Genomic DNA, 57,671 nt, shown 5'->3' with positions numbered 1-57,671 from the left:
TTCCTAATCCAAGGTTAGAAGCAATATAGGAAAAGAGCTCTTTAAGAGAAAAGATCATCTGCGTTGGGGTACCCTTTTGAACCACTTCTTTATTTTTTTCAAGACTAAATTCTATCTTTTCAAATGACTCAAGACTCTCAAATGGAATGAATTCCGTTAACACAGCAGATCCTTTAAACCCTTTAGAGACAAGCCAAGGGTGCCCCTTTTCTTTTAATTGAGTTTGTACATCACGTGCTGTTAGGTCAATCCCAAGTGCAACCCCATCAATCATCTGTTCCAGAGGCTTTTCAGGATCATAAGCTTCTGCCATCTTCACCACTAGCTCTACTTCATAATGTATCTGCCCAATCTCGGAGGGCAACTCAAGGTCTCCTTCGGCTGGATGTAACGCATGGGTGGGTTTTGAAAATATCATCGGTTTTGTAGGAAGGTCACTCCCCATTTCCTGAGCATGTTGAGCATAGTTTCTTCCTATACAATAAATATTTCGAATGGATTTATCGTTTGCGCGCATTATTCTCACCTTTCTTTTGGATATGTTCATAGACCTTAGGGATGTGATCATGTATGTAATCAACCATCTTTCTTAATGCTTGCTCCACGTCTTCATTTCCACCGGGAGCTGGTACTTGAATCGAAGTAGACGCATTCAAGCACACTTCATTAAATAAGGGAGATCTGTAATGATACTCATTTATTAGGTAGTCTTGATGTTCAATTCCCATAGCAAAGATCAAATCATATTCGTGAAGAAACGTTTGCTTAAATGGGGTCCGACTATGTTGAGACGTGATTATCCCTAACTCAGCGAGACGATCAAAATGAGTCGTTGAAAACTTTGAAAGATCACTATCAGCTTTGAAACCAGCTGATTCTACTTTAACATCTCGAATTCTGTTTTTGTTTAAGAAATGTTTTAAGCAAAACTCTGCTGTAACACTCCTCGTAAAGTTATCTGTACAGACAAATAAGACACGTTTCACATCTTTACCTCTTTTCATATATCAGTCTTTATTTAATTCGATAAAAAATGTGAATTCCTTCTAAATAAAAAAAGACGCCTCAACCGGGCGTCTTTTCCAATACATTCAAGGCCTTACACCTTAAACTTCTGTACTTGTTCATTCAATTGCTCAGCTAGTTGTGCTAAGTCATTTGAGTTGTTCGAAATCTCATCCATGGAGCTACTTGATTGTTGAGCAGAGGCAGATGCTTGTTCAACTCCAGCGGCAGACTCCTCAGATACAGATGCGATCTCTTGGATTGAACCGTTCATCTCCTGACTATCATTTGAGATATCCGTTAAGTTTTCTGAGATCACAGTAATCTTCGTTGCCATCTCAGAAACAGAGCCACGAATATTTTCAAACGTTTCTCCCGTTACTTTAATTTGCTTAGAGCCTTCATCAACTTGATCATATCCCGTCTGTAAGGAATGAACCACAGCGTTGGACTCGTTTTGAATGTTGTTTACGATACTTGTAATATCCCCAACAGAAGCTGTAACTTGTTCGGCTAGTTTACGTACTTCATCCGCTACAACAGCAAAACCTTTACCATGCTCACCAGCTCGTGCCGCTTCAATTGCTGCGTTTAGGGATAAAAGGTTTGTCTGTTCAGCAATATCATTAATGACTTGGATCAGCTTAGAAATTTCCTTCGATTGCTCATCTAATCCTTCTACCTTTTTCACAGCATCTTTTACAATTTCATCGATAGTGCTCATTTGCTCAACGGATTGTTTCATAAGTGCACTACCTTCATCCGTCATCGTTAACACTTCATTAGACGCTTTTGATACTTGTTCACCACTATCATGAGCTAGTTGAATTTTCCCTAAAAAGCCTTCCATCTTTTCCGATAACGTTGTAGAATGCGTCGCTTGAGACTCTGCTCCTGAAGCAAGCTCTTGCATTGTGGAAGCAACTTGTTCACTTCCCTCTTTTACTTCATGAGAGGATTGCGTTAATTCCTCACTTTGACTAGAAACAGACTCACTTGCAGTAGATACTTGCTGAATCACGCTTCTTAAGCTATCCTTCATCTCATTAATCGAGCTAGCTAACTGCCCAACTTCATCTTTTCCATCATAATCAATGGATTCAACTTGAAGATTTCCATTCGAAATTTCATTCGACATGTGAACCACTTTGCGTAAGTTCTTCTGAATCATGCGGTTCACAACCATAATAAGAATTGTGCCAACAACAGCCGCTGCAACAATAGAGATTAATAATGTCAGGATACTTTGTGCTAAGCTGTCTTTGGCTTGTTGAATCGCTAGTTGACGTTCTTCGTTTACAATTCCTTTTAGATCCTGAAGTAAGTTTACTGTTTCCGTACGAATCGCACCAATTTGGTTTCGGATAACTGTTGCACCAGATGCACCGTTCTCATCAACAGAAGGAACGAGTTCATTCATAAATAAATCGTTCATCTTTTTATCGTTTAATACGATACGATCATAAAGTTTCTTCTGTTCATCTGTGTCCATCTTTGGTCGAATTTGAGCTTCTAACTCATTGAACTTTTCACGACGTTCTTCAAACTGTTTGATTAATTCCTTGGACTCAAAATTAACATAATCTGCAACCCGTATGTCTTTTGTACGAATCAATGATCCCATTTCAGTAATATCAATGGAACGATCCCCTCGTCGCTCTAGCGCTTCTATGTCCGATTGAACATTTTGTACCTGATTAAAAATCACAAATCCTGCTACCAAAAACAACACAATACTAACCGAAAAAGCTAATAAGTATTTCGTCCCAATCTTTATGTCACTCCACTTGGCTTTCTTCACATCAACGTCCCCCTTTATCTTTTAAAATAAAAAAATCCACTATACAGCGTTATAGTGGGCTTGAAACAAATTAAGCAGCCAGGCGACCATCGTACTTTATACCTTAGGTCCGTAGCTTTGCGTCCTTACCTTTCGATAAGTTTGCCCTATAGTTATGTAAGAAAATTCATTTAAAATATTAGAACATTCCCACTCTAATGTATATAGGTATTTGTGACTACAAACTCACTTTAGCCCTAAATAACAAGCGAAATTCGACACGAAAATATCTCTAGCAACATTTTTTGCTAGAGATACTCTCAAAGGCTATTAAAAGCTAACTTTTTAGATTTCCTAAGTAATCAGCTAAGAAAAGTATTCCTCTTACATGGTGAACACTTTGATCACCAGACAATGAGTAATCATTTAAAGGTTCCCAAGACCAAAATCCCCATTTCACATTAGGATCATCCAAATAATAAGGATAACGACCATCTTCTACGGCTTGCATTTCTAATCCGTATTGAACAGCTAAAATTGCGGAATCCAAATAACGTTTCTCATTTGTATTCTGGTGAAGTCGAATTAAGCTAATTGCAATGTTCGGCATATCCCCTGGTCCAACATTAGGGGCACATACTTCGCCATCATCATCAATACCAATTGGCCAAGCACCGTCTTCACGCTGATGTTCAATCAGCCAATCCGCAAATCGTTTGGCTGATACTAGAAACTTCTCATTTTGCGTAATTTCATAAAGGAAAACAAGTCCTCTTAGTTCAGGAGCTACTAAGTCAGAATTCCAGAACTGTCCGTCAATTAAATAGAAACCACCGTCTTCTTCTTGAAGGGTCAAACCATGTTCTCCCCAGGCTATTGCATGTTCTTTGTATGCTTCATCACCCGTTAGTTCATACAATTCAAGATATGCAGTTACAGGAAAACCAAATCCTCTCCATGTGAAGCCTGTATCTGTCCATTGATACGTATTGGTGTCATATTTGTATTTAAAGCCTGCTTTTCTAGCCTGTTTCATGAAATTATGAAACTGTTTAATATAAAATTGATATTCTTCCTTATTCGTTCTTTTCAGCAACGCTAAGGCAAGCCAGAAAGCATCCCCGGTGTATTTAACATACAGTTCATTAGGCTTGAATCCGTCTTTAACGCCACCTTGCCATGTAAACATTGGATGGGTCTCCGTCCAATGATCGTATGCCCACTTAAAACAATTTTCTGCCTTTTGAAGCATCTTATCATCATTAAAGCGATCATACATCGTTAAATAATTGATAGCCATCAAAAAGTTACCGCTATCCATTTCTGAAGTATATTGGATATCTCCACGATAATAATGGTGCAGAGCCCCTTCTTCTTCATTATACAAGCGATCAACAAACTCATATACTGCCTTTGATGCTCGCTTCTCTAAATCGTCATAGGAATAACCTATTACTTCCTTTACATACTCTTTACCGGTATGATCTGGTATTTTATAACCCCAATCCTTTGGAGATATCGTTTGAAACATGATGTTCACCTCTGATAACTAATTATTTTGCAAGTTGGTTTGCTACTTCTTCAGGAGTCGTTTCGCCTGGTTTATACATTAGAACTTCCATCTTCTTGTTATATTCATCTACGAATTTAGGATCTAACCATCCAAATGGTGTTCCATATTCAACTACTTTGGAGTACACATTTAAGAAAGGATCGTCCTTCTTCTCTTTCACTAGTTTGTCCATTGCAGATTTGGTTGGTGGTAATCCGATTAGACCTGCTTTGTTTCCTTTAACAAGCTCCTCATCTGAGGATAAGAATTTAATTAGTTTCATAGCTGCTTCTGGATTTTCGGACTTCTTAGATATAACCCAACCAGCTGTATAAAGCATGCTTGCTTTTTGATCTTTAACGGGTAGTGGAACAGCACCAACATTTGAATTCTCATCTAATACGCCAGTTACCCAGCTTCCTGCATAAAGCATAGCGACTTTTTTATTAGCAAACATTTCACCATCCCAACCAGCTCCGACCATCTGCGGAGAGGCTGCTGTTTTGTCTTCATTAAATAAGGAAGACATATAAGCTAAGGCTTTCTGGTGTTCCTGGGATTTTATAGCGTCATTCTGTAGTCCAGAAGATGTAATAATATCAGCACCTGCTGATTCAACGAATGGTAAAAAGTAATTGATTTGAGGGTTAATACCGAATCCGTAACGATCGTCAGTCGTTAACTTTTTCGCTGCACTTCTAAGTTCTTCCCAAGTTTCTGGTGGCTCAACACCAGCCTCTTTCAATAAGTCTTTATGGTAAAAAAGTGCTGTTGTATTGTAATCTTTAGGAATGGCATATAGCTTGTCATCTACTTTAAATGCATCCATTAACGTGTCTTGAAAGTTATCTAGACCCAGATTATGATTGGACGCTAAATCGGATAATGGAAGGATTGCGCCAGAATCAGCGAATGTTTTCGTTCTTTGTCCTCCATCTAATAAAAAGATATCAGGAGCGACGCCTCCAGCTACTTGTCCCATAAGTGCTTGATTATAAGAGTCACCGCCACTAAACGTACGAATTTTTACTGAGATATTTTCTCCGTTTTGTTCGTTAAACCGATCAATCTGCTTTTGAAATTCAGATGGGATATCACCAGTTGCTTCGATGGCAATTTGAAGGTTAACTTTACCGTCTCCTTCTCCACTATCTCCCTCTCCTTTTGTCTCAGAATCTGACCCACATGCTGAGAGGATTAAAGATAAAATAAGTACCGGTACCATGAACTTCCACTTCATTCGCTTCATAAATGTAACCCCTTTCATTTCTGAGTAAATTAACTTCTAATTCCTTACCTTCACTTTATCGTTCATGGACTTCTAGAAACATGTATGAAATTTTACTTTTCGTTCATTATATTTACTTTTGCTTTCTATATTTTGTTGGTGTCATACCTGTGTACTTTTTAAAGATTTGGGAGAAATACCTTTCATTTGCATATCCAACTGCTAAGGAAACATCTTTGGTTCTTAGTTGATTGTGTCTAAGCAACTCTTTCGCTTTTTGAACTCGTAACTCAGCAATACAATCACTGACTGTGGATCCTGTTTGTTCTTTAAAAATTCTACTCAGGTAAGATGGGTTAGTTTGAACATGTCTCGCTAAACCATCTAATGAAACTTCCTTCGTGTAATGTTGATGAACATATTTCATAACAGACTTTACGATTGGTGAATAATGATTATTTTCATACTCTGCAATCCAATTCAGCATTATTTCGAATGATTGATAGACTTCATGATGAATGTCTGATGCATATTGCAGTTTAGGGATACGTTGAATAGGAATTTGTTGCATAAGAGATGTTTCATTAAAGCTTTCCATATAATTCTTAAGTGATATTAATAAATTTAAAGATTCTTGTATGACCTTTTCTTTATCTTCAGTTTTAATCAGTTCTTTAAAGTACGTATTCAACTCATTTTTAAGAGCTTGCTTGTCTACTTCATCCATTGCTTTCCAAATACCTTGTGTACTTATTTTTACATTTTGATTGCTTTTACTTTCTTCTTTATAAAAATGCACGGTCTGACGGCCTTTAAAGAATTCCTGCTGAATGATTTCCTCTGCTTCCCTAACACTTTGTTTTAATTGAAGAGGATCATATACCATTTGACTCACACCGAAAGATAACGACACCTCTTTAGCAGTCTTCAAGAACCTTTGAATGGAATCACATAATGTTTGAATATGTTGATATTGATTTAACAAGCTCTTGGTTTGTAATACATCAATAACAACATACTGCCCTTCTCTCCAAGGAACAATTTCACCAAGAAAATTTGATTGTTCTTTCCACTGAAGAATGGAATTATAGATCTCGAAATCATTGATCTTTACATGTTCAAAGTCATTGACAGATACCAAGATGACGACTTTTCCTTTGGAGTGATCTACAAAAGGATGATTCACTTTTAAAAGCTTCTCAGAAGGATGTAAAATTAAATGTTTCAGCCAATCATCTACTTCGTCAGTATGTTTTGATTCAGACTCTTCTTTAGAGAGTGATAACAGCATATTCGTAATTTTGTCAGGAGACATGGTTGGTTTATGAAAATAATCGGAAGCTCCCTTTTTCATAGCACTCTTGACATGATCTAAGTCATCATAACTGCTCAAAACAACCACTTGTCCTTGAAAAGTAGAGTCTATATGATCTAAGAATTGTAAACCATCCATAATCGGCATATTCAGATCTAATAAAATCACATCAATATGATGCTGTTGACGGACAAATTCAAGAGCTTGTTTTCCATTTGCTGCTTCACCAACAACAGAAAATTGCTCAGATGATTCAATCGTCTTTCTTAGTCCCATTCTTGTAATGTTTTCATCATCAACAATTAAGATATTCATCCTATCACCTCAATTATGGTAGTGAATGACTTAGATCAAGTGTAACGATCGTTCCTTCATTTGCTTTACTTTCCACAGAGATAGCCCCCTGATCCCCATACATTAATCTCACTCGTTCTTTAACATTTTCAAAACCTATAGAGCTAAATTTAACACCCTTTTGTTGAGGACGATCCTCAAAAAAACCTACTCCATTATCTTCTACCTCTATAATGACTCGATTCGGTGCTTTAAGATAAGCTCTTAGCGAAATGTGTCGATCTTCACTTTCTTTTTCCATTCCATGAATAATAGCATTTTCTAAGAGAGGTTGTAATAGAAGTATAGGCACCTCGATCTCTTTTACTTCCTCATTTATGTCTAAACTGACCTCAAATTCGCCATCAAACCGAATTTGCATAATCTGTAAATAATGATATAAGAACTCTTCTTCCTCTGATAAAGGGATCATATCGTCACTTCTTTTTGAGATGAAGCGAAAAATATAGACAAGAGAATCTATCATTTTATTTACCAGATCAGGTTGATTTAAATAAACACACCACTTGATATTATTTAACGTGTTAAATAAAAAGTGTGGGTTAATCTGGGACTGCAGGCTTTTATACTCAAGATCTTTCTTTTGCTTTTCTTTCTCAACAAGCAATGTGACATATTCATCAAGTCTAGTCAGCATATCATTGTAATGGTAAGTCAAATCACCTATTTCATCTTTTCGATTAGGGTTAGGGATTTGTTTCCATTCTCCAGTTGTGAGCTTAGTCATACTCGATTTAAGGTGCTCGAGTGGACGTACAAGTCTTGAAGACACTAAATATGCAAATACAATGGAACCGATCGTCGTTCCAATAAGTAAATACAAGAATATTTCTTTGATAGAATTTAGTTGTTGAAAGAGTTGATTTCGATTAGAAATCGCATAAACGGTCCAACCCGTTTCATCAGATGTACTTGAAGTTATAAAATAAGACTGATCGTTAAATAGAACTTCCTCATCATTTTCAGATGGGGATAATGCTTTATCAAAACCTTTCTCAATATGTTCACTTGTAGCCATCATCTCGCCATTTTCATTAGTTAGAAGAAAAGAAAAATTACTATTTCGAGCTTTTTGATTTAATAGATTATTAATGGATTGTTGATTATACATCACCTTGATTATACCTAGAGGTTCCTGGGTTTGAGGATCTTTAATAAGACGAGATATAGAAACAACTTTCGGTTGTTCAACGATTTGAGATTCCTTGTGAAGACCTGTATAAACCCAATACCCATTTGCTTTCATTGTTTTTTTATACCAACCATCATCCTCATTATTCTCTTCTGATATCAGGAGGTTCTGATTAGAGTAACCTATTGTATATGGCTGATTTAAAGGAAACAACAAGACATAATCAACGTTTGGATATACATTCATGGTATGGTTTAGAAAGTACTGATAAGACTTTTTATCTTGAACCTTTTCATAGACTGGATATTGATATGAATCGAAATCTTTTTTTAATAACGCTTCTAGTTGAGGGTCACCTATCATAGACCGAGTTAACGTAACACTATCTTGAATCCATTGATTGAAAGTGGAATTCAGATCTGTTGCCATTGTTCTTCCATAGGTTAAGGCTTTTTCTTTTGTGTGACTAACAGCACTTTGATAAGCATAAACCCCGAAAATACTCATCGGAAATAAAGCTATAACTGTAAACGCAATCATCAACTTGTGCCTATATTTCATAGATGACCCCTTCTCTCAATACAAGATGTTGTAACCTCGATTATACTATCCTTTAACACCTGTATTCATAGAACTTTTCATAAAATGTTTCTGGAAAACCATGAAGAATATGAGAGTTGGAATGGTCATTAATACCACACCAGCCATAGACTTCGTTATCGAACTTGTATAAGCTGTGTTCGTAATTTGATAGATACCAACTGGAAGTGTAAACATATCAGGCTGAGTTGCCAAAATACTTGGGAACGGAAAGCTGTTCCAATTCCACACAAAGATAAAAATAGCTTGTGCGATCAGTGCCGGCTTAGCTAATGGCAGGGCAATCTTGAAAAAGATCGCAATACGACTTAGGCCATCCATTTTGGCTGCTTCCTCTAATTCTGAAGGAAACCCTACAAAGAATTGTCTCATCAAAAACACACCGAATGGATTTACCATGAATGGAACAATCAAAGCAAAGTACGTATTAATCAATCCCATCTTTGCCATCATCACAAAGATCGGTATAAGTAAGATTTGCACGGGTACCATCATAATGCCAAGTGTGAAAAAAAACATAATATTTTTCCCTGGAAAGCGTACACGTGCTAAAGCATAACCGGCCATCGAATTAAACAAAAGGTTACATATCGTAATGACACCCGTCACAAAAATACTATTTTTATACCAATCTGCAATATGACTTTGCGTTATGATGTAGACAAAATTATCAATTCCATATTGAGCTAAATCAAAAGAGAATGTGTCTACGTTTAAGTCCTGTTTTACAAATGAAGCGTACAATGTCCAAATAAACGGCAGAAGCATAACAAAAGCTGTTAATCCTAACACAAGATAAAATAGAATTCGTTTCGTATTCATGACATTCACCCCTTATTCTTTCGCTCAAAGAATAGATACTGTAGTACAGTTAATGAAAAGATCATCACAAAAATGATGAATGCTGCTGCAGAGGCATAACCCATTTCAAAGTATTTAAAGGCTTGAGTATATAAATACATCACCATGGTTAGTGTGGAATCCCCTGGACTTCCTGGTAATGCTCCACCTGTTGTAGATACAACATAGGGTTGCTCAAAGATTTGCAGAGTCGCTAATCCTCCCATAAATAACACTAGAAATGTAGTAGGTTTCAGCAGTGGAACAGTAATACGTAAGAACTGTTGAAGCTTTGAAGCGCCATCAATGCGAGCGGCTTCATATAAATCCTCGGGAATACTTTGAAGACCTGACAAATAGATGACGGTGTAAAAACCAATTTGTGTCCATATAATAATCAGGACGATTAAATAAAATGCATAATCGCCATCTGTGTACCAAGCCACATTCTCCAGACCAAAAAGGGTGAAAAATCTCGTTACAAGCCCATCTTGGTTAAATAGATAAACCATTACCGCACCAACAGCAATTGGTGAGGTAATATAAGGTAGGTAGAAAACGATCCTAAAAAAAGATTTACCTTTTATCTTAGAATTTAATAGATTCGCTAAAACTAGAGAGATAAGGGTCTGAATCGGCAATACAATTATTAACAGTTTTACAGTGTTCCATATCGCTGTTAAAAACGTGGTATCCTGCAGGAGTTTTTTATAATTTTCTAAACCAACCCACTCTGCTGCTGATGGATTCAAATAACTGAAGTTCTGAAAACTAATTTGTAGAGAATATAAAATGGGATAAAAAATGAATATCCCTGCAATAAGGAGGAAAGGAGCCATCAAGAAGACTCCCGTTCCGATTTCCTTTAACTTGGTACGACTGATCTTTTGCTTACCTTTAACCTTCGTAGCTTGTGTTTGTGTGGATACATTTTGCATGTATATCCCCCGCTTTATTGAATAATGGTAAATTCAGAAGTATTTTGTTCTACTGTAGCTACCACATGATCTTGTACCTTCTTAACAACGACATTAAGCTTTCCAGACCCAACAGTTAAATCATTTACTTCAATCCAATCCATATCTTCAGGTAAAGTTGGATTAATAGATATCGATTTTGTAAATGCATTCACTTCCATACCAAGTAAAGCTTGAACACAAGCAAACGGTGTACCAGCAGCCCAAGCTTGAGGTGAGCATGCTACAGGAAACGGTACTATGGTTTCTTCTTCTTCACGACTGTGACCGCAAAATAATTCTGGTAACCTAGCATCCTCAAATTGATTTGCACTCTCAAATAAAGATTGAACTAACTGATTAACCTGATCTTTTAGGCTGTGCTTCGCTAATCCTAATAGAATTAATGAATTATCATGAGGCCATACCGTTCCGTTATGATAAGCGATTGGATTATAAACTTTCTCTTCCTGGCTCATTGTGCGAATGCCCCATCCAGAGTACAACTTGTCAGATAATAGAACTCGTGCTACATCCTGCACCTTACTTTCTTCAATAATCGTTGACCATAAGGCATGTCCAGGGTCTGAAGTGATGGTTTGAACTTGCTTTTTATTTTTATCTAAAGCAAGTGCATAGAAATCTTCATGTTCCATCCAAAATGCTTCATTAAATTGTTTCTTAAGCTGTTGAGCTTCTTCAATTAACTTTTGTGCCTTATGTTCTTCTCCAATGTACTTATATAGCTCAGCCATTTTTGATTTCGCATCATATACATATCCTTGAACCTCAACAACAGCCATAGGAGATTCGGAATGAGTTCCTTCTTTATGGACCATCGAGTGGTTTGAATCCTTCCAACTCTGTACCGCTAAACCTCCATCTGACTGCTTATGAAACTCAACGAAACCATCTCCATCAAGGTCAGCATATTGCTCTACATAATCAAGTGCCTTTTCAACTGAAGGAAGTAATTCATTCATGAGCTCCATATCTCCCGTCCAACGAATCGTTTCCGCAAACAGAACAATATATAAAGGAGTTGAGTCAATGCTTCCGTAATAACGTTTAAAAGGAATTTCATTTAGATTCGCCATTTCCCCATTGCGCATCTCATGGAGAATCTTACCTGGTGCTTCCTCATTCCAATCGTTTTCGATATCCCCTTGCAAATGTGCTAATGTAAGTAAAGTACTTTTAGCAAGATCAGGGTTTAGGACTAAGGATTGAATAGCTGTAATCATGGAGTCTCTGCCAAACGGAACACAAAACCAAGGGATACCTGCTACAGGAAAACTTCCCTGACCTATATCAGTTGCTAAAAGATATAGATCCTTTTCTGCTCTTTCTAGCGTTTTATTTATAATAGGATGACTTGTGGTTACTTTCGTTTGATCATTCATCCACTGTTCTAATTCGTTTTCACATGCTGCATATGCTTGATCATAATTTAGTGGTTTCTGGTCATCTTCTGTGCCTTCTCGAACTTGTATAGCAACTTCAATAGTATGACTGTCACCTGGTTTTAGATCCATATCAAAAGAAAAGCCATTTCCTTCTGTTTTAGCATCTGCTGAAACATCCATCGTTAATATCCGCTCGATCTCATCTAGTCCGGTATATTGGTATTTAAGGCGGTTATGGTTCATTTCTGGTTTATGGATTGTGCCTCTTTTCTCTCTTTTGGCTCCACGAACTTCAAATAGATCCTCAAAGCCTAAATCAAAAGTTACGTTTAAAGAGCACGTTATATGCTTTTGACTACCATTTTCAACTTGTATTTTGTCGTAAAAGATTCCATTATACATCAATTGATTTCGATTAATTTCTAAGTCCATTTTCTCGTAATGAGCATCCCCTGATTGGATATCTCCATTACTCAATTTAAACTGATTCTCAATACCTTTACTTTGATCTTTTTTCAGAAAAATACAAGATTGATCATTAATCGTCATATTATACTTGCGTAAAAACCTTGTATCTCTATAATAAATTCCTGCTCCCATATCATTTGGGTTCATATCTCCGAGTTCATTTGTTACTGAAAATACTTCACCATGTTTTAGTGGTACAAAGCTCATAAAACCTCTCCTTTTTTGTAAGCCTTTACATAAATCATAGAGCAGTACCTTAAGAATCAACATGCATGAAATTATACTTTTTGTTTGTGATTTTTACTTTTTCAATTTTCTTAAAATGAATCTAGTTCGGTCTTTACTTATTTGTGGAAATGAATGATTCATCTAGGAGGTAAAATTATTAAACGTACCTAACAGAAAAAGAACATTTCATTTACGTGTTTAAATCCCCCTTGCAGCAGGAAAATGGATAATGGAAATGATAAAGGAGGTATTACATGGCACTAACACAAGATCAAATCAAAAACCAACTTGAGAATGTACCACAGTGGGAAGTTTCTAACGAAAAATTTATTTCTCGCAGCTTTAAGTTCAAACAATATATGGACGGTGTACAATTCGCATATGACATCGGACGTACAGCAGAGGAAATGGACCATCACCCATCTATTCAAATCGAATATGGTGAAGTGGTCGTAGCTGTCACATCCCATGATGCTGGAGGTTTAACAGAGCGTGACTTCAAACTCGCTCAAAAGATTGATGATACGTTTGAAAAGATGAAATAAACTACAAGAAGCCACTAACCTAGTAAAATGGTTAGTGGCTTCTTATTCTAAAACAACAGTTTACACCTGGGTATATATGTTAAAATGAATAAAAATATCTGGGGGATCATCATGCAAAAGTCTTTGGCATTTATGAAATTCAAGTCTAATTTTTTACATAACATTCTATCATTACTATTAATCAGTGCGCTTATCGTTCCTTTATTTTCAGAATACATCTTCAATACCTTTTCGGAAAATAAACTAATTTATATAGGTATGACTATTTGGATAATAGGCGTAATCGTTTCGTTAGTTTATTTTATGAAGCGTGCAATTAAGAAGAGTAATAGAATAGTTGTCGCTGTACTCATGTTTATGCTTATGCAATTCATATTTCAGCTTGTGGTCCTATTTTTTCATTCCTAGTTCTTACTGCATCACAGCTTCCTTCACTTCCCAAAGTTCCTTAAACCGCGTATAGGCAAGTGGTGGTCCAAGATTTAAAATGTTATCCGAGAAATCAACGATCGTACATTGCTTCGTTCCTCCGAACTTAGGTCCACGTAAACCACGTCCTATGATTTGTTCATACAACACAGCACTTGTTGTAGGTCGGCAAATTACAATATACTCCGTTTTCGGCGCATCAAAACCCGTTGTTAACACGCCATAGTTAAATAGAAACTCAATTTCCCCACGTTTAAAGGCATCGATATAAACCCTTCTCTGCGCTTTGGAAGTTTTGGCTGATATGGCTACAGCTTTACGTCCAAAAGCGTTCATCACACTAGATAAAAACTCAGCATGCTCTACCGTACAAGCATAAACGAGTGTGGATGAGCCACTAGGGATATCCATTAACCGCTTCGTAATTAGTTTATTTCGTTTCGAATCAGCTGCTAAGACACGTAAGAATTCAGGTGTAAAGTCACCAAAATGATCAAACACACTGTCCTCTTGAATTTCGATCGGTTTGTTATTATTTTCATAAACAATATGCTTTGGAGTAGCAAGGTATCCTTCATCTCTGAAGAATTGCAATGGACTGCGATCATATGCTTCACTCCACTTGAACTCTGGCTTAATTAAATAAGCTTCAAATCGATCCACTAGCGTATAAGTGGTTTCATCACTTCGGCCAGGTGTGGCTGTGAGACCACATACAGCAAAAAGTCCTTTTCCTGCAAGCTCTTCTGCTTTTTCGAACAACTGGGCATACATGGGTGCTGCAGCATGGTGTGCTTCATCTATAATCATCGCTCCGCAATCACGAAGGACCTCTTGAATAAACGGATCTTCATTCTGGATGCGAGAATGCAATTGACGAATACTAGCCACAACAACGCCACCAGTCAAATCATCAGGATCCACATCATTACCACCAAAATAACGATAGATTCGTAGACTTTCCGCAAACTCCTTGTCGACCCACATATCTGAAATACAGGAGATCGCCTGCTCACATAACTCTTCGCTTTGTGCGATCCAAACCATATATTTTCCATCATAAAATCGAGGTTGCATCCATTCGATAAAGCTCTCCACAGCAATTCGCGTCTTCCCTCCACCTGTTGGAAGAGAAAGCATGCAACGCGTGTGTTTTCCTTCTCGATTCAGCACCTCGAGCATTCGGTTTTTCATGTCTTCCTGATAAGGGACAAGCGCTGGTACTTTCTTTTGTGGCGAAATATCCTCAAAAACAGCTTTTTTCGGACCACTCTTTTGATTCACACCTGCGAAGATGTTTGGAAAACCAAACGTTCTCACAAACTCTTTCGGCCACCTCCCACCTGGAATCCACTTTTTCGAAGAAAGTTCACCATACATATATTTTGGCGAATTGATCTTTTTCTTTGGATTTGGATGTCTTTGATAGAGCTCTATGACGTCTTCATCCTCCAAGGTCTTTAATAGAAATTTACGCAGATCACGTACTGCCTGATTGGACCCTGAAAACACATCGGCTCCCTTTTGCATGACAACTAGACGCGTTAATTCATATGAACTCATGGATTCTTTTGAAAAATCCTGAAGCAGTCGGTTTAATTGTGAAATCTGCTCTTTCCCCATTAATCCTTTAATAAGACGATCTGGTACGTTATATGTATCAAGTAATAATTCCACTGCTTTATTTATATCCTGATCTGTTGGAAATTCCTTCATGGTGCTCTACCTCCGTAACAAAACTCAATTCTTTAATTGTAGCATGGTTACGAAGGTGGATGTAGTAGGAAATGAACGTTAGTTTTAGGAAACTTTTTAATGAACAGCTTTCTCCAATTGATGAACTTCATACTTATCCAAAACCTTATACTTCTCACGCAAATACCTCATCGCTTCCATCACCTTATCGAAATCCTTCTCTCCTTCACTATCTAGCGTAAGATGAGCAGGAACGCGATAATTTTTTACGCCGTGATAGCTCATTAAAACATAGATGGCTTTACGTTCAGCCCCTTCTGTTTTCTCCCAGTTCACGGTCCCATAACACACATGATAGTGAACTGTTTCGTCCTGTCTGTGATTGGCTGGTACAATGACTTCCTCCTTGATTTCATGAACTTTTGTCATTTTCAGCACTCCCCTTACCTTAGAATTTCTTCCAGTATATATTGAATGGTTGAGAATGGAAAATGGACAAAATCTCATTTCTTATTTGGACAAACCTTTGAAAACTTGCTTTCTCTACCCTCAAATTCTTATAATCATTTATTCAAGGAGAGAGATTTATTAAATTTGACCTTCACAAAAAAAAGATAAGGCTCTACACCTTATCTAAGTTTTTCATAACGTTAATATGCTGATCCATGAACGCCCAGTTTTGTGGAAAGCGAAAGCGCACTTGCCAGAAAGTCGTCCCGAGTAAGTTATACACATCAAGTAATCGATACTTAGCTTGATAACTTCGAATGTCTTCAAACCATACTTCATGTTGTCTATTATTGAGCACATAACCGTAGTGAGGAGATTGGCTTCTTTCTTCAAATTGAATGGGCAGCCAACGCCTTATGGCCATGTTTTGAGCATCCAAAGCAGATAATGCACTTGTTTCAAATCCAGGAATCACCTTATCGTAGCCATACATAGGAAAGCTCACTTGCATTTTTCTGGCAGGAATTTTGCTTAGCGCAAAGCGGATAACCTCTTCCATCCACCAGATCGGAGCGACGGCTTTTGGTGGGCCAGTTGGATAACCATAGTCGATCGTCATGACGGCAACAATATCAGCGATCTCCCCGATGATTTCGTAATCATAGGCTCCAATAATCGGATTGGTTGGAACGTCTGCAGTTTTCGCATGTACATTCACATGAAGAATCCGATCTCCCAATTCAATTTTTAAAGCCGCTAAAAATAATTCAAAATCCTTTCGTTGTGCAGGGGGTACAAACTCAAAGTCAATACTCACACCAGCATACCCTTGTTCATTGACGAACCTTACAATGCTTTGAACTAAATTTGTCCGATAAACACTGTTCGTAAAAACACTCCCTACTAACTCTGCCGAGAAATCTCCACCGGTAAAATTTCGAATGCATAGCAAAGGTTGAATGCCAAACTGTTTACTCGCTTTTACAACTTGTTCATCCTCCCCTTGCTTATATGCATAACCCTCTTCAGTGAACGTATAAGCTACAACAGCTAAATAAGTTAGATGCTGCGATATCTCTTGAAGCCTTGGTAGAAATGGTTCGATATTGTAAGGCACGAGAAACCCTAATGTCTCAATACTTAAAGGTTGGGGAGATGGGATTTGGATTTGTTGACCGATCGACAGTAGGTTTGGATCAACCCCTGGATTCGCATCTAAAATAAGTTGGATACTCGTTTGAAACCGCTGTGCAAGCTTCCAATACGTATCCCCTGCTTGAATCACATATACACGGTCGTTCAAGCTCTCTGTTGGTATATATAACGCTAGCCCTGGCACGAGTTGATCCACAGAGGCTAATCCATTCACTTCACGAATTGCTTGAATCGACACTCCATACTTTTGTGAAATCTTCCATAAAGCATCTCCTGACTTCACTACATGGATCAATCGCACCAGCTCCTTTAAAAATCGCTTCTATTTCCATTCTATGCATCGGATTTTGCATATCATCAATATTTATAAATTTTTTAGCCAAAATAAGAGTATAAGGAGTGATGAACATGAACAAAAAGAAACGAGATTATGATACAGAAGAGACTGTAGCTCCTACCGTTAACGAAGAGGATTCTTACGGCGAAGATGCTACAGAAGAGGAAGTTGAAAAAGGCGATTCAACTCGCGTAACAAGATTGATGAACGAATACCCAAGTGGAGAGTAACCAGCAAGCTTAACCCTGCCCAGATATGGTATGATTGGGAAGAAAAAGATATTGAGGGGGATCCCTGTGGAATATATCAGTGTTGAAACCATATTAAATGATTTTAAAGAATCACTATCTGTACTCATTAAGCAGTACAACCTTGCTGAGGCTTCGATTTATGAAGAGGAAGGCGAAGGTGACACCTATTATATTGGATATACAGTATTAAAAGGTGGCAAAACGTATCACATTCATATGCCTTTTGAAAAAAATGATGAAGATCATTTAGCCCTCGGTAAACCAGAGTGGACAATTCAAGCTGAAGAGGGTGAGTATAAAGGATATGAGTCGTTAGATCAGGTCTTTGAGAAGATCAATGAAATGAATGAATAAAATTAAATTCGCTCTGAGCTAAATAGGCTCAGAGCGATTCATTATGTATGATTAGAATTTAAGGATCGGACTAACAATATTCCTGTAACTACCGTTAACACAGCTTTGACCTCTCTTATTTGTAAAACTTGTTTATAGAAAGGTCCTCCTAGCCCATACCAGTCAATCCAATATAACGGTGGGATAAAAGTAATGACTAACAACGGAATGGTTAAGAACATGAGTAGATTAACTTTTATGTATCCTAAAAAAATGTTTTTTAAACCTTTCCATTCAATCAGTATCCCAACACCCAATGCCCCTAACGACATTTTTGTATAAGCTAAGTTGAATCCATTCACATCGTTTAGTGCTTTTACAAGTTCATAAAATGTCTCAACCATTAAATAAAACATGCTTACGATACCTACTACAATACAAAAGTAAAACAAAATATTTTTATAGATAATGCTCCCCCCTACATTTTTATTTTAACACGAAATTTTCATTGTGACTGAGGCCCTCTAAACGCTTGTCATACCAACATTCAAAGCACATCCTTTCGACAAAATGGAGCAATTTTCATGTTTACGCTTTCAACTTGTGTTTTGCGTGGTAAAATAAGGGGGGATATTACATAATAGAGGTGATCTTATGAACCGCATCGTGATATTAGGTGGAGGTTATGGTGGGTTAAAAATTGCTCATCAACTCCTTTCTAATACAGATCGAGAGACATCGATTACATTAATTGATCGAAACCCGTACCATTCTATGAAAACAGAGTTCTATGCACTTGCAGCTGGGACAATTGCTGAAAAAGATGTACGCACATCGTTCCCTGAAGATGAGCGACTTCATTTTATTGCAGATGAAATTTTACACATTAACATTGAGCATCAATCCGTCATGCTACGACACACTGAAAAAGTATATTATGACTACTTGATTATTGGTCTAGGTTCGGAGGACAACTTCCATGGTATTGATGGGGCTAGCGAATATACGCATAAGATTTCAACGATTAAAAAGACCCGTCAAACCTACGAAGCTGTAAACAACATGAAGAATTATGGTACCGCTACCATAGTCGGCGGAGGGCTAAGTGGTGTTGAAATGGCTTCCGAACTTCGAGAAAGCAGACCTGATATTAACATCAGACTCTTAGATCGTGGTGACAGCATTCTGAAATCGTTCCCTGAAAAGATTCAAGAGCATGCGATCGAGTGGTTCCAAGAGCACGATGTTGAACTGGTGTATCAATCCAAAGTTGACTATGTTGAACCAAACATTTTATGTAATGCAGGGACATGCCTATTAAGTGACGTTACCATTTGGACTGCAGGAATCAAGCCAAGTAAAGTCGTGGACAAGCTTGATTTAGAAAAAGATAATGCAGGAAGAATTATTCTTAACGACTATCACCAGGTTCCTGAGCATCCAAACATTTTTGTAACGGGAGATTGCGCAAGCCTTTACTTGCCTCCAAGTGCTCAACTAGCAGAACAGCAAGGAAAACAAATCGCAGATATTTTAACAGACATCCTAAGAGGGAAAGACCCTAAAAAGCCATCTAAAATTGTGATCAAAGGAACGCTTGGTTCACTCGGAAAAGACGATGGATTTGGCCTGACACTAAACTATCCGTTAAAAGGGGTACTTCCACGTGTCATCAAAACCGGCGTTTTATGGTATCATAAGTTTCAGAACTAATGATACGGAGCAAGGAGGTCTTGAGCATGCTACCAGGTCGTTTTTATAATAAAAGCAAAGAAACAGCAGAGCAATTTTCGGCCAAAGAGGGCATCATGGTGTTCGTGTTTATCATGATCTTTGCAGTTATCGCAGGCCTCCTGACCCTTTTATAATGAAAAGCGCAATCTCATGTGAGATTGCGCTTTTTTATATGTACATATTTACAATTTTTTGAGCCATTTCTTTTGGACGAACATCTAAATTGCATAGAGCTTCGATATTCAACCACATAGGTTCGTAAAGTCCATTGTTATTCTTGGTAAACTCAATCGCATGCCCAGTACCAAAAGCGCCTCCTATGATTTCAGCTGAAAAGAAATATTGTGTTCCATGAAATGAAACAGTATCAAGAAGATCCTCAATAGACACATGTACACCTAACTCTTCAAATGCCTCTCTTTTGGCTGCTTCTCTGGGAGTCTCACCTTCCTCAATTCCGCCACCTGGAAACACATAGTACACTTCAGAGTTCTTTACACGCTTGATCAGACATACTTTACCCTCTTCTATGATAATGACCGAGCCTCTATGTCTCATCTAATACCTCTTCTAAATAGTCCCCATGACCTCGGATCAGCTGAACATCTTGTACTCCTGAAATCCAAAAGAATCTAAACGTGGACCATGCTCTTCTCCTCCACCAGTAGGGTTAAAGCTCCATTCGTCTATTGTGTTAGAAGTTGTAAGATGATAGAAAAAACGTTCATGTAACGACCCATCATCTGCCTTCCACAGATCTTTAGCAATCAACCCTTTTAGCGATAAGTTATGTAAGCCTGTTTCTTCTTTCATTTCTCGTAATACAGCATTTTCAGGAGTCTCTCCTTCTTTTACCGTTCCTTTTGGGATTTGTATGCCTGCTTCAGGTATTGGGTGTTGGAACACTAAAACTTGTGGTATTCCCATCTTTTCTCTTGTGACATACCCATATGCCTTTTGAATTGGTATCATGTAAACTCCCCCTTCTCTATTATGCCATACTTTATTTGGAAAAAACTTAGGTCTATCACTTTGGTTTAATTAACGTGAAATAGAAAAAGCATGCAAACCCGAAGGCTCACATGCTTCTCAAAATTGAAGGGAATTAGTTCTGCTCCTCTTCATTATCACTTTGTTGTTCATGACTTTCTGCTTTCTCAGCGCTTGCTTCAGCAGAAGTCTCTTGTTCTACCTCAGTTTCCTGAGATGCTGATGTTTCTTGAAGCTGCTTTTCACGCGCTTCATCTGGATGAAGATCGAAGTTGTTTACAGCTCCGCGGGAAACAAAGCTTTCAATTAAAGCTTTTAGATCCATACCCGTTGTTTCCTTAAGAGACTCTTGGATACCAAGCATCGTAGACGTTACGCTGTTTGCGACTTTCGCAGTACCACCTTGAGAACCGCTTCCGCCCATGTCGATCACTTTCATATCCTGGATTTGAGATAGTGGTTTAGCTACTTTATCAGCGTACTCAGGTAATACAGAGATAAGCATTTCCACAATCGCAGCTTCACCATAGTGTTCCATAGCTTTAGCCATGCGCTCTTTGGATTCTGCTTCCGCGATACCACGTTGTCGGATAACTTCCGCTTCAGATTCACCCTTGATGCGCTCTTGGTCGGCTTCAGCTTGTGCGCGTTTTGTTAATTCATACGCCTCTGCGTCTGCAATGGAACGACGACGTTTGTTTTCTTCTTCTTCTAGTTCAACAGCACGTTGCTTTTCGATGTATTGAACTTTAAGCTCTTCTTCCTTAACCTGCTGAGCTAGTTTTTGACGCTCTAGCTCACCAGCTTGCTCGGATTGAGCTTTAGCACGGTTCGTTTCTTTTTGGAACTCGGCTTCTTTGATGTCTTTATCTTTCTTAGACTCAGCGATAGATGTTAAGCGACGGTTTGCTTCGTCCTTCGCTTCCTGATCGTTTTTCGCTTGATAGATGCTTGTTTCTTTCTTCGCATCGGATTCTGCCATATCCGCTTTCTTCTGTACTTCAGCTATGTGCGGACGGCCTAATGCGTCGATATATCCATTCTCTTCATCAACGTCTTCAACGTCATTTAGAGCAAAGGATGTAATTTCAAAGCCCATGCCTTTTAAGTCAGCTTCTGCTATGTTTTTCACCTGTGTATTAACTTCTTTAAAGTCGTTATAGACCTTCTCGATTGGAAGTGATGCGATAATCGAACGAAGGTGACCATTAAGTACGTCTTTCAATTCCGCTTCACGTTCACTTTGTTTCTTACCTAGGAATTTCTCCGCAAAGTTCGCCATGATCTCTAAATCACTACCGATACTGATAACGGCTGTACTCGCTACGCGGATTGGAATACCTTCTTTGGTGTAAGCTTTCTCTGAATTAACTTGTAACTGGAAGGATGTTAAATCAATTGGTGTTGCGGTTTGGAACATACGTAAGCGATAACCGCCACCACGAATGATTTTCATGGAACGTCCATTCGCATCCTCAAAGACGTTCTTCTCTTTCTCTGGGTCTCCCAGTTTTGGACCTGTTACAATAAGCGCTTCATTTGAGCTTGCTGTTTTGTAACGAATGCGGAAAATAATAAATGTAGCAATTCCGCCGATTAGTGCTAAGCCAATAATAATGGCTAATACGACAAACACGACAAATGATGTCATACTCGTTTTCCCCCTTTATCCTATTTATGGTTCATTTTAGCAATTTGAAGCAAAAACGTCGATACAATTTTATACAAATATTGGATTTTTCCATATTTTGTTTGAATTGCTGTTTTAGGGATCCCTTGTTGTTTTTGCCTATAATATATTTACGGGAAGGGTCCCCCACACGTTTCAAAAAATCTTCAAAATTTTATTCCCCCCATTTTCAATACAAGCTAAGGCGTTTGATATCAACACTATATGGGAATACCATCACCACTATTGAACTTGCAGGAGGTCACTTTATGTTTAGGGAATCCACATCTAAAACATTTCCGGTTCTTGCGATAATTACCGTTCTTCTTACTGGATCCACACTAGCCTTCTACTTTCTCGTTGGAGATCAGGTCTTGAATGAGAAAAGCTTATATATAGATCAAATCATATTTGAGTGGACAACGGCCATGCCAGACTGGGTAAAACAAATCATGCTATGGGTAACGAAGGTCGGATCTGTTCCGGCTCTTACCGCAACTTCGCTTCTCTTGATGGGGTACTTTTTACTTTTCTCCACCTATAGCAAATGGTTTGCGGCATATTTTGCTGTGAACATGATTGGTATTAGTGGCATTACGAAGGCTTTAAAAATCTTTTACAGTCGTCCACGCCCTGATGAAACGGAGTTTGGAGGTACATCAGCAAGCTTTCCGAGCGGCCATACATCCGGAGCGGTAGCTTTTTTTGGATTTATCATTTATATCGTTCTCGTGAGTAACCTCTCTAGCTCGGCAAAATGGGCAATCAATCTCTTTTCAGCGTTTATGATTGCAGCAATTAGCATTAGCCGTGTTTTTGGCCACATTCATTACCCTACAGATGTGATCGCTGGTTTAGGAATTGGTTTTTCATGGCTGTTTATATCCATCCTGGCGTTAGAGATGACGTTAATGAGAGAAGAGAAAAGTCATGTTGTGAAAAAGGATAGTATGCAGGCATAACAAAAGAGTCCAGTATTGCAAGACTGGACTCTTTTTATGTAGAAAACCTCTTTTGTAGATAGTAATCGTCATCCTTTTTATGAGTTAATAAGTCATATCCAATAAACTACAAGCCAAATTTAAAATTTGTTTTGGTTTCTCTTTATGAATGTCATGGCTTGAACCTCGAGCTAACATATACTCAGTCTGACTATTGAGGTTAGTCTGTTCTTGAATAAGAGACTGCCATATACGTTCAATCTCTTCAGCCTCTCGAATCTCTAGACCTTCGTGTTCTAACATTTGTTTGATTGAGACCTCTGGATCTCTTCCAATCACGATAGTAGGAAGGTCAGGAAAGCCATCCAATTGAACTTTTAATTCCTTCATATAGAAAGGATCATGTTCAAGCTCTTCCCCAAGAATTTCAAACATGTAAGGGTTGCTCATATGTTCACTGATTTCATTATGCGTTTGGAGAGGAAGTTTCTTCTTAAGCGTTTCAATCCAACCTTCCATTTCCACTTGAAGATGTTCCTTTGATAGCGTTGCATACTCTTTACACTTTTGAATCCAAGCTCGTGTACTCGTTTCGTCTCCTCCTTCTATCTCTACCTCATCTAATAGATGGGCATCAACTGATGTGGAGTCTACTAAAATAAGTGACCTTGCTATATTTGGATAATGTATAGCAAAATATTGAACGATTAGACCACCATAAGAATGACCAATCAGTATGGGATCATTTAGCTCTAATTTATGTATTAAGGTATGTAGATCTTTGGCATTCTCATTTAGATTCCTGGTTTTGGTACCTCTTTCGCTTTTACCGCATCCGGCTCTATTATATAAAATGACCTTTGCGTATTGTGAAAGCTCTTCAACTAAAGGTTCCCATTCGCTTATTGAGCTGATCATTCCTGGTTGAATAATGATGGGTTGTCCTTCACCCTTAATCCATACTTCTAGGTTTTTGTTATTGATGTCGATGAGGTCTTTAAAAATGAAGATCTCTCCTTTTTAAAATATAGTCATTTAATCATCATCTTTTATTGTTACTGCCAGATAATACACAATAATAGATATGACCGCTACCGTGATCAAAGGTATTAAAATTAGCACCCCTGTACCTTCTGTAGTTAACCAAAAGGGAATAATCAACACAATCCAAAAGAGGATGATATATAAACCTATTTTTTTATCTTCTTTTGTCATAACATCTTGGCCCCTTATTCCATCAAATTAATAGACATGTTATCCCTTAAACCATATCACCTTCATTGGAGGTTTTTACCATCAAAAAAGTAGTCTACCTCGCGCTCGCCATGTTGCTCCTCACTGCATGTGATGAAGTGAAAAGACCAGATGTACTTAAGGGTGAAATCATCGCTAAAAACAAGGAATATTCCTTCTTAATACCCCCTCACCAATTATTTATAAAACTACTTTGTTTAAGTATATTTTTTCACAATCCAAATCAAATTTTAACACAAATATCCAATTAATAACTCGCTCTATTAGACAATCAAGACAAATAAAAAGGACTCTTATTCCAGGAGAGCGCCCTATTCATGAAGACTTGAATTCGAGATCCTCTTCACTCAAAAAACATTTAACCGGTATTAAGTGATGACGCATTATCTTCGTGATGTGTATCAAAACTTTAATACCACTTATAAAAATAATTCTTTTGTTAAAACTAAATGTAAATAAATATACATTTTGAAATCTGAGCATTTCCCCTCAGTTCCAGAGTTAACACATAGCTTAAAGCTGTGTGCTTTTTTATTACATATAATTCATCGAATATAAAAGAAAACCATGAAAACAATAAAAATTGAATTGAATTAAATACGAGAGGTGCTTGTTCCATGACTTATTCCAACCAATTTGATAAAGCTCGATCCATGATTCTAAAAGCAAATCAAGAAAAATATGAACTTTGGAAATCAGAAGTTTTGTTCTCCTGGCAATGGTGGTTAATATTTATTCTTTTTATTTCTTTAGTGACGTTATGGATATGCTTACGAAAGAAAGAAAGCACTCAACGATTATTATACGTAGGAATAGTAGTCGGTATATTATCTCTCTTTCTTGATATTTTGGGAAACTTCTTTGGTTTATGGGATTATCAATACGAGCTTATTCCAGCTGCTCCGTGGTTTGCCCCATGGGATATAGTATTAATACCTGTGTTTATCACCCTACTTATCCAGTGGAAGCCTAAAATATCGCCATTAATTAAATCGGTTTTATTCGCTGGTTCATCCTCTTTCATTGGACTACCTATTCTTACATTTCTAGGTTTTTATGTGCCATTAAATTGGGAATACTATTATTCATTTCCAATAAATTTAGTGATTTACCTAATTGGTCATAATATTGCATTTAAAACAACTCGGTACAAACAATTATAGTAAATATAATTAAAGTGCTAATATATTTTTATTAGCGCTTCTTTCTATTTCGTATATAAGTCATATGCTCACAAGGGGTGCCGTCAATAAGTTTGTGTAAATCTCAATATGTGCAACCCAATCATAATTTCCTTCTTCTTTTCTAAATGAGATTTAGTTAGTTATTTTCTCGAATCCAAGTCTTCAACATAATGGCCCTTAAAAGTAATACTCAGTTTCGAGTTACCCAACACACAAAAAAGGTAAAATTATGTAACTAACATGCCGCTTGTCCATAAAAAAAGTAGCTCAATCAAGGAGTAAAAACCTAATTCCACTCCAAAACTGAACTACTCCATCAACACACTACTTCCTCTTTTTCGCATTCAACAAACGATTCATCCGCTCTTCTCTCGATTCACCACCACTAGATTCATTCTGCTTCTCTTTTTTAGGTGGCTTTTGCTTCGAGTCAGGCGTTTCTTGAATAATAGGCTGTTTCTCTTTCTTGTTTTCATCAGAAGAAGACCCTTGCGTCCTCTTCGTCGAAGCACTCTTCAACTGGCTCAATTGAGTGCTACGCTTTTCTGTTACCTGCTTCTCCTTCTTCTTTTTCTTCTCAGAAGAAGTACGCAGCTTCCCTATAAACGCCAAGTTCACATGGAAGCGTCTAATGGCAACATCAAGCATGAACAAGATTAAAGCTAAAGCTAAAAGAAAATAAAACAGATCCTGCTTCTCGTAGCGAGGTCCCAATCCTCTAGTAGAAAAGACGTCGTTCATGTTTTCTAAAACTTTTCCTCCTCCAGCTTCAGCAATGTCCCCAATGAGCTTTTCATTCGTCGGTTCGAACGAGTACTCTTCTGAATAAGGAACAACCACGCCAGTCTTAAAGGTTCCAACAGGTTCTCCGTCTTCTTGTTCCGTGAGATTTAAAAAGTACACACCTGCGCCATCTGTTTGAAAGGTTCCTTCATAGACACCAGGAGCTTTTGCTTGAAGATTTAGATCCACTTCTTCTCCCGCTTCGTTAACCAAGCTTCCTTCAAGTGTCGAAGCACCTTCATCTGCAGCTTTTACATTGAGCGTGACTTCATTTCCTTCAACCTGCTTTGTGATCTCATAAGCATCGTTCTCATACTGAGGGAACGTCCATGTGACGATATCATTCCATAAAGGTGACCAATTCCCCCAACTTGGCCATTCTCCTGCCCATTTTCCAGTTAAGTCAGATGTCCATGCCACGGTTTTACCCAGCCCATACTGCCAGCGACTCAGCACAGGGTCATTTTTCTCACTCACCAGCACCTGTTGAGCTCGCCCTTTAGGTGATGTCGCAATGTAAGCATTCATCCTCGGTACCCCATTTGCAAAATAAGGAGCCCACTCATACCCACGCACGAGCTTTGGATAAAATGGATCATCTTCAATGTAAGTACGTGTAATCAAGGCTGTCTCACGCGATAGAATGGTAGGGATCTTGGTCGCATTTTGAACTTGATAAAAGCGCCCATCTCCAATCTGAGCCATCTCATCTAACAGAGGTCCATCAGCCCCTGTTCCAATCGCAACAGTGGACAACGTCACGCCATCCTCTTTTCCGTTTTGAATCATTTGGCGATAGTTCATAGATGCCGCTGATTGTCCGTCTGTTAAGAGAATGATATGTTTACGCTTCAACTCCATAGGCCCTAATTGAGAGAATGCCTGAGCAGTAGGTGTGAAAATATCTGTTCCCCCACTAGGCATAATCGAACGAACCTTTTTAATAACGTCTTCCTTATCCCCAATAGGTCCAGTTTCGACGATTTGCCAAGGTGTCGAATCAAACGCAATCACACCGAGTGTATCTTTTTCACGCAAAAGCTCGATTGATCTAACGGCAGCTTCTCGCGCCAGAGCCATTTTATTACCGCCCATGCTTCCGGACTTATCTAATACAATCGCTAGACCAAGAGATGGCAGCTCTTTCTTCCCTTTAATGTCCATATCGACTGGGAGTAATCGTTCAATTGGCGTCTTAAAATAGCCTCCAACCCCGTAGGATTGTTCGCCACCTGTCATGACAAAACCTACCCCAAAATCTTTTACAGCTTTATGAATGAGGTTCATTTGACTTTCCGTCATCGTATGAGCAGAAACGTTACTCATCACGATCGAATCATATTGCAGAAAATTACTCAATTGGGTCGGTAAAAGCTCGACCGGAATTCGATCTGCTTGTACTGCAGATGAATTCAACGATTCTTCTAGATTCACAGCCGCTCCATCTTTTCCTTCCACTATCAAAACGCGTGGAATTCCTTTCGTTTCAGCAAACGCAGAAAGTTTATTGTTCTCTAAAACTTGATCCCCCTCCGCCACAATTTCAGCTTGAAAGGTGTGGAAGCCGTCTTCAGTAACGAGGTGTTCAAAGGATAACTGATTCATCCCTGCGTTCAAGTTCACTTCCTGATCCAAAATCAGCTCCCCATTTTGCTGCACTCGCACGGTACTCGTTGTATCGATACTGCTTTGAATGCTTAGAGACAAGGAAGCTTGTTCACCTAAATAGATGTTTTCTGGTACATCAAACGAATCAATCGCTATGTCCTGTTGAAAGGTTGTGGAATAAGGAAAGACATCGACGACATATCCTTGCCGCTTCAAGTAGCCTGCCTGCCTTACTGCATCCCCAACGTTCTCATTTCCATCCGTCATTAACACAACGCGTCCCTTAGCATCACCAGAGAAAAGACTTCCGCCTAACTGAAGGCTTGCCCCTAGATTCGTGTAGGATGTATTGATATCGGTTTGGAAAGACTGCACGGCATCATCCGAATTCGTTAAAGGAATCTCTACTTGAGCTTTTGCCCCGGTTGAAATCACCCCAACCTCATCTTCTGGAGCTTTTCCATCCACCGCTTCCTGCACTTGTTCCAAAGCTCCATTCTCATGATCTTGCATACTATGAGAGCGATCGACTACAAAAGCAGTAGCCATATGCTGTATGGGAGAAAGAATTTGCACTCCAGCCAACGCTAAAATTACAAGTGTAAATACAAGCGTTCGTAACACCATTAATATCATTTTTCTGCCACCCGATATCGCCGTGAGGCCCCGCGCATACAAAAACAGCACAAGAACCATTGGGATAAAGGTCAGCAACCATAGAGGATTATCGACTTGAAAGACCACGTCGATACACCTCCCATTCTATAAACAAAATCAACAGGGCAATTGCGGCAAACCAACGCCAGATCTCCTGTTTTGAAACGGTAACATTTCCACCTTGTTGACCTTCTTCCGTCATCCTGAAAGAAGTAGAAGCTTCAACGTTACGTTCTTCACCAGGCACCTGCACAACAAGATGCTGATACTTAAATCCATTCGATGTTTTCTCATGGAGTTGATAGATTCCTGGCTTAGTAGGCACAGTAGCTACAGACTCATTCATATCAACATCCACCACATCATCACCAGAAAGCGTCTCTATAACCGCTTCCGTTGTCATTGTGGACAAGGAGAGTTCAGTCTCCTCACCAGGCTCAAAGTATCCTAGATTTTGACCTTTCTGTCCCAAATAGTCGATCACATTGGATAACAAAATCGGAAATCCAGGATGTAGAGGCCAATCCGAATCTTGAACATCAAACGGAAACAGCACCACCGGAGAACCTTGGTACATCCCTTTTGCCATTGTGGTCGTATCCCCACTCATCACAAGAGGATCGAGTCCGTTTAAATCACCAATCCCATACGCTTTCCCAAGGTAAGCCTCTCCCACATCTGAATACTGTAACAACGGATCATCTGCTGTTCTTTTCATCGTATATTGCAACTCTTGCTTGTCTGTAATACCAAAAGGACCTCCCGTTTCAGGAGAGAGGATAAGCTTTGGACCTTCTGGCCAAGCATCTGCTTGAATACCAGATAAAAGATAGACCGCTTCATCCCCCTGAGAAAAGCGATACGTCCCGTCCTCATTCTGAGAGATCGAAACCGTTTCAATACCAGCAGATCGCAATGCTTTATGGATAAACGGGTTCACATCACCTGCGAGATAAATCGATGACGGAGCATCATTGGGTAAGAAGGCAAACATCTCATTGTCTACCTCATAAGGGTCCACATCCGTATCTACTTTATAGTAACCTCTTATAGGCAGCTGATTTAACGTAATCGTACGCTTCTTCCCAGCCGGAACCTCTTCTGTCACTTCTTTTAGCACTTCATCTTCACCAAAAACCGTTAACGATAGATTCCTCGATTCCTCAGACTGGTTATGTACCGTTACGATCGCAGACCCGGTTTCGCCATTTTGCCTAACACCGAAGGCAGAGATCGAACTGTTCGCAGCGTTATTCTCGCGATTATGTACAACAAAAGGACCTTCCACTTCTACCTCTTCCTGCTCTAATCCATCTGTATAAACATGAATCTCGCCGTCTCCTTCCTGAAGAAGTGACGAAGCTAACTGCAAGCTATCACGCATGTTCTCGTGCTGATACGTTAATTCCAGCCCTTCAACCACACGCTTTGCCTCATTCTTATTTTGTTCTCTAGAGATTAATAGTTTTGGAGATTCTTCAGCTACAATCACACTTACTTGCTGATCATTTCCCAGGCTGTTGATCAATTCGTTTACTTCCTCTTTCACATCTGAAAATCGCTCTTCTCCAGCCATCGAAGCTGAGGAATCCATCACGATCACAAGTTGCTCCCCCTGTACTTCCTCCCCAGGAATAAAGGGGCGCAACAACGCCATGACTAAAAACAGAAGAATGAGAAGCTGAAGAAACAGCAGGATATTTTTCTGTAGCTTATTCCACCAGCGATCCGTCTCCCATTCTTTTAACGTCTTCTCCCAAAGATAAATCGACGAAATCGGTTGTTTCTCATATTGTTTTTTGAAAAAATAAAATGCCAGTAAAATAGGAATGGCACTTGAAAACCATAGGGATACTGGTGCTAAAAAACCCATAAGCTCACCTCCCAATCCAGCCTTTCTTCATTAGTGATGAAAAAATCGTCTCCTCAAGGCTGTCTGAGGTTAAACATGGCACAAGATCAATCCCACGCTTATTGCAAAACGATTTTATTTGGTTTGTATGTTCTTCAAACCGTTCTCTGTATTGCTTGATAACACGGGGATTCATCGAGATATCTCGCTCTCCACTCGATTCAACATCAATAAGCTTAAGATCCCCTGCGTAATTCGGATCCTTTTCTTCCGGTAACAAAACCTGGATCAGTAACACCTGCTGACGCTTCGCTTGCATCTTTTTTATAGAAGAAAACAATTTCGATGGATCCTCTAAAAAGTCGCTAATCACAATGCTGAAGCTACCTTGTCTAGAACGATCTACATTCTTCAACAGATGATCACCAAAAGCTTCATTTTCTGGAGCTAGTGACACATCCTCGATATAATCCATCACTTTTTTCGTCATCGCTTTCCCTTTTGTATAGGGATAAGCTCGTGTTGAAGATGCTACGGGTGTTACGGATAGACGATCAGAATTCGCTAGAGACAAAAAAGTAAAAACGGCTGCCATTTGTTTGGCGCGCAACCACTTTTCCTCATGAATCCCCATTGATTTTGTACTGTCTATATACACCGACACAGGAAGCTCCTGCTCATCTAAAAAGCGCTTAATGTAATATTTCTCTGTTCGCGCATAGGTGTTCCAATCAATTTGTCTTAAATCATCACCAGGGCTGTACAAGCGATAATCGGAGAACTCAAGCGAAGAACCGAGTCGCTGGGATCGTCTCTCTCCCTTATGTCCTCCTCGTACAGTTTGTCTGGTCGTAAGCGAAAAGTTAGCTAAACGCTTCGTTAGAACGGGTGACAACAGCGTGCTCATATCCTCACGCCCTTTCCGCTACAGATTCCAGCAAAGCTCCGATAAGATTGTCCTTCGAAATGCCTGACGCTTCTCCTTCAAAGTTTAAGAACATACGGTGACGTAAAACGGGATAGGCCGCCTTCTTAATATCGCCAACCGATACGTTGTAACGACCATCAAAAAGCGCTCGAACCTTTGCAATAGAAAGTAAGCTTTGCAGTCCACGTGGTCCTGAACCATATCGCACATACTCACGGATATCTTCCGTTGTTCCTTCATCATCAGGATGACTCGCCATGATCACATTCACCGCATAATCAAGGACAGGCTCAGCGACAAGCAGCTCCTTCGCGGTCTTTTGCACATTCACCACAAAATCGGCATCCACCCTTTTTTGAAGAGGTTCGATATTCGGAGCAGTCGTACGCACCGCAATCTCTTTTAGCTCTTCGCGAGATGGATAGTCCACATCAATTTTCATCAGGAAACGGTCCATCTGTGCTTCTGGTAATGGATACGTTCCTTCTAATTCAATCGGGTTTTGGGTAGCCAAAACGAAGAAAGGTTCAGGCAGTCGGTGCATTTTCCCCATCACCGTAACCGTTTTTTCCCCCATCGCTTCTAGTAAGGCACTTTGCGTTTTGGGAGTGGCACGGTTCACTTCATCAGCTAACACGATATTGGAAAAGAGCGGCCCCTCATGAAACACAAAGGACTGGCCTCCCTGTTCATTCGGCTGTATCATGTTTGTACCTGTAATATCTGTCGGCATCAAATCAGGTGTGAACTGAACTCGGGAGAACTGTAGCTCCATGACTTCAGAGATCTTACGTACGAGCATGGTTTTACCTAGTCCAGGTAAACCTTCTAACAGAACATGCCCTTCGGCAAAAATCCCCCAGAGAAGTTGTTCGACCACATCCTCCTGACCGACTATAAATTTACGGAGTTCGGCTTTTACAAGATCGATGTTTTCTTTAATTTCAGCTAACGATTGTTCATTTATGGCTGTCATGATCCGCTGTCTCCTTCCTTCGGTTCGATATCTGAGAAATAATCCTTAATGATACGCTGTAGTCGGTCTGGATAATCATTACGCTCTAAAGCCTGACGGTACGTATCTTCATATTTCTGATACACTTCCTCATAGGAACGCACTTGCCCTGGTAAAATCGGTGCATCAGGTGCGATTTGCTGTTCACTAGAACCTTCTCCTAGTTCACCTGTATCGCGCTCAACATTGTCCTTTCCGTCTAAACCTTCTTGAGGAACCGTTAAATTCTGATTCCCAGCCCCGAGACCAGCTCCATTACCTCCTGTTCCAGACCCACTACCAGTGCCGGAACCAGATCCAGAACCGCTACCAGAACCTGAGCCACTCCCTGAACCAGATCCAGAACCGCTTCCAGAGCCCGATCCATTTGAGCCAGAGCTATTTGACCCAGAGCCAGACTGTCCACTTTGACCAGATTGTCCTTGCCCTCCAAACGAGCCACTAGAGGAAGAACTTCCAGCAAAAGATAACGTTCCAGATGTTCCGATCCCCGCACTCATCATTTGTTGGTTCATTTGTTGGGCGAGCTTTTGAAGATCGGCTTGGGTTTGGGCAAGCTTCGAGGCATTCCCAGCTTTCTGCATCATTTTCTTCATTTCATCTTCCAATTGAGCCATTAACTTTTCTAGCTCTTCTTTAGAAAGGGTTTGTTGATTCACATTCTCCCCCTCAAGGCCCATCTGTTTAGCGGCTTCTTGCAATTGCTTTTGTAATTGTTCAAGCTGCTCTTGGTCCATGCCTTCCAATTGCTTTTTCAAGTCCGCTATTCGGTTTTCCATTTGAGCCTGATTCACGTTATTCAGTGCTTGAGCTAAGCTATCTAGATTCAGACCCTTCATTCGTTCACTCATGTCTTGAAGCTTTTGTTTTGATTGCTCCGCCTGCTTTTTCAACTTATCTAACTGATTTTCAGCTCGAAGCAGATCCTCTTGAATCTCTTCCGCTTTTTGTTCTTTCTTCACTTCCTCAGCGAGCTTTTCTAACTCTTTTTTCGCTTCTTTACCCGTATTCTTTTGCTCCTCAGCAAGCTCTTCCACTTTCTCCTTTTGCTCCTTGACGATCTTTTCCTCTTGTTCCTTTTGATCCGCCTGTTCCATCACACTATTCGGAAATAGAAGAGAAAGATAAGCAAGAGCAAATAAGCCGGTAGCGATCGAGAGCTTTTTCCAATCGAACCACCTCACGCGCTCCTGCTTAATCGCAGGCAAAACCTCTTTCATCTTCTTCAAGGTATCCTTACGCTGGAGTTTTGCCATGTCCGATTCGTCTTCCATATAATGATAAGCGGTTTGAACACGTGACTCTAACCCTTGATCATCAAACCGTGAAGACGCCTCCGTATCGGAAGGCTTCTTCACAACAAAATAAGTAAGGCTTGCTAGAATCACGAGACCTACACTTACCATAACTTTCATATCAATGTGTAGGATTAAGAAAAATCGACTCAAAATAAGCCAAAACAACGTAACTCCCGCAGAAGCCAGAAGACTCATGTAAAAGATTCGAATTCCTTCATGAAGCCAAAGCTTCCGTTTCACTTCCTTGAGTAAATGGAAAAATTGTCGTTGTTCATTCATTTAAGACGCCTTCTTTTTCACTTTTTTCGAACGCATGCGAGGTCGTAAACGCATGATACTTACGAACAAAGCAAAGATACTAATGCCAATATAGGATAGCGTGAATCCTTTCCAAATCGGCCAGGTAATCCCCATTCTTTGTAAGGCATAATCAAGACCACCTGCTTCAAATGAATTGAAAAGCACAATCCCTGGATTCAACATAAGCGAAATATAAGGGAGCCACCTTTGATTGGTTGATGCTGGATTTTGATTAAGGTTATACATAATCTCCCCTAAAAAAATATACAAAAAGCCTGTTCCAACTACGAAAAACAACATAACGCCATACGTCGTAATCGTCGCGACCATCGTTTTTCGAATAATCGTAGAAAACATGACTCCTAGACTGCCAATCATGAGCATCGTTAATAGGTGTAATCCAAACGTGATCAGCACCATTTTCGGTGAAACCCCACCATATAAAAACACAAGGCTGTATAACGGAAGGGATGCTACAAGCATTAAGACGAGAAATGCTAAGGAAGAAAACAGTTTACTAATCACAATCGACATAGAAGATTGTTGGGTCGTAAGCAGGATATTAAGCGTCTGACGTTCACGTTCCCCACTAATAGCACCTGCTGTGAGCCCTGGCGTAATAAACGCGATCAACCCCATTTGACCAATGGATAATAGCATAAACAACGTTCGACTATCATTAGCGGTAAAGCCATTACGGTTATGACCTTCAATCCATATAAACGCAAGACACACTGCAGCACATACAGCTAGGTAAAACAAAATACCAAGAAAGCTCTTAAACGAACGGAAGCGTAATTTAATTTCTTTATTCAAAACTGGATTAATGAATAGGGAAGATAGTTTATTCATTTACTCCCCTCCCTTCGTAATTTCCATAAAGATATCTTCTAAATTGCTCTGTTTTTGTGTGAACGACAGGATCGGAATTCCTTGCGTTACTGCTTTTTTCAACAGTTCAATTTGTTCATCATCCGAGCCATCATAGGAAACATGGATAAGCAACTCATCTTTTTTATCACGATCGATTTGTTGCACATTCGGATCATCTTCAAAAAAGGATACTGCTTGCTCCACATCGTTTTTCACTGAAACTTGCAGCACTTTTTGAGCTTGCAACTGGTTCTCGATGTGATTTACATTACCACTCGCAATCAGATTTCCATGCTCAATGACACCCAGGTAATCACACATCTCTGATAACTCAGGCAAAATATGCGAGGAGATCAAAATCGTTTTCTCCATATTCTTAAGCTCCTGCAAAATCCCACGCATCTCTACCCGTGCCCGCGGATCTAATCCTGAAGCAGGTTCATCCAATATCAGCACCTCTGGGTCATGGATAAGAGAACGTGCAAGGCAAAGTCGCTGCTTCATCCCTCGAGAAAGGTAATCCACATACGCATCTCTTTTATCAGTTAAGTTCACAAGCTCAAGCAATTGCGGAATGATGGCTTTACGTTCCTTGCTTGGAACCCCGTAGCTTGCTCCGTAAAAGTCGAGGTACTCATGAACTTTAAATTGATCATAAACACCGAAGAAGTCCGGCATATAGCCAATATGTTTCCGAACCTCGTTTGGTGATTTGGTTACGTCATACCCATTCACATAAGCTGTTCCACTTGTTGGAGCTAAGAGTGTGGCTAAAATGGAAAACGTTGTAGACTTCCCAGCTCCATTTGGGCCAACAAATCCAAATACTGTCCCCTTTTCGATCGTTAAGTTCAAGTCATTTAACGCTGTAAATGAGCCGTAACGTTTGGTTAAGTTCGTAATTTCAATCATGGATTTGTCACCCCTTTTACGTTAATGCTTGGCACGAAGACCGGACCATTCATGTTATTTGTCGTTATTGTAGCGCGAATAGTAATCGTGTTTTCTTTGATATAGGTTTCTTGAACATTTTGATCAAAAGATGCATCTTCAATCGAATCGTACGCATCCACTTTCGCATTATAGATAGCAAAGCTTACCCCACCTGGTCGTTGTTGAAAGTTTAAAGACAATTCACTCGCTTCAAACCCTTTTTGGATATAAGCTTCAGGTAGATTATACTTCAGCAAATACGTGCCCTGATTCGCATCAAACATTAAATCTCCTCGGTTTAATCCATTATATTTAACTTGACCCTCCACAGTAGTTAATGTAGGGTTTATGAGCTCAGTGGATATCGATTTATTCCCACTTCCTAAGTTAATGTCCACAGGTTGGGTTACGAGGTGAATATTATCTTGAGATGTATCTTTTCCGTTTACATTCGCCTCAAAGATTTGATCCTTGGTAAACCCAATCAACACTGGGTTATTTCCATCTGCAAACATGCCGTACTGAGCTGCCATCTGAACAAGATCTCTTCTTACATTTTGTTCGTTTTGGTTCATGTTGTTCGCTGGTCTATTAAATATTTGATAGGCGGTACGTTCATTTGGTGCTTGGAACATCAATTGCGTTTGCATATTGATATCCAACGTCTTAGACTCACCAGCTTTTATAGACCCGATCTCTTGATAAGACTGTCCTCCAACGATGTACACATCTTCAAATGAATATGGGAAATGGTTCGTGATCTCACCTGTTAAATGTTGATCATCCAGGTTAATCTTGCTTGAGAATTGTCCATATTCCTTAGATGGAAGATCGACCGTTACACTACGAGGAGACCAGAATTCAACTTCCTCGAAGTACACACGATTGGTGTCATTACCCATTTCAATATAAGGCATTTCTTCTGCTCGCATAGTAGATGAGCGTCTTGTTTCGGTTGGAAAAGGTTGCAAGGAAGCATCTACTTCTAATGCATATGTGCCAGCTTCTTTTGAAAGCATCGAAACAGAACCTCTTCCATACCCCTCTCCATTTTGATCAACGGATACGATCGAAACAGCTTTTGTTTTGTAATCTCCTAATCGATCTTGGGCACCCACTACATACAATCCAACCGAAGTGATCACCGCAAGTGCTGGAATCAATAACCATGCCCACTCACGCTTATCCATCTTCTTCAGAATGAAATACAAAATGGGAACAACCAACAAAATATAACCTGAAAACAATAAAGCTAAAGTGGATAGTTTAAAATTCGCTAAGGTTTCAAAATAACGAGATGTATCCCCTAGTCGATCATAGATATTCCTATTGCGGTTAGGCTGATAATTTCCAACAACAGAATCCCATATATCTGCATTTCCACCCCATTCTTGAAAAGCGGGATGACTAATATCATAGCTGAATTGAGTGATTTTACCTTGTCCTTGACTTTGTTCAATAACTAAAGGCGTACCATTTTCTTCATATTGAATCGTAGCGGTTTCTTTAAAGGAACCCTTGTACAATTCAAAATTTGTGATAGTAAACGACTCGATTTGATTGAAACGCTCAATCGAATTCACAGATTCCTTACCTTCTATTTGTAACGGTAGGTCTTCACTAAGGCTTCCAAATTGCTGCATCAAACCAGGGGTACTTCCCGTTGCAATATGGCCACCCTTCATCATCCACTGTTTAATAGACGTTTGACGTTCTTGTGATAGATTGGCCACATCATAATCCTGAATCACAAGAAGATCCAATACATTAAGGCCTACAGACTCTTTCGGGATATCCTCAGCATCTAAGAAAAGAACCTCGGGACTTTCCCCCATAAAAGAAAGCAATTTTAAGTAGTTTAATTGATCCGGTTGATCTGTCAGAACACCGATTACCGCTTTATTATCTTGTATGTATGTTGGGCTAATCGATAATCCAGTATCAACGGGGACTTCCTTCCCATCTTCCCAGCTTCCTTCATATAAGTGAAACTGTTCAACACTTGGTTGTCCCGGACCATTCCGGAACACATTCATCCCTTCCATTTGTGGAACGGAAAAATGAATCTTTTTAGTTGCCCCAGCGGCAATATCAATCGGAATGACTTTATTTCCAATTGCATTATAATCTCGAGGAATGACCACCGTTAGGTCTCCTGAGAAGTCTTTTCCATTATTCGTAACGGTTAACGTTATTGGGAAACCCTTATATCGTTTGGCTTTCCCTTTTAGGCCTTCATCGACTTTTATATGTAATCGGCCTTCATCAGCATGTACTAGATTGCTAGCACCGGCAAACATGCTTATCAGCAGTAATGCACATGCTATTATTTTTATGATCTGTTTTTTCACAGTTCTCCCCCCCCTATGCTCCTTTTGTTAGACGAAAAAGTACCATGTTTTGTTTCACTTTTTTACAAATCTAGTCAAATTGTAGTGCAAGTTTGTTATAAATACGATCATGCAAAAGCTTCATTTTCACTCTACTTCTTTGACGTATGCAACTCTATTATACCCTACAAAAAAGGAGATGTTTTTTCATCAACACTCAACAACATCCGACGAGCTTTTGTTTATCTAGAAATCTATTGGGTATAGATATGTGGAATCAAAAATTACCTAGGAAATAATTGTTGCATCATGAAAGGAGAAGGACATAAGAAAACATGTATCATCTGTATTTTGGATTACATTAGCTATTACTCTTGTAGCATCGGTGTGGGGAGCATTTGCACCGAAAAACTTAGAATCCATTACAGGAAACATTAAAAGCTACATCTCTATTCATTTTGGCTGGTGGTATTTATTAATCGTTTCCGTCTTCGTTGTCTTTTGTTTATACATGATTTTTAGTCCGTACGGTAAAATCAAACTCGGTAAACCAGGTAGTAAACCAGATTACAGCTACTCTACGTGGTTTGCCATGTTGTTTAGTGCAGGTATGGGAATCGGGCTTGTGTTCTACGGAGCAGCGGCACCAATCAACCAATTCATGAAAACACCTCCAACCGCTGAACCTGGATCAACTGCAGCACTAAATGACGCTATGCGTATTACCTTTTTCCACTATGGTGTTCATGCATGGGGAATCTACGCAATCGTCGCACTTGTGCTAGCCTATTTTAAGTTCCGCCACGATGCTCCTGGATTGATCTCCGCTACATTAAAACCGATCTTTGGAGATAAGATGGACGGACCATGGGGGAAATTGATTGATGTGATTGCCGTTTTTGCAACCATCGTCGGTGTAGCAACCACACTTGGATTCGGAGCTGCCCAAATTAACGGTGGATTCACCTACTTAGCCGGAATCGAGAAACAATTCTGGATCCAGCTTGTCATTATCGTAATTGTTACCGTTTTATATATGATTTCAGCCTATTCTGGATTGAGCAAAGGGATCCGATATTTAAGTAATGCGAACATGTGGCTAGCGATTGCATTATTCGGCATCATGATTGTAATTGGACCAACCCTTTATATTGTCAATTCTTTCGTAGATACATTAGGCGCTTACGTGGAAAAAATTACCGCAAGAAAGCTTACGCATTTCACCTAATAATGAAGAGGAACAAAAATGGGTACAAAACTGGACTGTGTTCTTCTGGGCGTGGTGGATTGCATGGTCTCCATTTGTTGGGATTTTCATTGCTCGTGTCTCAAAAGGACGTACGATTCGTGAATTCTTATCAGGGGTTTTGTTAGTACCATCCATTGTTAGTTTCATTTGGATGACGACTTTTGGTATGGCTGCGATCGAAAAGCAAAAGGCTGGAGCAAAACTTGCTGAGCTACCTGATCCACAGATGTTATTCGGCGTGTTTGATCAGTTCCCATTAAGCTTACTCATGTCAATCATCGCCATGATGCTTATCGGAACATTCTTTATCACCTCTGCCGACTCAGCGACGTTCGTACTCGGCATGCAAACAACGTATGGATCACTTGAACCAGCGAAACGCGTTAAGTTTGCATGGGGTATCGCCCAATCAGCTATTGCTGCTGTGCTACTATACACAGGCGGACTTCAAGCCTTACAAAACGCATTAATCTCAGCTACTTTCCCATTCTCGATCATCATGGTTCTTATGGTATACTCGCTGTATAAAGCATTGCGGAAGGATAAGATGGAGTTGGAAGTTAGTAAAGAGGAATAAGTTTTAAAAACCCCACCGAACTCTTGATTTCGGTGGGGTTTTCATGAACCTAGGGTTAACAGTGATTATTTTCCTTCTCTATAAAACGAATAATCTTTTATCATCACCTAAAGCAAGATCATAATACTCTTCTATTTTGACTGAAAGGATAAGCATAGCTACGAGATGTTATATGCTTTATACAGATACATACCTTTCAACTATGTTTAACTTTAAATTCCTTCAATCCTCTTTATCAAGAGGAGCAATTGGCCTCAAGATATTTTTGTATTCAAAGACGCTTAAATCAAAAGTGCTAAGCCCCATTGAATCTACTGTTATAATTTTTGAAGCAATAGAATCGAAAGCTGCTCTAAAATGCTGACTGGATTTTAAAGCAACAATATTATAATTCGACGGAACTATACCATGTAATAAAAAGAGTTGTTCATCCATGATTTGATTATTCACTGAGCAAACGATAATATCAACCCCATTCAGTTGCAATCGTGCAGACTTCCCTACATCTACTTGGATCCCTTTCCACATCGGGGATGTTTGTTTAAATCGACCATCCGATATATTTTTGACATAGAACTCTCCTATAATAGGAGTGCCATGTAATTGATCAGTTTTAGCACCTAATTCAACACTAATACACTGCCCAGGACCATGCTCATGTGCTTCCTCAGCTACTTCAGGGTCAAAAATTGCACCAAAACAAGCATTCTCTAGGTTCATATTTATCATTTCTTTTAATAAGTGAGTTCCGTCTCCAGGAGTACCAGCTCCAGGGTTATCAGAGGTCTCATTCAAGATGACAGGAGAGGTGAACGACTTTAAGGCATGCTCAATACCTTCCCTAGGTGAGAAGTGATTTGCATCAAATTTATCTTTTACATTCCAAACTCTATCTGCTACTTGTTTGGCAATGTCATTTGCGAAGCTTTCATTTTGATCAGTAATCGTCAACACCGATACTCCTGTGTTAGAAGTGTCAGAGTAAGGAAAACCATGATAGAACGTACAATCCAGAACATTATCATGAGCTTCCCAGCTCCAACACCATTCATTAATATCACTTGCAGGAGAAACATTTGTAGTAGAGGTCGGAATCATCAAAGGGCGCCTTTCAAAAGCCATGGTGGGCTGAATCTCACCTTTTGTCATTTTGACACATAGATCAATGGCCTCTTTTCCTCGCTCAAAAGAGTCTGTATGAGGATAATAATTATCCCCTATAATTAAGTCAGCTTCATGTACCATTAATTCAGATATATTGGCATGAAGATCAAGCACTACAACAACCGGTACCTCGTAACCAACTTCCTCACGAAGTGATTGTAACAAATCCCCCTCAATATCCTCCGTTTGTTCAGCTACACCAGCACCATGCAGCATGAGACAGATTCCATCATAATCATCCATCTCGGTAATTGAATCTATCAGTTTGTTTTTTATACCTTCATATGTGTCTCTCGTAATAATTCCAGAAGGATTTGTATAAGCAGAAAATGACGGCTTGGTATTGATACCAAGTTCAAGGGCTCTCTTAATCATTCCCCCTAAGTAATCTTCAACACCAGTATGCCTATCTATAATTTCTGATCCTTCATCCCATTCCCAATCCTGAAATAATTGAGTAGTTGTTTTAATGGAAGAAAAGGTATTCGTTTCATGTGCCACTTGCCCAATAACTATATTCAATACATTCACCCTTTATTGTTCAAAAAATAGGCCCATACAAGATGAACTTGTATGAGCGAAGTGGGATTTCTTTATCCTTAAACCTCAAGCATAATTCTGTAAATAATTAACCACAGTACGAGTTAATATTTTTGAGGCATAGAGCATGACCTGTTCATCAATATCAAATTCAGGATGATGATAAGGGTGTATGGCTCCTATATCAGGGTTAGCTGATCCAAAGAAAACATAAGAACCAGGAACTTTCTGCAGAAAATAAGCAAAGTCCTCTCCTCCCATGTTCGGAGGAATCTCAATAATTTGTTCATTCTTTAATAGATCCTTTGCAGATTCAACTAATATCTCAGTTTCTTGTTCATGATTAATCGTTGCAGGATATCCTCGCTTATATTGAAACTTATATGAGGCTCCTGCAGCATGACAGGTCCCTTCAACAATTCTCTTAATCTTTTCCTCAATACTATTTCTAACATCTTCATCAAAAGTCCGTACCGTTCCTTTAATAGATGCTTCTCCAGCAATTACATTATACCCTTCACCTGAATGAAAAGATCCGATAGACAACACGGCCTCTTTTAAGGGATCAATCTCTCTACTAATGACTTGTTGTAAATTGGTTACTAATTGACTACCGATGACTACTGAATCTTTCGTATGGTGTGGAAAAGCGCCATGCCCTCCATTACCAATGATATCAATCTCAAATCGATCTGATGCAGCCATAATTGGACCACTTCTATATGCAATGCTACCAACAGGATGATAGTTTTCCATATGAGGTGCAAAGATGGCATCTACTCCATCTAAGCACCCGTCTTCAATCATCTTGATCGCACCACCTGGCACTTGTTCTTCAGCATGCTGATGAATAAATACTACATTTCCTTCTAATACTTCTGTATTTTCACTTAATGCCTTAGCAATGGCTAAAACGATTGCCGTATGTGCATCATGACCACAGGCATGCATAACACCTGGTACAGTAGACTTATAAGGCACTTGATTTTTTTCTTGAATGGGAAGGGCATCAAAGTCTGCCCTTAGTGCTACAGTTTTACCAGGTTTGTTACCTCTAAGAGTAGCTACAACTCCTCTTCCACCTACACCTGTTTTCACTTCTAAACCTAAGTCAGATAGATAATTCGCAATGATCTCAGGTGTGCGAACCTCTTCAAAAGAGAGCTCAGGATACATATGCAAATCTCTTCTTATCTCTACCATCTCTTCATAAAGGTTCTCTAGGCGTTCCATAACCTTGCTTATCATATATTCACCTATTCATTATTAAGCTATTTTGTTCTTTTGGCGTTTCTCTAACTTCCCTAAGATAAGGTCAGCTAAAACTGCTAGAATCGCCGCAGGAATTGCACCAGCATAAATCATAGTTTCATTACGACTGTTAATACCAGACACAATTTCACGGCCTAATCCATCTCCCCCTACAAAGGGAGCTATAGAGGCAACACCTACTGCAATAACGGTAGCGATTCGTACCCCTGCCATCATAAATGGTAGCGCTAGAGGAATCTGAATTTTATATAACAATTGGAAGGGGGTCATACCAATCCCTTTTCCAGCTTCTGATACATGACCATCAACTTCTTTTAATCCTACATACGTATTTCGAATGATTGGTAAAAGAGAATACAAGAACAACCCAATGACTACAGTAGTAAAGCCCAGTCCAAAATAAAGCATAATAATTGAAAGTAATGCTAGACTTGGGATGATTTGAATAATGTTTGCAATAGATAAAATGATAGGTGCCACCTTTTCAAATTTTGCGCAAACAATTCCAAGAGAAATACCAACTACTGCTGCCAGAACCATTCCGTATAACACCATTAATATATGGTCGAAGGTTAAACTCAAGAGATGGGCCCAATTCTCAATCATATATTGGCCGATCTCGGTGATTTTCTGTATTACGTCCATTTTTTCACACCTTTTTTTAGATGATGGATTCTTATTCTAGATATCCTTGTTCTTTAAGGTAATTTTCTGCTACCTTCTTTGCTTCTTTTCCTTCAATATCCACTTTCTTTATTAATCCAGACATTGTTTCTGTATCAATACTTCCGATTAACTCTTGAAGTACTTTATCCACTTTTGGATGTTCCTCTAGAACTTTTTGTGTAGCCACAACAGAAGCATCGTATGGTGGGAAGAAGTTTTTATTATCCTCAAGAATCTTCATATTCAGGTCACGAATTTGAGGGTCTACCGTATAAGCTGTAATGACATCAAGCTCATCATTTTCAATCGCTTCGTACATTAGACGAACTTCCATACCACGAGCTTCTTTAAAGGACATGTCGTATTTCTTTTTGAATGCTCTGTAACCATCATTTGGACGTTCTAACCAAGAAGTATCTGTTCCGAAACGTAACTTATCTGAAATTGGCTTTAAGTCAGAAATTGTTTGTGGATCATATTGTTCAACTATATCCTGACTCACAGCAATAGCATATGCGTTCTCGAATCCAATACTGTCGTACCATTTAAAATTATATTTCTCTTTAAATCCTTCTTGAGCTTTTTTCATTGTTTCTTCTGGATCTGTTGTAAATTCAAGGTCATCAAAGTGATTGTTATAAACCTCACCTGAGAAAAGTGTTGCTGCAATATCAAGATCCCCTTTTTCCATTGAAGAGATGATTTGAGGACTTGCTGCAATGTCTTTTGTAATATTAACTTCTAAATCTGTGCGATCTTCGATTAGCGTTTCAATAATATGAGCCATGATCTTAGGGTCTGTGTACGTTTGAGTTCCAATCTCAATTTGCTTGCTGTTACCACATGCTGACATAAGTAACATCATTCCTACTAAACTTCCAAATAATAATTTTTTCATTGTTGTTCTCTCCTTTATTTATAAGCTACTTTTTTCTCTAGTTTTCCAAGCGTTAAGTCCGTTAATAGCGCTAATATTAAGGCCAGGAATGTCCCTGTGAAAATATAGAATTTATCATTAAACCCTAAACCTGATAGGATTAAGCCTCCTAAACCTCCTGCTCCAATTACAGCAGCGAGTGTCGTCCAACTTATAATATAAACCGTCGTAACACGAACTCCTGACATGATATATGGAAATGCTAACCTTATTTCAATTTTCCATAAGCGCTGGAGGCTGCTATATCCCATACCTTTTGCCGATTCAATCACTTCGGGATTAATGGATTTAATCCCTGAATATGTGTTACGTAATATAGGTAATAAGGAATATAAAAACAGTGCAGTGATAGCAGGCGTATACCCAATTCCTAATAAAGGGATCATAACTGCTAACAACGCAATTGTTGGTATAGTTTGAAAGATATTCGAAACATTAAAGATAATGGTTTGAATAGTGTTATTCGTTGTTTTTGATAAATAAATCCCTAACGGTATGGCGACGATTGCCCCCAGGAAGACCGACAGTAATGAAATAAATATATGTTCACCAAAATAGGACATAATGGTGGAAAATCGTTCTTGCCAAAACTGAATATATTCTGTCACCAGTTCCATATCTAGGCTCCCTCTCTTTGTGAGTTAGCGTAAACACTAGCTAGCAATTCAACTACACTTCCGCGAGTAACCATTCCAGCAAACTGATTGTTATTCATGACTGGAATATTGGCTGCATTGTTTTTCTCCATAAGATCTAATACAACTTTTAGAGAAGTTCCTATTTCCACAACCTGTTCAAAAGGTTTCAGAACTTCTTTAACCAACTTGTTCTCATAAACTCCTACATCGATTACATCAAAAATGGAAACTTGTCCTTTTAACTCTCCACGATCTACAACAACAAGAGAATTCACACCATGTTGTTTCATAGATTCATACGCATTCGTAAGGGATTCAGAAGATGAGATGGTTAGAGGTTTTTCCATCATGACTTCATCCACATTAGGAATACTATTACGATTTTCTTCTAATCGATGCTTTCCAATGAAATCAACTACAAAATCATTTTCAGGATTACTTAAAACCTCGCTAGGCTTCCCTTTTTGTACAACTTCTCCACCCTGCATTAAAATGATTTGATCTGCGATTTTTAATGCTTCATCAATGTCATGTGTAACAAAGACAAATGTTTTGTTAATCTCTTTTTGTAAACGAAGTAACTCATCTTGTAGTTGTTCTCTACTTATTGGGTCAAGAGCACTAAAAGGTTCATCCATAAGAATCACTGGTGGTTCTGCAGCTAGTGCACGAATGACTCCAATTCTTTGTTGCTGTCCTCCACTTAACTCTGAAGGAAAACGTGTCTTATACGTCTCAGGATCAAGATTTACAAGGTTTAGCAGTTCATCTACTCTTTTATCAATTTTGTCTTTATCCCATTTGAGTAATGTAGGAACAGCACCTACATTCTCCGCAATACTCATATGAGGAAATAGGCCAATATGTTGAATAACATAGCCCGTTTGCCTTCTTAACTCTACCGGGTCCATTTGTGAGATATCTTTCTCATTAATATAAACCGTCCCATCAGTAGGTTCATTCAAACGATTTAATAGCTTCATGGTCGTTGTTTTTCCACAACCACTTGGACCGATTAAAACGTTAATCTCGCCTTCTTTAAATTCTAAATTAATGTCTTTCAATGCTTGAAATCCATCATCATATACTTTCTTTACTTTCTCTAAACGAATCATGTGACTCTTAACCCCTCCTGGATTGAAATCCTTGTTAACAATGATCAAAGTTAATTCTGTATGAATTGACAATAAACATTATAAAGTTTTAAGTTTACAAAGTTCAAAATCCAAATGAGATCACATAACTCTATAAACTTTATAAACTTATATGTTTACAGAATTTATAGAAGAATCCCTCCATTTTTCTTTAAATTTCTCGAAAATCCTTATCAATCTTATCTTTTATTTCTTCAAAGGTTGATGGTATTGTATTATTAAAAATCATTAGACTAAGTTATACTTAGGGAAAGTAATAAGTGGGAAGTGATATTGTATGGGTAACGAAGAGAAACTCGATGAAGTTCATAAACGAATAGTGGATCAAATTGCTACGAATATGCAACTATATGGGGTTCCCTCTACAGTTGGACGTTTGTTAGGAACCATTTATTATAATAAAGCTCCTATGACGTTAGATGAAATGACTGAAGAACTTGGGATGAGTAAGACTAGAATGAGCCAAGCAGTTAGAGAGCTGTCAGAGAACAACCTTGCTACAAAACATTACGAAAAAGGTGTAAGAAAAGATAAATATAGTGTAGAACAAGACTATTACCAAACGTTTATTAGCTTATTTAGCTCCAACTGGCGTAGAGGGATTAGTATGAACCAAACCTTTCACAGAAAGATTACACACCAGTTAAATGAAATAATCGAAGATCCTGATACAGACAAAGAAACTCGCAAGAAAGCAGAGGAGTACTTAGAAGAGTCCAATAACTTTTTAGGCTTTTATGAGTGGTTAACAAGGCTTGTTGAGTTTTTTGAAACTCATGAAATATTTAAACACGTGCCAAAACCAGAAGATAAAGAGAGTTAAACCTATCTTAAAGTTGTATATTAATAAAAGACAAAAAGAGCATCTTCCATGAGGAGTTTGCTCTTTTTTTAGTTACTAATTTAGTTTTATTCTTGAAGATTATATTAAGTCCTTATAAAACATTTTCAATACATTACTCGAATAAAATAAGTATCAATGTAAACCATCCTGAAAGGGGGGCATAACATGATACAAGTAGCCGGAACACCTTTTCAACTTAAGGATTCGTCGTACTTTGGAAGTGACCAAACATTGATTGTGAAAGCCATGATTGAAGCTCCTTCCCTCTATAGTTTTTCCTCTTGGAATGACTTTTTATTTGAGATCAATGTTCGAAAAGACATTATAGAAAGTGCTAAGGTAATGAATGAAGGTGAATCTGAATTCACAACATTTCAATATACGCAATGTAATCCTGAATACTGGTACTTAACGACAGAAGGTGGATTTCAATTAAAACCTAATCAATACCCTTCTAATGCAATTCGAGATATTTATAGAAACAGTTCTCTTTATGCGTTTGAGTGTGCAATGGCCTGTGTCATGAACTTTTACAAAGCTATTTTGGATCGTATAGGTGATGAAATGTTTAACTATCTGTTTCAAAACCTGTATTTATACAGTTGGCACACCGACGTTGACCTCGGTCTATACACCTTTTATGGGGACCATTATATACCAGGGGATGTCGTTTATTTTAATAACCCTGAATATGACCCCAGCACTCCCTGGTACCGTGGTGTAAATGCCGTTACTTTGTACGATGGTAATGTTTTTGGTCATGGATTTGGGATTAAGAATACGGAGAAAATGATTGAGACCCTGAATGAAACGAGAAGACCAACGAGTAATCAATCAGCTTACTTAACAAGCTTGGTCACTAGAATTTCGCTTCAAAATAACATAAGCCGAAGCATATTGAATCCTGTGTATAAAAAGCAGCCTATGATTATTCACCACAATAAACCATCCATTTCATATAAGCGTTATCTTTCTTACCTTCAAAAAATGTTTAAGCGTTCATTATAACTTTTTAGAAAGTGATCCGCCCATTTTGGAGGTTGACGGGCTCATGTCTGTACTAGGTGAGTATAATATAGTGAATAATCCTAAAAAGGAAGTGTTAAAATGTATGCAAATGTAAATGCTGCTCCTGTTGCTGGAGCTAATGTCGCACCTATGGCAACTGCACCTAGTTATGGATATGGTGGTCCTGGTCGTACAGGAGATACCTTCGTGTTAATTGTTGTGTTGTTCATCCTATTAATCATTGTTGGTGCTGTTTGCTACTGCTAATCATATGCAAGAAAGAAAATCCTGTACACTTTTTGGTGTACAGGATTTTTTATTTTATAAGTAGATTAAGATATTTTATTTTCTACTATCAGAGCTCTTTACTTCTTCCAAGTGTTTAAGTATTTGTTTATTTTGATTAACCAACTTCCTCAGTAATTTTTCTATGCTAACCATTCCGATCAATAACAGAACAAGTATAAAAATAAGGATCATCTACTCACCTCTTCGTATTTATCACTTACCGATCAATTAGATTAAGTTACAATCTTAGTTGGGTTTAACATAAAATTCCAACCAACTTAGGTATGAGTGGTTCTCACTTTGATGTACTCTTCTATTTCTGATTTCAACCTTGCTTCATCCCCATCACGTAAATACTTTAATGAAACCTTCCCAACAAGAACATTCTCTTGATAAAACCGAAACTGACTCTTCGTTAAATCGACACGGAGAAGAGAAGGTAGATTAATTTTCTTCGACCCTAAGAAAGCGTTTCGATAGATGGATAAATTACTGTTCATTATACGAACATAGATCTCAGAGGCATTATTCACTTGTGCAATTGCAATTCCAAATCCTACGACGGCGAAGTAGCCATAAGGTATAGGCTGTGCAAGAGCGATTGCGGTATATGTATTTAAAAAGCCAACCATACCCCATATAAAAGCAGCTTTCTTCCAAGATGTTCGTTTGTTCATTGCAAAACGAAATACTTTATTCTGAATATCTTCCTCATCGTCTGCATGATCCTCATCAATGGTCTTTTCTAATAAAGATAAGAGAATGGTAGCTGATAAGATAGCTAGGATTATAATGAATAACATAATAAAGAACTTCAAAAAAGGTATCTCCCTTTCATAACACAGGTTTAGAACTTCACAAAATCTTAGACAAATACTTATGTCCTTCTACTATAGAATCCGTTTTTTCACAATTTTTCTATTAACTTCAAAATTATTCAAATAAACCTCTCTAAATATTCGCCAAATATTTTGTTCATAACTTTAGGGGTGTTTTCTATATAAATATTAATTTGTTCATTGTTCGATTCGAATTTTTCAGAATTACTTTCTTCTGTTGGAAAATCAGATATTCCTTTTATAATAATACACTCAACATCATCCTTCTTACAGATATAAGCAATTGCACCCGCTTCTGTATCGGCTATTATTATTTTGTTTTCTTTAAGTTCTAAATAGTCCTTCCACATAACTACTGCTTTATCAGCGGTGCCAATTGTTCCGGTATAAAAATCATCCCCATATTTTGATAGATCAATATCGACTATGAAGGATTGTTTAATAAAAGGCTCAATTTCTTTTACTGTGCAATCATATTGAACAGCTTTATCGGGTACAAAAATATCCAAACTACTGAACTTATCATCTATTCCTGCACATGTTCCTGCAACGATTACTTTAGTCAAATTAAATTTAGAAATCATATACTGATTACCACCAACACCATTTACTTTTCTTACGCCGGTACTATAAAAAACAAGCTCAGTATCATTAATTGTTCTCATGAAATACTCGCCATAAGGATAACCGAAACGTTCGTTATCTTTTATGCTAAAGTATTCCAATGTAGCTTCATATTCCCACTGCGTCGCTATACTTATTCCTATCATCGACTTATCACCTAACTTTTTGTAATTAAAGAATTTTATTATCTATTAACACCGACATCTTGCAAACCCATAATGATATAGGTTTTTAAGATAACCCACCCAGTTCGTATAAGATTATCTTTTCACAATGCTACTCAATTTTAACATAATTACCCAATTAGATTACGAAGAGAATTCTTCTTCCTTATCGTTTCGAAAATAAAAAAAGACGCTAATTCTTATTAAAGAATCGCGCCCTTATGTTGAATACTTGAATTAGAGATAAATTGCTAAAATATTCTTAAACAATAAATTTTGTTAATTTGGTATATATAAACCGCTGGATCTATTAATTTCTCCTAATTCAACTCTATTTCCATCAGGGTCCTTAAAAACTGCAATTTTCCTCCAATCAAAATTTAAACTTCTATGTAAAAAGACAACTCCGCGATCCTCTAACCTTTCTACCTCAGTAATTAACGAGTCTACATCAAAACGTAGAACAGTAGGGTGTTGTTCTCTTTGTTTTTCTTGAGCTGAACCAACTCTTTTTAGAAACTTTTAAACTCACTCAAGTCTTCCATACTTCTTATATAATTTGTCTTTACACTCATTCCAAGTAGGTATAGTTTCTCTCTCGCAGTTAATATACTCTAATTTATCTGCTATAGTTCGTGATGTTTTCATTGCTTTTAAATGATTACCATTATTTCTAAAAAAAATCATATCTTCCTTACTTTCCCATACGGTTAGAGTCCAGTATGTATCCCATCCTTCTTTGTTAAAAGAAGAAAATTTTAGTCCTTCTGCTTTTTTTGACTGAAGAATGGACTTAATTGTATGAAAGAAAAATTTAGGTAATTTTCGCTTTCCTTTTAAATGCAACCTAGTAACTGAAATAAACATACAGTAATCATCCTTTCACATAAATAATACGTTAGTAACTTTTTATTTATTATAATAAAATCTTGTCAATCTATGTTTATTACTTCCTCTAATCTAAACGTAAGTAGTACATTTCTTCCTTTTCTCATGATTTCATTTAATCTTTTTTATGCACTTTTCACACCTTCCCCTTTTCTTGGAAGCGAGTACTTTCTACTAAACCCAATAATCATAGGAATAAATACAATGGTTGGCAAAAACCATAAAAGTACGTTTCCTGAACCTAATTGAAATAAACGCGGGGCCCCAAAAACTGTAAACGCTGTAACTGTTGATATCGCACATGACATCATACCTGCGATATGCTCAACAATCCAACTATTTTTGTGTGCCATGGGTCTTAACCAATAGGCCAGTTGAGCAGCCCCTAAAACAACTCCAATAATGGGAAAATACTGAATTAAGCCATTTCCAATCATGAATCCATAAATCAAACAAGTTATTCCACTGGTGAATAAAAGGGATGAAGCAGCTAAGTCCATGCTATTACGATGACGTGACGATTTTCGTTTGTAACGGAGAACTCGAATTCCATAATAGGCTGACATTGAACTTAATACAGCAATAAAAATGAGAAATATGGAAAAGGATACCTGATCAGCTGAAGTATGCGTTTGAAAAAAGATTCTTATTAATGCCAGCCCTACAGCTGAAATGCTCACTAGACTCATTGCATATACAAACATCCAACCTGTTCTGGTATGCCACGTTCCTCCTTTTTTTGTGAAAATGGGTACCCATAGCAAGAATAAAGCACTAAAACCACCTATAATATGAGCGATTAATAAAAAATTAAACATGATCTTTTCAGCTCCTTTATTATGTTATTTTCAGTTTTACATACCGACCGACGGTTTGTAAAGAGGGTTTTACAAACCATTGGTTGGTTTTATATGATGAGAGGATAGAAGAAAGGATGAATCCAATGACGGACAACAGTACGTGGCAAACGATCTTAAATAATACCGAAATCCTCATAAAAGAAAAAGGATGTCAAAAAACAACCCTAAAAGATATTATGGAACGCACAGAACTAACAAAGGGTGGCATCTATCATTATGTCAAAAGTAAAAATGAACTTTTTGCAAAATTATTAACTTCAAAGCTTGAACAAGTCAATCAGCGTTTTTATGAAGCAGCACAAAACCCCGCTGAAGAAAAGCTTCATTCACCGCTTTATCAAACGACGGAGACTTTCACCTTTAATTCTGATAGCGTAAGCAATGAAATTATACTTTATCTACTCTCCCATCGACATGATCCATCCGTTGCGCAACTATTAGAGCAACATCATAAAACTGTCTTGGAACAATCGAAAGAATGGATACGCTATGGACAAGAACATGGAGCTATTCCATCTAATATTGATGCGACGAATGTGAGTCAACTCTTCTTACTTATAGGGTATGGATTAAATGTTCATCATGCGATTACTTCCGATGAACTCGGAATTACCCAGGACAAGTTATTTGACTATATGTTTAATATGCTATCCCATGATTAGATATAAATCGCTTAGAAACTAAATAATTAATATAGAAAAGGGATGCCTTGTTATAGACATCCCTTGTATTTTTTTACGCTGTTTTTTCGATTGTTTCTCAAGAAACCTTGAGCTTGCCCCAAACAGAAATATATTAATAGAGCTGAATATAAGACTGAAGAGAAAAGACGCAAATTCTTATTAAAGATTCGTTAGCAATAGGTAAGCGTTTGACGTTATCTCCAGCTTCTCCCCTGCTCCACACAGAGCATGCCATCACGGTATTTGTTAATCTTATTTAACTTGGTTCGATTAATGTTATGTGATGGATATAGTGATCTATTCTTTCCTTTTCCTTCGAATGAATCAGTCGGTGAACATCTTCATGTAGGATAAGAAGGTTTTGAATATTTGTTTAATTTCCTTTTAAATATTCACTTTTTAATAATCCCATTAAATAAATATCGTGCCATTTCCCATTTCTATAAAATGACTCTCTTATTTTCCCTTCAACTTGAAAGCCAAATTTTTCGTATAATTTAAATGCATTTTCATTAAAAGAAAATACCTTTAGCCCCACACGATGTAAATTAAGTTCGTTAAATATATAATCTAATAGCAGTTGAAATGATTCTTTTCCATACCCTTTACCCCAATATTCTTTTTCCCCAATCATAATTATAATTTCAGTATTTTGTTGTTCATAATCTAGAAAGGGTAATGCTACTCTGCCAATTTCTTTATTTGTATTTTTCTCTACTATGATAAAGTTTTTACCATTCTTGATTTTGTCATAAAACTTTTCTATATCTTCTTTACTATATAAGTCAATAGAGTCACTCACATTCGAATATACTTCCGTATCATTTTGCCAGCGATGAAGAATTGATATATCTTCTTTTTCTAACTTTCTAAAATAAATTCTTTCAGTTTCAAATACCATATTGTTGTCTCCCTATTAAATTATTTGTTAGCTTAATTACACTGTTTCACAATCTAATTCAAGTTTTAACACATATATCCAGTTATAACCTGCGCTATTAGATGATCATAACACATAAAAAGAACTTTCCTTATGCCAGGAAAGCGCCCTTATGCGGAAGACTTGATTTCGAGATAACTACTTTTCCAGATTATGATCCAACAGTTAAGGCTATAAAAACAAATACATATATTAAGTTCATTCAAGATACATCAGGAAAGAACTCTTCTTTTTAAGTTGGCAAATTAAACATCCATATACAGAATATGAACACCAAAGGACAGAACAAAATAAATGCTCCTACTATCCTTTTCTTCCTTTGCAATCTTTTTAATGAAAATACAATGAATAATGGATTTATAATAAAAAAGATTATGGGCAATAAGTAAAGTAAGTTATTAAAGCCTAAGATACTATGAAGGACAGCAATTATTAAAAATTCTAGTACACTAAAAATAATTACCCAAACCGATAACCACATTAAGGAAGTCATTTCTTATTTCACCCTTTAAAACAATCATAATTCGAGGGGAATTCATTTTAGGATAACTCTGTATATAGTCCCTAATCATATAATTCACCATAACAGTAATATCGTAAAGTATTTATCTTTGTTAAAACGAAACACCAAATAAATAAAAGAGCACCTCTGTTTATTACAGAAAAGCGCCCGTTTGTGGATTACTTGAATTCGAGATAAATGCTATTTTTTTTAATCTTGCACCCGTTTGTTTAAGTGTAGTTCTTCACATTGCCTATACCTTTCTTACCTTCATTTTAGTGATATTACAATAAGAAAATACCAGTAATAGCTTAAAAACTGTCGTATCACAGCCCCTTGTTCATCTCTTGCTACCGTTTATTTTAACAAGAAAATTTAAAACCTATTGTGATTTTCTTTTACCGCCCTTGTATTCACCGTAACTCCTTCCAATTTGAATTAAAATTAACCCAACTAACATCATTATATAAAACACGTTATCGCTTTCCATAAAACCTAAAGGATGGACAATTGCACTTACAAGCACACCTAACCCAAAAGAACTAATGCTATTTCCAATTAGTTTTCTGTTCATAAGAAATCTATCTCTCCCCCGCTTTTTGTCCATTCCCAAATTATTAACGCTACCTTTTTATTATAGAAACCTGCCTCGTTACTTCAATTAGAAAGGTGCGTTCTCCTTCTTGAAGTAACTGCATCCTTTAGTTTAATTATCATTGTTGTGGTGGTATATTAACTTGTAATATTCCTGCTGTATTTTCGCACTCGGATAAATGATAAACAATTAAATCTTCCGAATTTCGTTTCTCGATATTCGAACATTTAAGAGGTTTGTCTTCGATTTCAATTTCCTGTGTTGTGATAAATTCACCATCAAAATATAATTTACGAGTAAAGCTTACTTCATCTGAAATAGTTACAACATCTACTTCACTTTCTATACCTTTACTTACATCTTCAACAAACAAATCAAGCTTTTCTATTGTTTCATCACGGTTCTTTACAAAATAATCATATCCATTTTTTTCATCTATATCTTCTTTTTTGCTTGTTTGTGCAGTTTCAGAACTATTATTCGCTTGTTCCGCACTTTCTTTAGGTTGATTATCTTCTTTGGCAGCTGGTTCAGAACTACAAGCCACCAAACATCCAAAAATAAATAATGATGAAAATATCAGAATTAAATTTTTCAATTTAAAAACCCCTCATATATTAAACTGCTTCTTTAGTTTAAGACCTTCTTTTCACAATGCACCTCCATTTTAACATAATTACCCAATTAGGTTGAGTAGGGAATTATTCTGTCTTTACATTCTGAAAATAAAAAAAAAGACGCTAATTCTTATTAAAGAATCGCGCCCTAATCTTGAAGACTTGAATTCGAGATTTTCATTAATCTGTTTCGCTAAATCACCCGCTTGTTGAATATGAATTATCCCTAACTATTTCTCTTTTTATAGAAATTAGATATTAATTGTATTAAAGAAACAAAATACAGTAACAGAATTATAATCCAGAATATTACCATACCCTTTGCATTAGTACCGTTTAAAATATAATCAAATATCATATAAGCAAAAAGTATATCTAATGTTAGAAAAACCGCAAACCATTTCCACTTTCTCGCGATTAATATAACTAAAGGTACAAGAAATACCATTGCAATAGATTCCCAATCACCAACGTATCCTGCTGGTGTGAATTTTTCTACTAAGTGTCTCCAATCTATATATGAAATTCCCTTTTACCCCCTCACCATTATTTAAACAAACTGCCTAGTTTAAGTACATTTTTCCAACTCAAATTTTAAAACAAATATCTAGTTAATAGCCTGCTCTAATATACGATCAAGACAAATAAAAAGGGCTTTCCTTATTCCAGAAAAGCGCCCGAATACTGAAGATTTAAATTCGAAACTTTTATTACATTGTTCTTAAACTATAGAACTGGTTAAGACAACACAAGCCCAATTATTCTTTAATCCTCTTCTTTAAAAATTCGATAAAACTATCTGCATATTTTATATTTTCATGTAAGGAATAAATTGGCATCTCATTTTCATCTTTTCTATTATTTAAATCAAAATAAAAAACAGCATCATTAGCTTCACAAATTACAACTTTATCATTACTGTAATTTTTATTTTTCTTGTTTAATTCATACATATAAACAATATCTCCTCCAACGACGGTATCAAAATCCTGTTCATAAATGCTAAATATCTCATCACCGTAGATTTCTCCACCGCCATACTTTCTTAACCACCATTTGTATGAATTCGGGAGTTTAAATCCTAGACGTTCTTCTGCTTTTATTATCCATTCTTCAGCCACCCCGTCTCCGTAGTCTGCAAATTCAACCGAGTCCCTTGACTCTGCAATTAGACTTTGTATCTCATCATACATGATCATTGATCATCCTCTTCTATTACGCAATTTGAAGAATTTATATTCCGTGATTTAGCCTTTTTAAAACTACCAAGCTCGTTTTAAATAATTTTCATTACAAGCCCGGATTAATTACCGTAAATACCAGGGCGAGCTATTCTAAATTGGTTCCATAAAATATCCAGAGTACAAACACCTTTATTCCATATTCGCGCCCTAACACTGAAGACTTGATTTCGAGATAAATTAAAAGATAATATTCTTCAATAGCCTCCAATAAGCCTTGAAACTATCCAGATTTTACAAATATATTAATAATTATTTTTCTTTAGTTTATCCAAATAATTAAATGCTTCTCTATATCTTTTTTGTTTTCCTATACTAGAAAAATTGTCCTCTAAGACCTTCTTAGCTTTATCATATTCATCTAGACTTATATAGGAAGCTGTCACATAAATTATCCACTGGTCAGATTTTAATGGTCGAGCATCTTTATTTTCATAGCTCTTAACAATTCCTTTTGCTGTTGAAAGCTCATCAAGAAAATTAAATACCCAATTGATCATATAGAATTTAAGTTTCTCTCCAATTTGAAGATATCCTTCATCTTCATAAAAAAATAACCTTTTTTGATAACTTTTGGGTATCAAGGTTTCCAATGGTTGCCTTAATGTAATATCTGGTTTATTAGCTAATAGTTTTTCATCACCCACCATATTTAGGGCTATTTTATTAACATTAGGAACCTCTATTTTTATCCAAGGATATAGATGGGCTTCGGCATGCGATTGATATTTAGGATTTATTATTGTAGTTAATTCTACACCCTGCGAAGACTCTTTAAAGTTTCTTAGATATTTAGTCGAGTTCTTCCTTCTAGAAAAACCTTTAGCTTTGAGGAGTGCATCTAACTCTTTTTCCATCATAGCAATAGTTTTTTCTTTTACTATTTGTTTTTTAACCAAGTTTCCACCTAATTTCTATTGGTTCTTCAATTATATACCTTTACTTGTCTAACTCCATGCTACTTCGATCAAAT

General features: G+C 37.8%; 53 protein-coding genes, 2 pseudogenes and 1 riboswitch (1 of these 56 running past the window's edge). Of the genes and pseudogenes, 12 read left to right on the top strand and 43 right to left on the bottom strand.

Features of this window, described 5'->3' with window-relative positions; translation table 11 throughout:
• From H514_RS0102495 to H514_RS0102450, 10 genes are all read right to left on the bottom strand, one after another.
• A protein-coding gene (locus H514_RS0102495; protein WP_027445515.1) for a fumarylacetoacetate hydrolase family protein crosses the window boundary here: on the bottom strand, positions 1 to 517 show its 5' portion. Its footprint begins 131 nt before the window's first position; 517 of the gene's 648 nt are visible here — the first part of the coding sequence; the start codon lies at positions 515 to 517; its stop codon lies beyond the left edge, outside the window.
• Positions 501 to 986, bottom strand: coding sequence for an arsenate-mycothiol transferase ArsC (locus H514_RS0102490; protein WP_027445514.1), 486 nt, complete (start codon positions 984 to 986; stop codon positions 501 to 503). The genes H514_RS0102495 and H514_RS0102490 overlap by 17 nt, the downstream gene beginning before the upstream one ends.
• Before the next feature lie 113 nt (positions 987 to 1,099).
• Positions 1,100 to 2,806: a methyl-accepting chemotaxis protein gene (locus H514_RS0102485; RefSeq protein WP_027445513.1), complete on the bottom strand. Its 1,707-nt coding sequence runs from the start codon at positions 2,804 to 2,806 to the stop codon at positions 1,100 to 1,102.
• 70 nt (positions 2,807 to 2,876) lie between these two features.
• Positions 2,877 to 2,962, bottom strand: a riboswitch (cyclic di-GMP riboswitch).
• A gap of 160 nt (positions 2,963 to 3,122) precedes the next feature.
• Entirely contained in the window at positions 3,123 to 4,316 is a 1,194-nt protein-coding gene (locus H514_RS0102480; RefSeq protein ID WP_027445512.1) for a glycoside hydrolase family protein, read from the bottom strand.
• A 22-nt stretch (positions 4,317 to 4,338) separates the two neighbouring features.
• On the bottom strand, positions 4,339 to 5,586 hold the full coding sequence (locus H514_RS0102475) for an ABC transporter substrate-binding protein (protein ID WP_027445511.1): 1,248 nt from the start codon (positions 5,584 to 5,586) through the stop codon (positions 4,339 to 4,341).
• A gap of 112 nt (positions 5,587 to 5,698) precedes the next feature.
• Positions 5,699 to 7,195, bottom strand: a complete 1,497-nt coding sequence (locus tag H514_RS0102470) for a response regulator (RefSeq protein WP_027445510.1) — start codon at positions 7,193 to 7,195, stop codon at positions 5,699 to 5,701.
• A 13-nt stretch (positions 7,196 to 7,208) separates the two neighbouring features.
• On the bottom strand, positions 7,209 to 8,927 hold the full coding sequence (locus tag H514_RS0102465; RefSeq protein ID WP_027445509.1) for a sensor histidine kinase: 1,719 nt from the start codon (positions 8,925 to 8,927) through the stop codon (positions 7,209 to 7,211).
• A gap of 45 nt (positions 8,928 to 8,972) precedes the next feature.
• Positions 8,973 to 9,788 carry a carbohydrate ABC transporter permease gene (locus tag H514_RS0102460; protein WP_036841828.1) on the bottom strand — a complete coding sequence of 272 codons (816 nt, stop codon included), beginning with the start codon at positions 9,786 to 9,788 and terminating at the stop codon, positions 8,973 to 8,975.
• 5 nt (positions 9,789 to 9,793) lie between these two features.
• On the bottom strand, positions 9,794 to 10,744 hold the full coding sequence (locus H514_RS0102455) for a carbohydrate ABC transporter permease (RefSeq protein ID WP_051254998.1): 951 nt from the start codon (positions 10,742 to 10,744) through the stop codon (positions 9,794 to 9,796).
• A 14-nt stretch (positions 10,745 to 10,758) separates the two neighbouring features.
• Entirely contained in the window at positions 10,759 to 12,843 is a 2,085-nt protein-coding gene (locus H514_RS0102450) for an amylo-alpha-1,6-glucosidase (protein WP_027445506.1), read from the bottom strand.
• 275 nt (positions 12,844 to 13,118) lie between these two features.
• On the opposite strand from H514_RS0102450, the gene H514_RS0102445 reads away from it, so the two are divergent.
• Positions 13,119 to 13,409, top strand: coding sequence for a 4a-hydroxytetrahydrobiopterin dehydratase (locus H514_RS0102445; RefSeq protein WP_027445505.1), 291 nt, complete (start codon positions 13,119 to 13,121; stop codon positions 13,407 to 13,409).
• A 411-nt stretch (positions 13,410 to 13,820) separates the two neighbouring features.
• Here the strand turns inward: H514_RS0102445 and H514_RS0102435 are convergent, their stop codons facing one another.
• From H514_RS0102435 to H514_RS0102425, 3 genes are all read right to left on the bottom strand, one after another.
• A complete protein-coding gene (locus tag H514_RS0102435; protein ID WP_027445503.1) occupies positions 13,821 to 15,554 on the bottom strand; it encodes a DEAD/DEAH box helicase in 1,734 nt (577 codons plus the stop codon).
• Positions 15,555 to 15,650: 96 nt separating this feature from the next.
• Positions 15,651 to 15,962, bottom strand: coding sequence for a hypothetical protein (locus H514_RS0102430; RefSeq protein ID WP_027445502.1), 312 nt, complete (start codon positions 15,960 to 15,962; stop codon positions 15,651 to 15,653).
• Between the two features lie 193 nt (positions 15,963 to 16,155).
• A complete protein-coding gene (locus H514_RS0102425) occupies positions 16,156 to 17,433 on the bottom strand; it encodes a LysM peptidoglycan-binding domain-containing protein (RefSeq protein WP_036841825.1) in 1,278 nt (425 codons plus the stop codon).
• Between the two features lie 113 nt (positions 17,434 to 17,546).
• Here H514_RS0102425 and H514_RS24920 point away from each other — a divergent pair, with 113 nt between their 5' ends.
• Together H514_RS24920 and H514_RS0102415 are read left to right on the top strand one after the other, a co-directional pair.
• Positions 17,547 to 17,705 (top strand): hypothetical protein, encoded by a 159-nt coding sequence (locus tag H514_RS24920; protein WP_169449747.1) that lies wholly within the window; start codon positions 17,547 to 17,549, stop codon positions 17,703 to 17,705.
• A gap of 66 nt (positions 17,706 to 17,771) precedes the next feature.
• Positions 17,772 to 18,080: a DUF5634 family protein gene (locus H514_RS0102415; protein ID WP_027445500.1), complete on the top strand. Its 309-nt coding sequence runs from the start codon at positions 17,772 to 17,774 to the stop codon at positions 18,078 to 18,080.
• Positions 18,081 to 18,121: 41 nt separating this feature from the next.
• Here the strand turns inward: H514_RS0102415 and H514_RS0102410 are convergent, their stop codons facing one another.
• The gene (locus H514_RS0102410) at positions 18,122 to 18,475 is read right to left on the bottom strand and encodes a hypothetical protein (protein WP_154657305.1); all 354 of its coding nucleotides are present in this window, start codon (positions 18,473 to 18,475) and stop codon (positions 18,122 to 18,124) included.
• 238 nt (positions 18,476 to 18,713) lie between these two features.
• Between H514_RS0102410 and H514_RS0102405 the strand changes: the two genes are divergently transcribed.
• Together H514_RS0102405 and H514_RS25280 are read left to right on the top strand one after the other, a co-directional pair.
• Positions 18,714 to 19,772 (top strand): NAD(P)/FAD-dependent oxidoreductase, encoded by a 1,059-nt coding sequence (locus H514_RS0102405; protein WP_027445498.1) that lies wholly within the window; start codon positions 18,714 to 18,716, stop codon positions 19,770 to 19,772.
• 26 nt (positions 19,773 to 19,798) lie between these two features.
• Positions 19,799 to 19,927: a hypothetical protein gene (locus H514_RS25280; protein WP_267879765.1), complete on the top strand. Its 129-nt coding sequence runs from the start codon at positions 19,799 to 19,801 to the stop codon at positions 19,925 to 19,927.
• Positions 19,928 to 19,961: 34 nt separating this feature from the next.
• On the opposite strand, the gene H514_RS0102395 is transcribed toward H514_RS25280, so the two are convergent.
• The 3 genes from H514_RS0102395 to H514_RS22350 form a co-directional block, all read right to left on the bottom strand.
• The gene (locus tag H514_RS0102395; RefSeq protein ID WP_027445497.1) at positions 19,962 to 20,351 is read right to left on the bottom strand and encodes an NUDIX hydrolase; all 390 of its coding nucleotides are present in this window, start codon (positions 20,349 to 20,351) and stop codon (positions 19,962 to 19,964) included.
• Positions 20,352 to 20,387: 36 nt separating this feature from the next.
• Positions 20,388 to 20,765, bottom strand: a complete 378-nt coding sequence (locus tag H514_RS22355) for an NUDIX hydrolase (RefSeq protein WP_231566551.1) — start codon at positions 20,763 to 20,765, stop codon at positions 20,388 to 20,390.
• Between the two features lie 133 nt (positions 20,766 to 20,898).
• Positions 20,899 to 22,434 (bottom strand): flotillin family protein, encoded by a 1,536-nt coding sequence (locus H514_RS22350; protein ID WP_036841823.1) that lies wholly within the window; start codon positions 22,432 to 22,434, stop codon positions 20,899 to 20,901.
• A gap of 287 nt (positions 22,435 to 22,721) precedes the next feature.
• Between H514_RS22350 and H514_RS22345 the strand changes: the two genes are divergently transcribed.
• The gene (locus tag H514_RS22345; protein WP_051254997.1) at positions 22,722 to 23,414 is read left to right on the top strand and encodes a phosphatase PAP2 family protein; all 693 of its coding nucleotides are present in this window, start codon (positions 22,722 to 22,724) and stop codon (positions 23,412 to 23,414) included.
• A gap of 84 nt (positions 23,415 to 23,498) precedes the next feature.
• On the opposite strand, the gene H514_RS0102375 is transcribed toward H514_RS22345, so the two are convergent.
• Together H514_RS0102375 and H514_RS0102370 are read right to left on the bottom strand one after the other, a co-directional pair.
• Entirely contained in the window at positions 23,499 to 24,323 is an 825-nt protein-coding gene (locus H514_RS0102375) for an alpha/beta fold hydrolase (protein ID WP_267879766.1), read from the bottom strand.
• Between the two features lie 105 nt (positions 24,324 to 24,428).
• Entirely contained in the window at positions 24,429 to 24,608 is a 180-nt protein-coding gene (locus tag H514_RS0102370; RefSeq protein ID WP_027445495.1) for a hypothetical protein, read from the bottom strand.
• A gap of 656 nt (positions 24,609 to 25,264) precedes the next feature.
• On the opposite strand from H514_RS0102370, the gene H514_RS0102365 reads away from it, so the two are divergent.
• On the top strand, positions 25,265 to 25,810 hold the full coding sequence (locus H514_RS0102365) for a CBO0543 family protein (protein WP_027445494.1): 546 nt from the start codon (positions 25,265 to 25,267) through the stop codon (positions 25,808 to 25,810).
• 345 nt (positions 25,811 to 26,155) lie between these two features.
• Here H514_RS0102365 and H514_RS22340 read toward each other — a convergent pair whose 3' ends face one another.
• The 8 genes from H514_RS22340 to H514_RS0102325 all read right to left on the bottom strand — a co-directional run bounded on the left by H514_RS22340 (position 26,156) and on the right by H514_RS0102325 (position 38,429).
• Complete coding sequence (locus H514_RS22340) at positions 26,156 to 28,858, bottom strand: VWA domain-containing protein (protein WP_051254996.1); 2,703 nt, start codon at positions 28,856 to 28,858, stop codon at positions 26,156 to 26,158.
• An 88-nt stretch (positions 28,859 to 28,946) separates the two neighbouring features.
• Entirely contained in the window at positions 28,947 to 30,752 is a 1,806-nt protein-coding gene (locus H514_RS0102355) for a vWA domain-containing protein (protein WP_027445493.1), read from the bottom strand.
• A gap of 4 nt (positions 30,753 to 30,756) precedes the next feature.
• Positions 30,757 to 31,638, bottom strand: a complete 882-nt coding sequence (locus H514_RS0102350; protein WP_036841817.1) for a DUF58 domain-containing protein — start codon at positions 31,636 to 31,638, stop codon at positions 30,757 to 30,759.
• A 4-nt stretch (positions 31,639 to 31,642) separates the two neighbouring features.
• Positions 31,643 to 32,635 carry an AAA family ATPase gene (locus tag H514_RS0102345; protein WP_027445491.1) on the bottom strand — a complete coding sequence of 331 codons (993 nt, stop codon included), beginning with the start codon at positions 32,633 to 32,635 and terminating at the stop codon, positions 31,643 to 31,645.
• Complete coding sequence (locus H514_RS24540) at positions 32,632 to 34,251, bottom strand: hypothetical protein (protein ID WP_027445490.1); 1,620 nt, start codon at positions 34,249 to 34,251, stop codon at positions 32,632 to 32,634. The genes H514_RS0102345 and H514_RS24540 overlap by 4 nt, the downstream gene beginning before the upstream one ends.
• A complete protein-coding gene (locus H514_RS0102335; RefSeq protein ID WP_027445489.1) occupies positions 34,252 to 35,124 on the bottom strand; it encodes an ABC transporter permease in 873 nt (290 codons plus the stop codon).
• Positions 35,125 to 36,057: an ABC transporter ATP-binding protein gene (locus H514_RS0102330; RefSeq protein ID WP_027445488.1), complete on the bottom strand. Its 933-nt coding sequence runs from the start codon at positions 36,055 to 36,057 to the stop codon at positions 35,125 to 35,127.
• Complete coding sequence (locus H514_RS0102325) at positions 36,054 to 38,429, bottom strand: hypothetical protein (RefSeq protein ID WP_027445487.1); 2,376 nt, start codon at positions 38,427 to 38,429, stop codon at positions 36,054 to 36,056. The genes H514_RS0102330 and H514_RS0102325 overlap by 4 nt, the downstream gene beginning before the upstream one ends.
• A 304-nt stretch (positions 38,430 to 38,733) precedes the next feature.
• Between H514_RS0102325 and H514_RS22335 the strand changes: the two are divergent.
• Positions 38,734 to 40,234 (top strand): annotated as a pseudogene (locus tag H514_RS22335) (glycine betaine uptake BCCT transporter).
• A 222-nt stretch (positions 40,235 to 40,456) separates the two neighbouring features.
• Here the strand turns inward: H514_RS22335 and H514_RS0102315 are convergent.
• From H514_RS0102315 to H514_RS0102290, 6 genes are all read right to left on the bottom strand, one after another.
• On the bottom strand, positions 40,457 to 41,920 hold the full coding sequence (locus tag H514_RS0102315; protein WP_027445486.1) for a M81 family metallopeptidase: 1,464 nt from the start codon (positions 41,918 to 41,920) through the stop codon (positions 40,457 to 40,459).
• Between the two features lie 84 nt (positions 41,921 to 42,004).
• Positions 42,005 to 43,186, bottom strand: a complete 1,182-nt coding sequence (locus tag H514_RS22330; protein ID WP_036841813.1) for a M20 metallopeptidase family protein — start codon at positions 43,184 to 43,186, stop codon at positions 42,005 to 42,007.
• An 18-nt stretch (positions 43,187 to 43,204) separates the two neighbouring features.
• Positions 43,205 to 43,855, bottom strand: coding sequence for an ABC transporter permease (locus tag H514_RS0102305; protein WP_036841811.1), 651 nt, complete (start codon positions 43,853 to 43,855; stop codon positions 43,205 to 43,207).
• A gap of 31 nt (positions 43,856 to 43,886) precedes the next feature.
• On the bottom strand, positions 43,887 to 44,774 hold the full coding sequence (locus tag H514_RS0102300) for a glycine betaine ABC transporter substrate-binding protein (protein WP_027445484.1): 888 nt from the start codon (positions 44,772 to 44,774) through the stop codon (positions 43,887 to 43,889).
• A 14-nt stretch (positions 44,775 to 44,788) separates the two neighbouring features.
• A complete protein-coding gene (locus H514_RS0102295) occupies positions 44,789 to 45,430 on the bottom strand; it encodes an ABC transporter permease (RefSeq protein WP_027445483.1) in 642 nt (213 codons plus the stop codon).
• A gap of 2 nt (positions 45,431 to 45,432) precedes the next feature.
• Entirely contained in the window at positions 45,433 to 46,566 is a 1,134-nt protein-coding gene (locus H514_RS0102290) for an ABC transporter ATP-binding protein (protein WP_027445482.1), read from the bottom strand.
• Between the two features lie 316 nt (positions 46,567 to 46,882).
• On the opposite strand from H514_RS0102290, the gene H514_RS0102285 reads away from it, so the two are divergent.
• The 3 genes from H514_RS0102285 to H514_RS24200 all read left to right on the top strand — a co-directional run bounded on the left by H514_RS0102285 (position 46,883) and on the right by H514_RS24200 (position 48,724).
• The gene (locus H514_RS0102285) at positions 46,883 to 47,428 is read left to right on the top strand and encodes a GbsR/MarR family transcriptional regulator (RefSeq protein ID WP_027445481.1); all 546 of its coding nucleotides are present in this window, start codon (positions 46,883 to 46,885) and stop codon (positions 47,426 to 47,428) included.
• Between the two features lie 186 nt (positions 47,429 to 47,614).
• Positions 47,615 to 48,457 carry a protein-glutamine gamma-glutamyltransferase gene (locus H514_RS0102280; RefSeq protein ID WP_027445480.1) on the top strand — a complete coding sequence of 281 codons (843 nt, stop codon included), beginning with the start codon at positions 47,615 to 47,617 and terminating at the stop codon, positions 48,455 to 48,457.
• Between the two features lie 150 nt (positions 48,458 to 48,607).
• Positions 48,608 to 48,724 carry a YjcZ family sporulation protein gene (locus tag H514_RS24200; protein WP_154657310.1) on the top strand — a complete coding sequence of 39 codons (117 nt, stop codon included), beginning with the start codon at positions 48,608 to 48,610 and terminating at the stop codon, positions 48,722 to 48,724.
• Between the two features lie 299 nt (positions 48,725 to 49,023).
• On the opposite strand, the gene H514_RS0102265 is transcribed toward H514_RS24200, so the two are convergent.
• The 5 genes and pseudogenes from H514_RS0102265 to H514_RS0102250 form a co-directional block, all read right to left on the bottom strand.
• Positions 49,024 to 49,563 carry a hypothetical protein gene (locus tag H514_RS0102265; protein ID WP_027445479.1) on the bottom strand — a complete coding sequence of 180 codons (540 nt, stop codon included), beginning with the start codon at positions 49,561 to 49,563 and terminating at the stop codon, positions 49,024 to 49,026.
• Positions 49,564 to 49,682: 119 nt separating this feature from the next.
• Positions 49,683 to 50,354 carry a 5'-methylthioadenosine/S-adenosylhomocysteine nucleosidase family protein gene (locus tag H514_RS0102260; RefSeq protein ID WP_027445478.1) on the bottom strand — a complete coding sequence of 224 codons (672 nt, stop codon included), beginning with the start codon at positions 50,352 to 50,354 and terminating at the stop codon, positions 49,683 to 49,685.
• Between the two features lie 297 nt (positions 50,355 to 50,651).
• A pseudogene (locus tag H514_RS25340) lies at positions 50,652 to 50,852 on the bottom strand (VOC family protein); the annotation flags it as partial.
• A gap of 48 nt (positions 50,853 to 50,900) precedes the next feature.
• Positions 50,901 to 51,239, bottom strand: a complete 339-nt coding sequence (locus tag H514_RS0102255; RefSeq protein WP_027445477.1) for a hypothetical protein — start codon at positions 51,237 to 51,239, stop codon at positions 50,901 to 50,903.
• Positions 51,240 to 51,385: 146 nt separating this feature from the next.
• A complete protein-coding gene (locus H514_RS0102250; protein ID WP_027445476.1) occupies positions 51,386 to 52,078 on the bottom strand; it encodes a hypothetical protein in 693 nt (230 codons plus the stop codon).
• Positions 52,079 to 52,203: 125 nt separating this feature from the next.
• Between H514_RS0102250 and H514_RS0102245 the strand changes: the two genes are divergently transcribed.
• Positions 52,204 to 52,782 (top strand): TetR/AcrR family transcriptional regulator, encoded by a 579-nt coding sequence (locus tag H514_RS0102245; RefSeq protein WP_051254995.1) that lies wholly within the window; start codon positions 52,204 to 52,206, stop codon positions 52,780 to 52,782.
• A gap of 394 nt (positions 52,783 to 53,176) precedes the next feature.
• On the opposite strand, the gene H514_RS0102240 is transcribed toward H514_RS0102245, so the two are convergent.
• The 5 genes from H514_RS0102240 to H514_RS0102215 all read right to left on the bottom strand — a co-directional run bounded on the left by H514_RS0102240 (position 53,177) and on the right by H514_RS0102215 (position 57,597).
• Positions 53,177 to 53,704: a GNAT family N-acetyltransferase gene (locus H514_RS0102240; protein ID WP_027445474.1), complete on the bottom strand. Its 528-nt coding sequence runs from the start codon at positions 53,702 to 53,704 to the stop codon at positions 53,177 to 53,179.
• Between the two features lie 923 nt (positions 53,705 to 54,627).
• A complete protein-coding gene (locus tag H514_RS0102235) occupies positions 54,628 to 54,819 on the bottom strand; it encodes a hypothetical protein (RefSeq protein ID WP_027445473.1) in 192 nt (63 codons plus the stop codon).
• A gap of 139 nt (positions 54,820 to 54,958) precedes the next feature.
• On the bottom strand, positions 54,959 to 55,438 hold the full coding sequence (locus tag H514_RS0102230; RefSeq protein WP_027445472.1) for a hypothetical protein: 480 nt from the start codon (positions 55,436 to 55,438) through the stop codon (positions 54,959 to 54,961).
• Between the two features lie 777 nt (positions 55,439 to 56,215).
• Positions 56,216 to 56,656: an SMI1/KNR4 family protein gene (locus H514_RS0102220; protein WP_036843969.1), complete on the bottom strand. Its 441-nt coding sequence runs from the start codon at positions 56,654 to 56,656 to the stop codon at positions 56,216 to 56,218.
• A 287-nt stretch (positions 56,657 to 56,943) separates the two neighbouring features.
• Positions 56,944 to 57,597: a hypothetical protein gene (locus H514_RS0102215; RefSeq protein ID WP_027445469.1), complete on the bottom strand. Its 654-nt coding sequence runs from the start codon at positions 57,595 to 57,597 to the stop codon at positions 56,944 to 56,946.
• Positions 57,598 to 57,671 lie beyond the last annotated feature (74 nt).

Source organism: Pontibacillus marinus BH030004 = DSM 16465, from assembly GCF_000425225.1.
Lineage (GTDB): Bacteria > Bacillota > Bacilli > Bacillales > BH030062 > Pontibacillus > Pontibacillus marinus.
This window is presented reverse-complemented; position numbering and strand designations above follow the sequence as displayed.

What these genes read in the sequence shown, in the direction of transcription:
- H514_RS0102480 (WP_027445512.1), bottom strand. Translation starts at nt 4,316, where the DNA reads ATGTTTCAAACGATATCTCCAAAGGATTGGGGTTATAAAATACCAGAT.
- H514_RS0102475 (WP_027445511.1), bottom strand. Translation starts at nt 5,586, where the DNA reads ATGAAGCGAATGAAGTGGAAGTTCATGGTACCGGTACTTATTTTATCT.
- H514_RS0102470 (WP_027445510.1), bottom strand. Translation starts at nt 7,195, where the DNA reads ATGAATATCTTAATTGTTGATGATGAAAACATTACAAGAATGGGACTA.
- H514_RS0102465 (WP_027445509.1), bottom strand. Translation starts at nt 8,927, where the DNA reads ATGAAATATAGGCACAAGTTGATGATTGCGTTTACAGTTATAGCTTTA.
- H514_RS0102460 (WP_036841828.1), bottom strand. Translation starts at nt 9,788, where the DNA reads ATGAATACGAAACGAATTCTATTTTATCTTGTGTTAGGATTAACAGCT.
- H514_RS0102455 (WP_051254998.1), bottom strand. Translation starts at nt 10,744, where the DNA reads ATGCAAAATGTATCCACACAAACACAAGCTACGAAGGTTAAAGGTAAG.
- H514_RS0102450 (WP_027445506.1), bottom strand. Translation starts at nt 12,843, where the DNA reads ATGAGCTTTGTACCACTAAAACATGGTGAAGTATTTTCAGTAACAAAT.
- H514_RS0102445 (WP_027445505.1), top strand. Translation starts at nt 13,119, where the DNA reads ATGGCACTAACACAAGATCAAATCAAAAACCAACTTGAGAATGTACCA.
- H514_RS0102435 (WP_027445503.1), bottom strand. Translation starts at nt 15,554, where the DNA reads ATGAAGGAATTTCCAACAGATCAGGATATAAATAAAGCAGTGGAATTA.
- H514_RS0102430 (WP_027445502.1), bottom strand. Translation starts at nt 15,962, where the DNA reads ATGACAAAAGTTCATGAAATCAAGGAGGAAGTCATTGTACCAGCCAAT.
- H514_RS24920 (WP_169449747.1), top strand. Translation starts at nt 17,547, where the DNA reads ATGAACAAAAAGAAACGAGATTATGATACAGAAGAGACTGTAGCTCCT.
- H514_RS0102410 (WP_154657305.1), bottom strand. Translation starts at nt 18,475, where the DNA reads ATGTTTTATTTAATGGTTGAGACATTTTATGAACTTGTAAAAGCACTA.
- H514_RS0102405 (WP_027445498.1), top strand. Translation starts at nt 18,714, where the DNA reads ATGAACCGCATCGTGATATTAGGTGGAGGTTATGGTGGGTTAAAAATT.
- H514_RS25280 (WP_267879765.1), top strand. Translation starts at nt 19,799, where the DNA reads ATGCTACCAGGTCGTTTTTATAATAAAAGCAAAGAAACAGCAGAGCAA.
- H514_RS0102395 (WP_027445497.1), bottom strand. Translation starts at nt 20,351, where the DNA reads ATGAGACATAGAGGCTCGGTCATTATCATAGAAGAGGGTAAAGTATGT.
- H514_RS22355 (WP_231566551.1), bottom strand. Translation starts at nt 20,765, where the DNA reads ATGATACCAATTCAAAAGGCATATGGGTATGTCACAAGAGAAAAGATG.
- H514_RS22350 (WP_036841823.1), bottom strand. Translation starts at nt 22,434, where the DNA reads ATGACATCATTTGTCGTGTTTGTCGTATTAGCCATTATTATTGGCTTA.
- H514_RS22345 (WP_051254997.1), top strand. Translation starts at nt 22,722, where the DNA reads ATGTTTAGGGAATCCACATCTAAAACATTTCCGGTTCTTGCGATAATT.
- H514_RS0102370 (WP_027445495.1), bottom strand. Translation starts at nt 24,608, where the DNA reads ATGACAAAAGAAGATAAAAAAATAGGTTTATATATCATCCTCTTTTGG.
- H514_RS0102365 (WP_027445494.1), top strand. Translation starts at nt 25,265, where the DNA reads ATGACTTATTCCAACCAATTTGATAAAGCTCGATCCATGATTCTAAAA.
- H514_RS22340 (WP_051254996.1), bottom strand. Translation starts at nt 28,858, where the DNA reads ATGATATTAATGGTGTTACGAACGCTTGTATTTACACTTGTAATTTTA.
- H514_RS0102355 (WP_027445493.1), bottom strand. Translation starts at nt 30,752, where the DNA reads ATGGGTTTTTTAGCACCAGTATCCCTATGGTTTTCAAGTGCCATTCCT.
- H514_RS0102350 (WP_036841817.1), bottom strand. Translation starts at nt 31,638, where the DNA reads ATGAGCACGCTGTTGTCACCCGTTCTAACGAAGCGTTTAGCTAACTTT.
- H514_RS0102345 (WP_027445491.1), bottom strand. Translation starts at nt 32,635, where the DNA reads ATGACAGCCATAAATGAACAATCGTTAGCTGAAATTAAAGAAAACATC.
- H514_RS24540 (WP_027445490.1), bottom strand. Translation starts at nt 34,251, where the DNA reads ATGAATGAACAACGACAATTTTTCCATTTACTCAAGGAAGTGAAACGG.
- H514_RS0102335 (WP_027445489.1), bottom strand. Translation starts at nt 35,124, where the DNA reads ATGAATAAACTATCTTCCCTATTCATTAATCCAGTTTTGAATAAAGAA.
- H514_RS0102330 (WP_027445488.1), bottom strand. Translation starts at nt 36,057, where the DNA reads ATGATTGAAATTACGAACTTAACCAAACGTTACGGCTCATTTACAGCG.
- H514_RS22330 (WP_036841813.1), bottom strand. Translation starts at nt 43,186, where the DNA reads ATGATAAGCAAGGTTATGGAACGCCTAGAGAACCTTTATGAAGAGATG.
- H514_RS0102305 (WP_036841811.1), bottom strand. Translation starts at nt 43,855, where the DNA reads ATGGACGTAATACAGAAAATCACCGAGATCGGCCAATATATGATTGAG.
- H514_RS0102300 (WP_027445484.1), bottom strand. Translation starts at nt 44,774, where the DNA reads ATGAAAAAATTATTATTTGGAAGTTTAGTAGGAATGATGTTACTTATG.
- H514_RS0102295 (WP_027445483.1), bottom strand. Translation starts at nt 45,430, where the DNA reads ATGGAACTGGTGACAGAATATATTCAGTTTTGGCAAGAACGATTTTCC.
- H514_RS0102290 (WP_027445482.1), bottom strand. Translation starts at nt 46,566, where the DNA reads ATGATTCGTTTAGAGAAAGTAAAGAAAGTATATGATGATGGATTTCAA.
- H514_RS0102285 (WP_027445481.1), top strand. Translation starts at nt 46,883, where the DNA reads ATGGGTAACGAAGAGAAACTCGATGAAGTTCATAAACGAATAGTGGAT.
- H514_RS0102280 (WP_027445480.1), top strand. Translation starts at nt 47,615, where the DNA reads ATGATACAAGTAGCCGGAACACCTTTTCAACTTAAGGATTCGTCGTAC.
- H514_RS24200 (WP_154657310.1), top strand. Translation starts at nt 48,608, where the DNA reads ATGGCAACTGCACCTAGTTATGGATATGGTGGTCCTGGTCGTACAGGA.
- H514_RS0102260 (WP_027445478.1), bottom strand. Translation starts at nt 50,354, where the DNA reads ATGATAGGAATAAGTATAGCGACGCAGTGGGAATATGAAGCTACATTG.
- H514_RS0102255 (WP_027445477.1), bottom strand. Translation starts at nt 51,239, where the DNA reads ATGTTTATTTCAGTTACTAGGTTGCATTTAAAAGGAAAGCGAAAATTA.
- H514_RS0102250 (WP_027445476.1), bottom strand. Translation starts at nt 52,078, where the DNA reads ATGTTTAATTTTTTATTAATCGCTCATATTATAGGTGGTTTTAGTGCT.
- H514_RS0102245 (WP_051254995.1), top strand. Translation starts at nt 52,204, where the DNA reads ATGACGGACAACAGTACGTGGCAAACGATCTTAAATAATACCGAAATC.
- H514_RS0102240 (WP_027445474.1), bottom strand. Translation starts at nt 53,704, where the DNA reads ATGGTATTTGAAACTGAAAGAATTTATTTTAGAAAGTTAGAAAAAGAA.
- H514_RS0102235 (WP_027445473.1), bottom strand. Translation starts at nt 54,819, where the DNA reads ATGAACAGAAAACTAATTGGAAATAGCATTAGTTCTTTTGGGTTAGGT.
- H514_RS0102220 (WP_036843969.1), bottom strand. Translation starts at nt 56,656, where the DNA reads ATGATCATGTATGATGAGATACAAAGTCTAATTGCAGAGTCAAGGGAC.